Raw genomic sequence first — 56641 nt, forward strand, 5'->3', positions numbered from 1 at the left:
GCTACTGGAACGACTGGTTCAACGCGATGCTGTACACCGACAGCCCGAACGTGACACCGCTGCAGTACCTGCTGGTTAAGATTCAAAACAACATTCAGATGCTGACCCAGCAGGCCGCACAAGGCGGGTCGACCATGGCCGCCGGTACGGAGATTCCGTCCGAAGGCATGCGCTTCGCCGTCGTGGTGGTCGCCACCTTGCCAATCGCCTTGACGTACCCATTCTTCCAGAAGTACTTCGTCAAGGGCATGACCGTCGGCGGCGTCAAGGGTTAGCCCGAAGCGTCAACGCCTCAATCGCAACATGTTCTGTTCACACCGGACCTGGAGGCAGGGCCGGCCGGGGGCAGTCGGCACCACGCCCCCATGCCGTGTCCTGCCTTTAATGTTGCCTCGAGGCCTCGTGAAAGTTTTATCGAACCACTTTTAACCTGGTGTACCAACTGGCTTAAACGCCAAAAATAAGTTTTCTGTAGGAGGAACTTAGCTTATGAGTAAGTGGCAAAAAGGATTAGCAATCGCAGGTACCGCAGCTGCGGCGCTCGCGCTGGCAGCGTGTGGCAAGAGCAACAGCGACGGTGACAGTGGCAGCAAGGGCAAGGTAACGGTCACCATGTACCGGCCCGGCGACGTCTTGACCAACGACAAGGCCATGATGAAGATCGTCAACAAGGAAATCCAGAAGCAGTACCCGAACGTCGAGCTCTCGATCAAGCCGCTGTCTTGGGGTGATTACGGCCAAAAGTTCAACGTCATGCTGACTTCCGGTGATTCGTTCGACCTGGCGTTCTCATCGGGCAGCTACGTGGATAACGCTCACAAAGGCGCGTTCACGGACCTGACGCCACTTTTGAAGAAGTACGCCAAGAAGGCCTACGACGCGATCAACCCGGCCTACTGGAAAGGCGTCACCGTCAACGGCAAGATTTACGGCTTCCCAACCAACGCCAACGTCTTCTCCCAGGAAACCCTGACCTTCAACGACACCTTCCTGAAGAAGTACAACATCAGCGTTGATGACGTGAAGACCCTGCAGGACGCCACCCCAGCCCTGGCCGCCTTCCACAAGGCCAACCCTGGTGTTGCCGCATTTGCCATCGGCAAGGGCTACCACGCTCCGGCCTTTGACGCGACGCACAGCTACGAGTACCCACTGAGCAACGCCTACCCATTCGTGATCGACCAGACCGGCAAGACCACGAAGGTTGAAAACCCGTACAGCACCAAGACCATGCAAAAGAACCTGAAGACCCTGCACAGCTGGTACCAGGCCGGCTACATCCCAAAGGATGCGGCCACGTCCAGCACCCAGTACAACCTGCCTGAGGACACTTGGTTCACCCGCGTTGAGACGAACGGTCCCTTCGACTACGGCGCAACCGCTTTGAACAACGCCCGTGGTAACGGCAAGACCGTCACCGTCAAGCAGATTTCCAAGCCTTACAAGGCGACCTCTGATGCCCAAATGGCGATGTACGTGGTTTCCAAGTCCTCCAAGCACAAGAAGGAAGCCGTTGAGGTCCTCAACGCCATCAACACCAACAAGAAGATCCTGAACACCATGGTTTGGGGCATTCAGGGCAAGCAGTGGCAGTTCACCGACAAGGCCAACGAGAAGATCAAGACGCTTGCCGGCTACAAGGAAAAGACCTACTACGGCGCTTGGATGACCGGTAACAACAAGCTGCTTTACACCAAGGACGAAGTGACCGATGCGATGATCAAGGACCGCGACGACAAGATCGCCAACGCCAAGCAGTCGGCCGGCCTGGGCTTTGTTCCGGACACCACGTCTGTGAAGACCGAAATGACCAACATTGCTAACGTCATGAGCAAGTACTCCGACATCCTCAACACCGGGACCGCAGACCCGATCCCAACCATCGACAAGATGAACGGCGAGCTCAAGGCTGCCGGCTGGGAAAAGGTGCAAAAGCTGATCCAAAAGCAGTACAACGAATTCCTGAAGAAGTAGTGTCACAACGAAGCGCGGCGGTCAGCCGCGCTTTTTTGGTTCGGTCGGCGGCCGTCGCGAGCCTGGCACGGTGGGGCGAACCCGCCCGTTGTTGTCGCCGGCAAAGTCTGTTACACTCAGGGGTACGAGCGAATCGAGGAGGATGAACGTGGCAAAGACACCGGTAGCAAAAAACGAGGAACTGACGGTCACCGTTGAAGACCTGACTTACGAAGGCATGGGGGTGGCCAAGTTAGACGGGTACCCGTTGTTCATCGAGGGGGTGCTGGCCGGCGAGCAGGCCGTGATTCGGGTGACCAAGGCCGACAAGAAGTACGCCTTCGCGCGGCTGGTCAACTTGCTGACCACGTCGCCCGACCGGGTGGCGCCGCGCGGCAAGGCCTACACGCAGACTGGCATCGCGCCGCTTCAGCACCTGGCCTACCAGGCGCAGCTGACCTTCAAGGCGACGCAGATCCGCAACCTCTACCAAAAGGCCCACCTGGATGTGCCGGTGTTGGCCACGCTCGGCATGGCCCAGCCCTTCGGCTACCGCAACAAGGCGCAGATTCCGGTGCGTGACATCGCGGGGCAGGCGACCACCGGTTTTTACAAGCGCCGCACCCATGAGCTGGTGCCGCTTGAGGATTTTTACATCCAAGACCCCAAAATCGACGCTGCGGTACTGGTGGTGCGGGATTTGATGCGCCGCTACCAGGTGCCGGCCTACGACGAGGCCAGCAACCGCGGGGTAATTCGGCACATCATGGTGCGGCGGGGGTACTTCTCCCACCAGATGATGATTGTGCTGGTCGCCCGCACCTGGGCCGTGCCGTACCTCGACGAGCTGGTCGCCGGCATCACCGCCGCCTTGCCCGAGGTGGTGTCTGTGATTTTGAACCTCAACGAACGCGCGACCAACGTGATTCTGGGCAAAAAGACGCGGGTGCTGTACGGCACGCCGTACCTGGAAGACACGCTTTTGGGCAGCCGTTTTCGCATCAGTCCGCTCAGCTTCTACCAAGTCAACCCGCAGCAAACCGAGGTGCTTTACACCGAGGCGATTCGCCGTGCCGGCCTGACCGGCCACGAAGTCGTGATCGACGCCTACTCCGGCATCGGCACCATCAGCCTGACCATGGCGAAACACGCCAAGCAGGTCTACGGCGTCGAGGTGGTCCCAGAGGCCGTGGCCGATGCGCGGGAAAACGCGCAGCTCAACGGTATTCAAAACGCCGAGTTCGTGGTCGGCAAGGCCGAAGACGTGATGCAGGCGTGGCAGGACCAGGGCCTTCACGCCGACGTCTTGATGGTCGATCCACCGCGCAAGGGCCTGGCACCCGAGTTCGTCGCGGCCGTCGGGGTGATGCTACCACCCAAGATTGTGTACGTCTCCTGCAACCCGGCGACCTTGGCGCGAGACCTCGTGGCCCTGCAAGGCTTTGGCTACCGCGCCGCCGCGACGCAGCCGGTTGACATGTTCCCGCAGACGACGTCGATTGAATCGGTCACGGTGCTGTCGCGCTGATGGTTGGACCCGCCGAAGCGGGTCTTTTTTGTTTGCGAGCGTCGGCGAGCTTAAACATTGACGGTCAGGATGGCAGGGCTTACACTAATTGTGGATGATTATTCTAGGACAGGGAAGCGGCTCCCGGACAGGGCCGTTGCAATGCCACTGCCCCAGGGGGAATGGCCGGGAGATAAGCATTCCCAGTACCCCCGCCCATACCAAGCCGATTCTGGCTTTCAACACACGTGTTTTCGCGTTACGGCTCCCCTCGACGGGACCGAATACCAGGGTGAACGCCACCACCCACGCGCAGTGTCACTGTCTCTCCTACTCGCTTGCGAGGTAGCTGCGGAGGGGCTCGGCGCGTGGCTTGTTTCAAAGTGCCACCCGGCCGGCCACGGTCGGCCGGTGGCGACCAAATGATGACTGTCAACCAGCAAGAGAAGCGGAGCCGCCGAACACCAAGCGTTCGGTGGCTTCGTCCTGCCCGGCAACGTCGTGAGACGGCACCGGGCTTTTTTTTAGCCCGGATTTGTGAAATTTGCAACTTTTGTCGGGACCGGATGACCCGTGCTAACGGTGATTTTGGCGTGGCGCCGCTTGTGAAGCGAAGAAAACGTTTGACAAAAAGGCGCGAGGGACGGATAGTTAATCATTGTCAATGGCATATACATTCAATGCAGTTGAAGTTGTATGCAGTGACACGAAACCCGCCTCGGGCTGAGGCGATGAAGGAGTTGAAAGTGATTTGATGACCCGCGAATTTCGAAGCATTGCCAAGCACAAGGGGTTAATCGCGGCAATGCTTGTGATCTTGTTCATTCCCTTTGCCTATTCATTCTGTTTCCTGACCTCGGCGTGGGACCCTTACGGCAACACCGGTAAGATTCCGGTGGCCGTGGTCAACTTGGACCAACCGGCCACACTGGAGGGTAAGACCATCAGCGCCGGCCGCGACACCGTGGCCCAGCTGAAGGACGACAAGCAGCTCAAGTGGGTTTTTTGCACCCCGGAAGCGGCCAAGAAGGGCTTGGCCCAAAACAAGTATTACACCGTGGTGACGCTGCCGAAGAACTTCTCGGCCAACGCGGCCACGGTGCTGGACGCGCATCCCAAGCAGATGAAGCTGACCTATCAGACCAACGGTTCCTTGAACTACGTGTCTGAAATCATCAGCCAGGTCGGCGCCGACAAGCTCAACGCGCAGATTCGCGAGAAGGTGACCACCGCCTTCGCCCAGGCCCTGTTCGCCAAGGTCTCCGAAATCGGCAGCAAGCTCAAGGACGCCAAGGACGGCGCGGCCAAGTTGGTCGCCGGCCAGACCACGCTGAGCGACGGCCTGGGCCAGTACACCGGCGGCGTCAGCCAAGTCGATGACGGCCTGAGCCAGCTCAATGGTAAGGTGCCGGCGTTGGCCTCGGGCGTCGGCCAGCTGACAAACGGCGGCCAGCAGCTCCAAACCGGCCTGGGTCAGCTCAACAGTAAGGCCCCGGCCTTGGCCTCAGGCGTCGGCCAGCTCAACGGCGGCCTCGGTCAGCTGAACAGCAAGACGCCGGCGTTGGCCTCAGGTGTCGGCCAAATCGATGGCGGGTTAGGCAAAATCAACGCCGAGGTCAACGGTAAGACGCAAGACACCGACCTGGCCGCCGGCGTTCAGCAACTGACGACCGGCAGCGCCCAACTGGCCGCTGCCTTGGGTCAGCTGAACGCCAAGGCGCCGGCCTTGACCGCCGGCATCACCCAGCTGCAGCAGGCCATTGCCGGCTTTCAAAAGCAGCTGGTCGACCAAAACCTGGTCGGCCGCGTGGAGAAGCTGAACAAAACCGTTCAGTCCAGCGTCAACCTGTTCAACATCGCCTACACGAGCTTCGGTACCGGCAGCTTTGGCACCATCAACATGCTGCTGCCGACGCAGATGGCCAGCTTGACCGACGCCCAAAAGAAGGCGACGGCCGAGGCCAAGAAGCTGGAGGCGGCGCAGACCGAGGCCAACGACGAGATGGCCGCGGTGATTGCCACTTTACCTGAGGATCAGCAGGCCGCGGCCAAGGCGGCCTTCACCAAGGTCAAGGCCAGCCAGGCCACGACCCAAACGGCTTTGACCACGGCCGGTGGGTTGATCGATGTGGTTCACGCCCAGATGTCCGACACCGGCGTTGACGCGGCAGGCGACCCCAAGGGGCTTGCCGTCGCGGTCAAGACGCTGGCCGCCGGCTTGACCGCCAAGAACCCGGATCCAACCGGTCAAAACAAGGACGGCTACACCTTCAGCGAGGCGATCGCGGCCCTGAACGACGGGGCGACCGAGCTGGACAACCAGGTCAATAAGACCGACAAGACGCCGGCCGAGCAGAAAAAAGACCTGCCGCTCAAGGCGGCGGCCGCCCAGATGGCGGCAGGCGCCAAGACCTTGGCCAAGGGGCTGGGTGATCTGAACAAGAAGGCCCCGGGGCTTGCCACCGGGATTTCACAGCTTTACGCGGGGAGTCACCAGCTTAACGCAGCGGTGCCGGCACTGCGCGGCGGCGTCTCAAAGCTTTACGCCGGCAGCACCCAGCTCAACAACGCCGTACCGGCGCTGCAAAGCGGGGTCAAGCAGCTTTACGATGGCTCGGTTAAGGAAGCCAACGGCCTGAACCAGCTCAACGGCCAGGTCCCGGCCCTGACCGATGGCGTCGGTCAGCTGTACGACGGCACTCAGCAGCTCACCGCCAAGAACAAGCAGCTCACCGGTGGGGCCGGCCAGCTGTTGGCCGGCAACACCCAGCTGAGCACCGGGCTTGACGACGGGTACCAGCAGATTGTCGCCACTAAGCTGACCAACCTGACGGCCAAAATGTTTGCGGCACCGTCCACGGATGTGCAGGTGAAGTACACCGCGGTCAAGAACTACGGGGCGGCGCTTGCGCCGTACGTGCTGGCCCTTGCACTGTTCGTCGCCATCATCATTTTCAACTTCGCCTACCCACTGAAGCGCAGCGACGATGACGACCGCAGCCCGATGCAGTGGCTGCTGGGCAAACTGGCCGTCGGCACCCTGGTGGCCGCAGGGGCGGCCCTGATTGAGGCGACCCTGATGCTTTTGATGATGCACCTGCCGGTTGCCAACGTGGTCGGCTTCTACGGCATCACGCTGTTGTTCGCACTGGCGGCGCAGTACCTGACCATGGTGTTGACGCTTGCGTTCAACCGCGTCGGCATTTTCATCGCCTTGGGGCTTTTGACCCTGAGCGGCTCCGGCGGCTTGTTCCCGGCCGAAACCATCAGTCCGCTGTACGAGGCGACGCAGAAGTTCCTGCCGATGACCTACGCGATCAACGGCTACCGCGAGGTGATTACCGGCGGCATGGCGACTAGCACCACCGTCACCAGTGTGATTATTCTGCTGGCGGTCGGGCTGTTGTCCTTGGCCCTGATGATTCCGGCGGTGATGTGGCACCAAGGCGAAAAGGCCAGCGATTAGCCGCAGCTTCAAGCAGGCGAGAAAGGAGGCGGCCCCATGGGCGACCCGCAGTTGCTGGATGACTACATTCGGATGTATTTTGAAACCTTCAAGAACATCGACGACTTGATCAACGCGCCGATGAAGGCGGATGGCCTGTCCTTCGAGCAGTTCTTCATCATGCACGACCTGGCGGCGGGGCATCAGCTGGCGATGACCGAGATCGCCCAGCGCCGCGGGGTCACCCGGGCCGCCATTTCGCGCCAGATCAAGGCGCTGATGGCTCGCGGCATGATCACCCAGGAGCGGCACGTCGCCGACCGCCGGCGGCTGCCGCTGGCGCTGACGGCAAGCGGCGCCGCGGTGGTTGCACGCCTGGACGTCACCATCGCTTTGCGCTTCGACCGCTGGGTGACCATCTTGGGCGAGGCGGATGCCCGCGAGCTCTTGCGCCTGCTGCAAAAAGTCGGCGACAAGCTGATGCGCCCGACCAGTACCAGTTAGGACCTGCGCCAGCCGACTCCCCCCGGCTGGCGCTTTTTTTGACTGCCGGCCGAGCCGGGTCACAAGATTGTTCGGGCGGCCATTGCCAAGCTGGCCAGGCGTGGTAAGCTGAACTTATCAACGAAGGATGGTGCGTCAGATGACCCTTACCGTAATTGCAACGCTGCTGGTCGCCGGGCTTTTCGCCGGCCTCTTGAGCTCGATGGCCGGCCTGGCCAGCTTGGTGTCATACCCGGTGCTGTTGGCGCTGGGGGTGCCGCCGGTGTCGGCGAATGTGACCAACACCGCGGCCTTGGTGTTCAACGGCATCGGCTCTGCGGTGTCGTCGCGCCACGAGCTGCACCGCTACCCGAAACTCGCGCTTCAAGTCACCGCCTGGGCGTTGGCCGGGGGCCTGGTCGGCAGCCTGGTGCTGGCCTTTGCGCCGGCCTCCAGCTTTGAAAAAGTGGTGCCGTTTTTGATTCTGCTCGCCGGATTTTTGATGCTCGGGTCGATGCGGGTGCCGACGCATTCCAGCGCCTTTGCCGGCCGCAGCGGGTTGGTCATTCGCGACGTCGCCGTGTTCTTGGTCGGCGTTTACATCGGCTACTTCGGGGCGTCGGCCGGGGTGATCATGCTGGCGATTCTCAGCCTGACGCTGCCGGTGACCTTCGCTGAAACCACGGCGATCAAAAACTTCGCGGCGCTTTGCACCAACCTGATTTCGCTTGTGATCTACGCCTTCACCACCAAAATTTACTGGTTGATGGTGATTCCCCTGGGGATTGGGATGTTTGGCGGTGGCCTGCTTGGGCCAATCGTCGTGCGGCACGTGCCGGCGGCCTGGCTGCGCATCGGGGTCGCGATTGCGGCCTTTGGCTTGGCCGCCTACCTGTTTTACACCGCCTACCTCGCGTGAGGCGGCGCAACGAAAGGAAGTTATGACGGTGACGACAGACAAGGATTTGATGGTGGCCGGTAAGCTGTACTACTCCGGTGGGGCCGAACTGACGGCCGGTCGGGCCCGGGCCCGGGAGCTGGTCTATCAGTTCAACCAAACGGCGCCCGACGCGTTCGCTAAGCGCCAGGCGGTGCTGCGGGAGCTGTTTGACTGCCCGAGCGGCGACGCCTACGCGGAGGTGCCGATTCGCGTGGATTACGGCGAGAATGTTCACGTAGGCCGAAAGTTTTACGCCAATTATGAGTGCATCCTGCTGGACATCGCGCCGATCACCATCGGCGATCACGTGATGTTCGGACCGCGGGTGGGGCTGTACACCGCCGGCCACCCGCTGATTGCAGACATTCGCAACCAGGACCTGGAGTACGGCCACCCGATCACCATCGGCGACAACGTCTGGCTCGGCGGCAACGTCACGGTTTGCCCCGGGGTCACCATCGGCGCCAACACGGTGGTGGGGGCCGGGGCCGTGGTGACCCACGACCTGCCGGCCAACGTGGTAGCCGCCGGCGTTCCGGCCAAGGTCTTGCGGCCGATTACCGAGGCAGACAAGGCCGACTGGGCCAGCCAAAAGGCCGAATACGAGCGGCTGATGGGGCCGGTTGCAGGAGACTAGGCGCCGCTAACTTCTGGACGGGACGGGCGCTTGCGACCCGGGGGCAACCGCCGCGGCCAGCGGCTTACAAGAAAGATTAGGAAGCCCAAAAAATATACTTGTTTTATGGTTCGCGGCGGGTTACAGTATCTTGTGGGGTTTGAGCGAACGCTCGTTTTGTTGAGCGGATTTGACACCAAATTTCTAAACCAATAGAAAAGAGGCCACTCGAAATGAAGGCAAATGAACCGAAGAAGAAGCGCGAGGTCCTGCACTTTGCGGAGGAACCCGGGCAAAAGAGTTTGGATGAGGTGAACGGCAGCGTCGAGGTGCCCAAGAACGCGGGGTTCTTCCGCACCCTGATGGCCTACACCGGCCCCGGCGTCTTGATCGCCGTGGGGTACATGGACCCCGGCAACTGGATCACCTCGATTGCCGGTGGCGCCCAGTTCCAGTACCGGCTGCTGGCCGTCGTCCTGCTGTCCAGTTTGATCGCCATGCTGTTGCAAAGCATGGCCGCTAAACTGGGCATCGTGACGGGTAAGGACCTGGCGCAGCTGACGCGCGAGCACACCGGCAAGGTCTCGGGCTTTCTGCTGTGGATCGTCGCCGAGCTGGCGATCATGGCCACCGACATCGCCGAGATCATCGGCTCGGCGATCGCCATCAAGCTGCTGTTCAACATTCCGTTGATCGTCGGCATCATCATCACCGCCGCCGACGTCTTGATCTTGCTGCTTTTGATGAAGCTGGGTTTTCGCAAGATCGAGGCGATCGTGGCGACCTTGGTCACCGTCATCTTGCTGGTGTTCGCCTACGAGGTGTTCCTGGCCAGCCCAAGCGTCACCGGCATCCTGGAGGGCTACATCCCGGTCAAGGAGATCTTGACCAACCACGGCATGCTGTACCTGACGCTTGGGATCGTCGGCGCGACCGTGATGCCGCATGACCTGTACTTGGGGTCGTCGATTTCCCAGACCCGCAAGGTTGACCGCAGCAATCGCGACGAGCTCGCCCAGGCGGTGCGGTTCTCCACGATTGACTCCAACCTGCAGCTGTTCTTGGCGTTCATCGTCAACTCGTTGCTGCTGATCCTCGGGGCCGCGCTGTTTTACGGCACCAACTCCGATCTCGGCCGCTTCGTCGACCTGTTCCACGCGCTGAGCGACTCGCAGGTGGTCGGTGCGATTGCCAGCCCGGTGCTGTCGATGCTGTTCGCCGTCGCTTTGCTCTCGTCCGGGCAAAGCTCGACCATCACCGGCACACTGGCCGGCCAGATCATCATGGAAGGCTTCATTCACCTGAAGATGCCGATGTGGGCCCAGCGCCTGCTGACGCGGCTGCTCTCCGTGACGCCGGTTTTGGTTTTTGCCATCTACTACCACGGCAACGAGGCCAAAATCGAGGACTTGCTGACCTTCTCGCAGGTGTTCTTGAGCGTCGCCTTGCCGTTCGCGGTGATTCCGCTGGTGGCGTTCACCTCCAACAAGGACCTGATGGGCGAGTTCACCAACAAGACCTGGGTGCGAGTCTGCGCCTGGACCGCGACGTGGGTGCTGATCGCGCTGAACGTCTACTTGATTCTTCAGACACTGGGCGTCGTGGGTTAGCCGCGCTGCCAAAAAAGGCGATTGCGTCGGCCGCTGTGCGGCTGGGGCAATCGCCTTTTGCGTTTTGAAAATGCGGTGGTAGCCGGGCGACGCTTGGCCCCAGAAGCCGGGTCGGCCCAAACCCAGCCGCGCTGGTCGTCCGGGCCGCCGCCCGTTCGGACCGGGCCTAGCGGTGCGAGCCGCTTTGCGGGTTGTCCTGCCCGTAGTAGGCGGTGCTGCCGTGCTTGCGGTAGTAGTGCTTGTCCAGCAAGTACTGTGGCACGTGGCTGTCCTTGTGGCTGAGCATCAGCGCGTGGTAGTCGATTTCGGCCACCACCTCCAGCACCTTGGCGTTGTACACCGCCTGGGCCGGGGTGGGGCCCCAGGCGAAGGGGCCGTGCTGGGCGACCAGCACCGCCGGCACCGCCATCGGGTCGCGCTGATCAGCCCGAAAGGTGGCAACGATCGCCTCACCGGTTTCGGCCTCGTAGGCGCGTTGAATCTGCGCCTGGTTCAGCGGTGCGGTCACCGGCACGTCGCCGTAGAAGGTGTCGGCGGCCGTGGTGTTCAGGGCCGGTACCGGCAGGCCGGCGCTGGCGAAGGCCACGGCCCAAGGCGAGTGGGTGTGAACGATGCCGCCGATGTCTGGAAAGGCGTTGTACAAAACGACGTGCGTCGGCGTGTCGCTTGAGGGGTTCAGATTGCCTTCCACCACGCGGCCCTGCAGGTCGACCACCACCATGTCGGCCGGCGTGAGCTGATCGTAGGCGACGCCCGACGGCTTGATCACGAACAGGCCGGCGTCGCGGTCGATGCCCGAGACGTTGCCCCAGGTGAAGGTGACCAGGCCCAGTTGGGGCAGCTGCATGTTGGCGTCATAGACGTCTTGTTTCAATTGTTCGAGCATTCGAATTCCTCCGTATCACTTGTCGGCTGCCGCGCAATAAACTTGAGCTTCGGCGAACCATGGGTTAAAATTTATCCGCATCTATCAAAGGAGACACGAGCTTATGGAAAAAAAGTACCAGGCCGTGACGGCCGCCATCCGTGACTGGCTTGAACACGGGCAGTACGAAGACGACGCGAAGCTGCCGACCGAAAGCGCGTTGATGCAGCAGTTCGGCGTCAGCCGCCACACCATCCGCAAGGCGCTGGGTGAGCTTGAGGCCGCCAACTGGGTTTACCGGGTCCAAGGCGCCGGCACCTTCGTCACCGCTAAGGCGAAACGCACCGTTACGCCGCCGCGCGGTACCGTCGCGGTGGTCGCGACCTACCTGAACGACTACATTTTTCCGTCGATCATCGCCGGGGCCGAGCAGGTGTTGCGCCAGGCCGGGGTGTCTTTGATGCTGGCCAGCACCCACAACGACCCGGCGCTTGAGGCCCAGACGCTGGCCACGTTGGCCGCCAATTCCGTGTCGGGGGTGATTATCGAGCCCAGCCAGTCGGCCTTTGGACTCGCCAACCGCGCCGGGTACCAAAAGCTGATCGCCGCCGGGGTACCCGTTTTGACCATCAACGCCAAGGCGGCGGATCTGCCGGTACCTGCGCTTGTGTTGGATGATTATGAAGGCGGCCGCCTGGCGACGCAGTACCTGCTGGCGCGGCACCACGTCAACTTGCTTGGGGTGTTCAAAACCGATGACCGGCAAGGCGTCGACCGCATGAATGGCTTCGTCACCGCGCTGCAGCAGGCAGGGGGGCCGAGCACCGGCAGCTTTCTTCAGTACCGCACCGAAACCCCGGCCACCGCGCTTGAAGACCAGCTGCAACAGGTGTTGCGCCGCGCCGACCGACCGACTGCCGTCGTGTGTTACAACGACGCGGTGGCCCAGCGCGTCGCGATCGTGGCGCAGCGGCTGGGGCTGGCGGTGCCCGGCGACCTGTCCTTAATCGGGTTTGACAATGCCGGGCTGACCACCGCCGGCGGCGAGGCGCTGACCTCGGTCGCCCACCCCAAGGCCCAGATGGGCCAGGATGCGGCGGCGCTGATGCTTGAGATGCTTGCGGCCAAGCCCGGTGCCGCAACGCCGCAGTCGCGGGTCTACCCACCGGTGGTGGTCGCAGGCGCGTCAGTGTCGGACATCGGCGCCTAATTCATTGGTTTTGCACCAGGCGCGTCGCCACTGACGCGCCTGTTTGCGTTCGCGCTACCACGCAAGCTTGGACGACGCCGCGGCCGCTTGGCTACGGTGCGGTGCGGTCAGTTGCGCTGGTCGCTGCTCACGACCACGCCGCGCGAAGCGGCAGGTCGCGGCCGGCCAGGCGCTGGGCAGGTAGGCCGCGCTGGTACTGGGCGATGTAGCGGTCGAAGCCAGCGGTGCCGGCGGCCGTCGGCGCCAGTGTGGTGCCGGTCACGCCTTGGAAGACGTGGTGCGTCAGGTAGTCGCTCAGCTCCTGGCCGCGCGACTCGCGCGTGAACGCCGCTAGCACGGCGGCTCCCCAGGCGCCGCCTTCACCGGCGTTTTGCAGCACCGTGATCGGCGTGGCCAAGGCGTCGGCCAGCGCCTGCTGGGCGATCTGCGGGGTGCGAAACAGGCCGCCTTGTGCGACCAAGTGCGTGGCGCGGATGCCTTCCGCGGCCCACAGGCGATCGTTGCCGATTTTAAGCGGTGCGAAGGCGGAAAACAGCTGGCTTTGAATGAAGTTGGCCAGGGTGAAGTCGGCGTCCGGCGTTCGCACCGCCATCGGCCGCCCGGCGGTGACTGCCGTGATGTTTTCCCCCGACAGGTTGGCGTAGTTGAGCAGGCCACCGGCATCCGGCGCCGCACTTTGGGCCAGCGGCAGCAGCTTGGCGTATAGCGCGTCTAGGGGCAAAGACACGCCACAAGCGGTTGCGACCGCCCCGAACAGGCCCATCCACGCGTTGAGGTCGCTGGTGCAGTTGTTGGCGTGAACCATCGCCACCGGAATCCCGGTGGGGGTGGTCACGCAGTCGACGTCTGGCGACACCGTGCGAAGCGGCCGCGAAAGTACGGTCATGGCAAAGGCTGAGGTGCCGACCGAGACGTTGCCGCTGCCCGGTTCAACGCTGTTGGTCGCCACCATGCCGGTGCCGGCGTCACCTTCCGGCGGGGCCATCACCGCACCGGGTTGCAAAACGCCTGTGGGATCGAGCAGCCGGGCACCGGCCTGGGTCAGCTGGCCGGCCGGGGTACCCGCGGTCAAGGGCCTTGGCAGCAGGTCGGCAAGCGAAAGCGGGTAGCCGGCCGCCTGGGCCAGGCGGTCGAAGGTGGCCAGCCGCTCAGGATCGTAGTCGCCTGTCGCGGCCAGCGGGAACATGCCGGACGCGTCGCCGGCGCCCAGGACCTTTCGGCCGCTGAGTCGCCAGTGGATGTAGCCGGCCAGCGTGGTCAAAAAGGCAAGCTTCGGCACATGGGCCTCGCGGTTTTGCATCGCCTGGTACAGGTGGGCGACACTGAAGCGCTGCGGGATGTTGAAGGCGAGCGCGGCCGACAGCGCCGCGGCGGCCGGCGCCGTCGTGTTGTTGCGCCAGGTGCGAAACGGCACCAGCAGCCGGTCGGCGGCGTCAAAGGCCAAGTAGCCGTGCATCATGGCGCTGATGCCGATTGCGGCGACTTGCGTCAGCGGCTCGCCTGTCTGGGCCAGGCGCTTGGTGGCAACCTGCGCCACGCAGTCTTGAATGCCGCGCCATGCGTCGTCCAGGCTGTAGGTCCAATTGCCGTCAATCAGCTGGTTGGCCCAGGCGTGGCTGCCGGTGGCCAAGGGGGTGGCCTGCGCGTCGATCAGCACCGCCTTGATGCGGGTGGAGCCCAGCTCGATGCCCAGGCTGAGGCCTGCGGTGGTCTGATCACTCGGCATGGCGGCCCTCCAGCGTGTTGTCTAGGTCGACGAAGGTCAGCGCAAACAGCGCGGCCAGGTCTGCCAACTGGTCCATGGTGAGCGCGGTGCTGAAGACGGTGTGATGGCCGCCGCCGTTTTGAATCCAGGCGGTGGCACCCGCTTTCAGCCCGGCCTTGGGCGTCCAGAGTTGCCGGGCGACCGGCAGGTGTGGGGCCTTCGCCTCGGCCGCCTTGGCAACAACGCGGTAGCCGATCAGGCGGTATTCGTTGCCGAAGTCCGAGACGGTGACGTCGATCGCGTCGCCGACCTGGCCGTCAAAGACCAGCCGTGCCGGATCCTCACGGTTGCCGATGCCCAGCGGGTGAACCTCGACGCGCGGCTTGGTGGTCGCAAGCGTTGGGTCGACCTCCAGCATATGGGAGCCCAAGATGACCTCGTGGCCCTGGCGCAGGTCCAGCGTGTAGTCTTCCATGAAGCCGGTGGCCTGATTGTGGCTGGCAATTTTGAGCAGCCGATCCAACGCCGCGGTCTTCCAGTCGCCCTCGCCGGCGAAGCCGTAGCCCTCGCGGTTCAACAGCTGAACGGCCAGGCCCGGTAACTGCTGGATGCCCCAGAGGTCCTCGAAGTTCGTGGTGAAGGCCGAGTAGCCGCCGCGCTCAAAGAAGCGCTGCATCGCAATCTTTTCCTTGAGCTGGTAGCGGACCTGCTTTTCGTAAAATGCGGGGTCGTTGTCGCCGACAACCAGGTCGTAGCGGGACTTCAGGTCGGCGTACGCGTTGTCGATGTCGGCCTCACTGACGCGGGTCATCTCGGCCACCAGGTCGCCGATGCCGTAGTAATCGACGGTCCAGCCCAGTTGAATCTGGGCTTCAATCTTGTCGCCCTCGGTCACGGCGACGTTGCGCATGTTGTCGCCGAACCGCGCGACCTTGATGTTGAAGCTCTCGTTGTAGGCGACGGCAACAGCCATCCAGTCGGCGATTTCCTGTTGCACCGCCGCGTCACCCCAGAAGCCGTAGACGACCTTGTTGTGCTTGCGCAGCCGGGCGTTGATGAAGCCGTACTCGCGGTCGCCGTGGGCGCTTTGGTTGAGGTTCATGTAGTCCATGTCGATGGTGGCCCACGGAATGTCCTGGCGGAACTGGGTGGCCAGGTGCAGCAGCGGCTTTTGCAGCAGCTTGGTGCCGCGGATCCAGTTCTTGGCCGGCGAGAAGGTGTGCATCCAGGTGATGACGCCGGCGCAGGTGTCATCGAAGTTGGCTTCCTTCATGCCGCGGGTGATGGTGGCCGCATCGATGGCGACCTCCTTGAAAACGACCGGGTAGGGCAGCGTCTTGGCGGCGTTCAGGGCGTTGACGATGTGTTCGGCGTCGTCGCGAACCTGTCGCAGGTCGGCCTCGCCGTACAAGGCTTGGGAGCCGACGATGAACCAGAAGCGATAAGACTCAGTTTTGAGCATGATTTGTTCTCCTTGGTGGTCGCGAGGACCTGGTATTGATCGGGCTTTCGTCACGATACTAAAATATTTATCCGGATAAGTCAATCGAAAGGATATTTGACGTACAAATTGCCGAGGCACTCACCGGCGGTCACACGTGCTGAAAATCGCCGAAAGTACCGTGCCGCCGGCGATTTAGCGCGAATATTTCGCGCTTTATACTTGTATTTTTGGCTGCGAGAAGTTAGAATTTGTACGGATGTGAAGGACGGCGACTGCGGTCGCACGGTAAAATGTGACCGCTGCCATTGGGCGGCGGTGCGAGGAAAGGGAATAACTCATATGGCAGATTTTCGACAATGGGCGCCACACGCGCCGATGGGCTGGAACAGCTGGGATTGCTTCGGGGCCTCGGTCACCGAAGCCGAGGTGCGAGCCAACGCCGACTACATGGCCGCCCACCTGCGGCCCTTCGGCTACAACTACGTGGTCGTGGATATTCAGTGGTCCGAGCCGAACGCCGATGGCTGGGCCTACCACCCGTTCACCGCGCTGACGATGGACAACCAGTGCCGGCTGATTCCGGCACCGAACCGCTTTCCGTCGGCTACCACCGGTGGCTTCACCGCGCTTGCGGCCTACGTTCACGGCCTGGGGCTGAAGTTTGGGATCCACATGATGCGGGGAATTCCGCGCCAGGCGGTCCATCGCGACTTGACCTTTGGCAACGGTCGCTACCGGGCCCGGGACGTCGCCGCCAACAACATCTGCCGCTGGAACAGCGATATGTACGGCCTGGACATGACCCAGCCCGGGGCTCAGGCCTACTACGATTCGGTGATCGCGCTGTACGCGAGCTGGGGTGTTGACTTCATCAAGTGCGATGACATCGCCGACTCCACGCTGTACGGCATGATGAAGCCGGAAATCATGGCGCTGCGTGCCGCCATCGACAAGACGGGGCGGCCGATGGTGCTGAGCCTGTCGCCCGGTCCGGCCGACATCAACGAAGGGGCCTTTTTGCAGCAAAACGCCAACATGTGGCGGCTGACCGACGACTTTTGGGACACCTGGCCGCAGCTTGCGGGGATGTTCCCAATCGCCGCCAAGTGGGCGCCGTTCGTGCGGCCGGGCTGCTGGCCGGATCCGGATATGCTGCCGCTCGGCGCCATTTTGCAGCGGCAGGGCGGACCGGGTTCGCGCTTCACCACCGCCGAGGCGCAGACCATGCTGACGCTGTGGTCGCTGCTTCAGGCACCGCTATTTCTCGGCGGGGACCTGACGCACAGCGGTCCGGAGGAGGCGCTGTACACCAATCCCAAGCTCTTGGCGATGCGCCAGGACCTGCAGGCGGCTTGGCAGCAGTCGGCAGACGCCGCGCAGGTGACGTGGCAGGGCCAAGGGGCAACCAAGGCCTACACCGCGGTGTTCAACCTGTTGGACGTCCCCGTACCGCTGCCGGCCGCGGCCGGCGAGCCCCTGTGGGATGGCGACGCCATTGCGCCGCATGGCGTGGCCGCCTGGGCCACGCCGCGAAGTTAAGCCCAAAAAAACTGCCTTGTCGCCGCATTAGGTGACAAGGCAGTTTTTTTGGTGGTCAGCCGGTTGAGAATCCGGGGAACAAAAAAAACACCCACCGCGGTGGGTGGGTGATTAGTGTCAGACCAGGCGCTTGCGCAGGGCCCCGGACAGCCAGTCAACGGCTGTGACCATGATGATGATGCCGATCAAGATGATGCCGACGCGCGACCAAGAACGGGTTTGAATCGCGAAGATCAAAGGCGTCCCGACCCCGCCGGCGCCGACCATCCCCAGAATCGAGGCGGAGCGGATCGCCAGCTCGAAGCGGTACAAGGTGTTGGAGACGAATTCCGGCAGCAGCTGGGGCAAGGAGGCCAGGATCGTGACATCCAGCCGGGTCCCGCCGGCCGCGGTGACGGACTCGCCGGCGCCGTTGTCCATGTTTTCGATCGCCTCGGAGAACAGCTTGGCCAGCATACCGACGCTGTGGAAGCCGACGGCCAGCACCCCGGCGAAGGAGCCGGGGCCAACGGCCTTGATGAACATCAGGGCCATGACGATTTCTGGGAACGTCCGGATCGCGGTCAGCACGAACTTCCCGGAACGTGACGTGAGCCAGAACTTGTTTTTGGTGTGGGCCGCCCAAAAGGCGAAGGGCAGGCTGATGATGGCGCTGATGAAGGTCCCGAGAAAGGCGATGCCCAGGGTCTCAAGCAGGGCGTGGGTGAGGTCTTCGCCGTCGCCGGTCCAGACATACGACCAATCCGGGTGAATCAGGCCGTTGAGCATGGACTTGGCCACGACCACGGCGTTTTCCTTGAGCTCGAAGCTTGGCATCCCGGTGAAGGACCAGACGATCAGCACGACGACGGCCGTCCAGCCTAGCCAAAACGGCCAGCGGTGCTGCGCCGGCTGTGCCGGCAGTTTTTTCATGTCTGTCATAGCAAGGCCTCCCGCATTTTACCACTGGTGTAATCGATCAACAGCACGACGATGAAGATGACCAACACCATCAACCCGACGCGGTCGTAGCGAAACATCGATAAGGCTTGCTGCAGGTAGACCCCGATCCCGCCGGCCCCGAGGTACCCGAGGACGGTGGAGGCCCGGACGTTGATTTCAAAGGCATACAGCACGTAGGAGACGAAGTAGTTGGCAATCTGTGGCAAAACCGCGAAGCGAATGATCTCAAGCCGCCCGGCGCCGGCCGCTCGCACGGCCTCAAGCGGTCCGGGGTCGATGGTTTCGACGGCTTCGTAGAACAGCTTGCCGACCATGCCGAAGGTGAAAATCGCCAGGGTGATCACACCGGCCACCGGGCCGATGCCGACGACGGCCACGAAGAGGGCCGCGAGCATCAGATCCGGAATGGTCCGGACAATGTTCAGGATGAAGCGGAAGACGCCGACCACGATCTTGTTGGTCACGATGTTGCGGGCGACCAGCAGGGCGTATGGAAAGGCCAGCACCGAGCCGATCAGAGTCCCGATGACGGCCATCTTGATGGTTTCGATCATCGGCTGGAAGACATAGGTGGTGTAGGACCAGTCCGGCTGGCACATTTCAACGAAAATCTTGGTGAACTCCCCGAAGTTTTCGAAGAACTTGCCCATATGTGCGTCGGTGATGAACGCCGACCAGATCAGGCCGACCACCATGACGATGGTGAGCACCCATTTTTGCCAGGGGAAGGCACGTTTTGGTAAGGTCATCTTAACCCTCCTCTTCGCCGCTGTAGATCTGGGCCATCGTCGCGTCGTCGGCCGCTTCAACCGGGCCGTCGAAGACCTTCTCGCCGGCGCGGATGCCGACGATGCGGGTGCCGTACTCCTGGGCGAGCTCGACGTTGTGCAGGTTGATCAGAACGGTGATGCCCATCTCCTGGTTGATCCGGCGCAGGTCGTCCATCACGCGCTTAGTGGTCTGCGGGTCGAGGCTGGCGATCGGTTCATCGGCCAAGATGATGCGTGGGGCCTGAGTCAGCGCCCGGGCGATCGAGACGCGCTGCTGCTGACCACCGGACAGCTGATCGGCGCGGGTGTAGACCTTGTCCTCCAGCTCGACGGTCTGAAGCGCCTCGTAAGCGCGTTGCTTGTCCGCCTCACTGAACAGGCCGAACATCATCTTCCAGGTCGGGTAGTAGCCGACGCGGCCGGTCAGGACGTTCTTCAGCACGGTGGCGCGACGCACCAGGTTGAAGTTTTGGAAAATCATCCCGATCTTGCGCCGAATGTGCAGCAGCTGCTTACCACGTGCCTTGGTGATGGACTCGCCGTCGATGCGGATGTCCCCGTTGGAGATATCGTGCAGGCGGTTCACGGCACGCATGAGGGTACTCTTACCGGCACCACTCAGGCCCACGACGACAACGAATTCGCCAGGCATGATCGTCAAGTTGATGTCTTTGAGGCCAACGACCCCATTGTCATAAATCTTGTTGACATGGTCGAATTCAATGACGGGCTTTGGTTCTGACATGTGTTTTCCTCCTGAAAACGCGGCCACGCATTTGATCGTGGCCGCGTCTAAGTATTGCCGCAAAGCGGCGTCGTGATTGCTCACGAGAATTGTTTATGTAACGCCCCGAACCCCGGGGCGGGGGGATCTGGCGCGGTCAGTGCCAAGTCTTAGTGTACTACTTAGAACCGCGCTTGGCGATCACTTACTTACCGGTCTCGGCAATCTTGTCGTACTTGCGCACGATGTTGAAGTTGGAGTCCTTGCCGTTGACGTAACCTTCGTGGGTGTAAACCGAGGAGATGATTGCGTGGCCCTTCTTGGACTTGACGATCTTCTTGAAGGCCGCGGCCAACTTCTTGCGGAAGGCGGTGCTCATGTCGGAGCGAACGGAGATGGTGTCGTTAGGAATCGGCTTGGTGAAGTAGATCGGCACGACCTTGTCCATGATGTCTGGGACATCCTTCTTGACGATGGTCCGCGCGTCTTCGAAGACGAAGGCGGCATCGGTGTCGCCGTTCAGAACGGACATGACGCCTTGGTCGTGGCCCTTGACGGTGACCAGCGTGTCATCCTTGGCGATGTCGACGCCTTTTTGCTTGAGTTCGGCAACAGGCCAAATGTAGCCGGCGGAACTGGTGACGTCTTGAACCGCAATCTTCTTACCCTTGAGGTCCTTGTAAGACTTGATGCCGGACCCCTTCTTGACGATGATCATGGAGCGGTAGGAGTCGACCAGCTTGTCGGTGTTCACCCCGCCCGGTTGCTTGATGCCGAAGCGCTGGGCCTGCAGCAGCACGTCTGCGGCGCCTTGCTTGTGGGCCACCACGTAGCCGTCAGGTGGCAGGAACCCAACATCGACTTGTTTGGAGTCCATGGCTTCAACAATCGAGTTGTAGTCGGTCGAAACAGAAACCTTAACCGGAATGTTCAGTTCGGCTTTCAAAAGCTTTTCCAGCGGCTTGGCCTTGGCCTCGATCGTGTCGGCCTGAGAAGAAGGTACGAATTGAATGTTCAATGACTTTGGCGTGTAGTCCTTGCTGCCCTTATCGGATGAGCTCGACTTGCTGCTGCAAGCGGCAAGGGATGCAGCGGCGAGAAGGAGCGTGCCGGTGACGGCAAGTGTCTTCCAGATCTTCATTCTATATGGTCCCCCAGTAAGTTATTGTCTGTGCAATTGCGCAGCTTTGGCAAAATCCGAACGATATGTATCTGGTGCCGATGATCAGGCGGCGAAGTCCGAATTTCAACTGCCAAGAGCAGTATAAAACGGGATAAGGTTAAATTCAACCGCAAGTTCGCGCAATTTTCAAAAAATGTTCGGCAAGAACCGAACATTTCCACAATTTCTTCAATATTCATTTACTCAAATATTGTTTTTAAAACCGAAACCGATTTCATTTTCACGGTACTACGACCGGCCCGGCGCCACGCAAAAGGCCCGGCACATGGGCCGGGCCAGTTCTCACTGTTATTTATTCAATGGTAGAAAGCGGATTCACGCTGACACCAGCAGCGCCGGGCGGCCGGTGAAGTAGCCCTGAATCAAGTCGGGATGAAACCGCGCGGTGATGACGTCGTATTCGGCCTGCGTCTCGATGCCTTCGACCGCCAGCAGCTTGCCGTTGCGGGCGGCCTGGTCCGCCCAAAACTCCAGCGCCGGCAGTACCTGCGCCAGGCAGGCGAAGGGCCGCAGGTTCTGCAGGGCGAACTTGTACTCCTGCACATCGCGGTTGAGCAGAAGCATCAGTGCGGAGTCGTTGGCCGCCGTGCCGACGTCGTCCAGCACCACGGTGAAGCCGGCCGCCGCGAAGCGGTGGGCGGCGGCCGCAAGGGCCTGGGTGGAGACGCTGGAATCCGGACGTTCCGTCAGCTCGATGTAAAGGGCAATCGGGGTTGTCGCCTGGGCGCGGGCAATCGCGGCCAGGTAGGCGGGGTCGATGAACTGCCGCCGCTCGAGGTTGAACGAGACCAGCCGCACGCTGGCCGGGAGCCCGGCGACGGTCTCAATCAAAAGCCGCTCAAGCGTGGTGGCTGTGATGGCGTTAAAGTCCGGCGGCAGCCGCCATTCGGTGCCGACGCGCTGACGCATGAACAGCTCGTAGCCGACCGGCTGGCCGCTTGCGTCGCTGGGATTGAACTTGGGTTGGCCAAAGAATTGAAGCATCGCCGAGACTCCTTTCGCTGGATGGGCCGGTCCAGTTTTGCGGTCGGCAGCCGCAAAACAAAAGCGTGTACACCTGTAAGTTGTACCCATCCATTCGCTACGCCCATTCTAACGCGGGAAAGGCGAGGGGTCAATGCGCTTTGTGACTGGATTGGAACCGTTTTTTCGGGTAAAGTAAGGAGGCCGGAGCCGGTGCCGACGATCCCCCGCTTGACTACAGAATTAAGCGTTATATGATACAGCGAACGAACTGGCATTGCACAATTTTGCTCTTTTCATGCGAACAGGTTTATGTTATCCTTTGCAACAGCAAACAAGGGAGGCAACACATGACAGCGCAACAATACGGTGGCGACTTGATCGTCGACAGCCTGGCCAACCACCAGGTGGATTACGTTTTTGGGATTCCCGGGGCTAAGATCGACCGGGTGTTCGAACGGCTGGCTCACCCGGTGAACGCCAAGGCGCCTAAGCTGATTGTGGCACGCCACGAGCAAAACGCCGCGTTCATGGCCCAAGGGGTCGGGCGGCTGACCGGCAAGCCCGGGGTCGTGATCACCACCTCCGGCCCCGGGGCCTCGAACCTCGCCACCGGACTGGTGACCGCGACGGCGGAAGGCGATCCGGTGGTCGCCATCGCCGGCCAGGTTCGCCGCGCGGATCTGCAACGCGCCGCGCATCAGAGCATGAAAAACGCGGAGCTGTTCGCCCCGATCACTAAGTACGCCGTCGAGGTGCAAGACCCGGACAACGTCAGCGAAACCATCGCCAACGCCTTTCGCGCGGCCGAATCCGGCAAGCAAGGCGCGAGCTTCGTCTCCGTGCCGCAGGACGTGACTGACAGCCAAGTGACGACCCAGGCGATTCGGCCGCTGGCCGCGCCGCGCCTGGGGCCGGCCAGCCCGACGGACATGACCTACCTGGCCCGGGCCATCAAGGAGGCCCAGTTGCCGGTGCTGCTTTTGGGCATGCGGGCGTCCTCACAGGAAGTGACCGCGGCGATTCGCGACTTGTTGGCCGTGACCGAGCTGCCGGTGGTCGAAACCTTCCAAGGCGCCGGCATCATTCCCCAGGCGCTTGAGGGCAACTTCTTCGGCCGCGTCGGGCTGTTTCGCAACCAGCCGGGCGATCAGCTGCTGCAGCGCAGCGACCTGGTCGTGGCCATCGGCTACGACCCGATCGAGTACGAGCCGCGCAACTGGAACCCGGCCGGCGACTCGCGGGTGATCGTGATCGACTCGCTGGCCGCCGAAATCGACCACAACTTCCAGCCGGAAACCGAGCTGGTCGGCGACATCGCGCAGACGCTGGCGGTGTTGACGCCGCTTTTGCGCGGCTATCAGGTCGCCCCTGGTGCCAAGGATTACCTGGCGATGCTTCAGACCAAGCTCGCCGAGCGCGACGTCCCGCCGGTCGCCGGCAAGGACGGGCTGGTCCACCCGCTGGCGATTGTGGCCGCCCTCCAGCAGCGCGTCGACGACCACATGACCGTTGCCGTCGATGTCGGTAGCTTCTACATCTGGATGGCGCGGCACTTCCGCAGCTACGAGCCGCGGCGGCTGCTGTTTTCCAACGGGATGCAGACGCTTGGCGTCGCCTTGCCTTGGGCGATTGCCGCCACCTTGGTGCGGCCGGGGGAAAAGGCCGTGTCCGTCTCCGGCGACGGGGGCTTCCTGTTCTCCGGGCAGGAGCTTGAAACGGCCGTGCGGCTTCACGCCAACCTGGTTCACATCATCTGGAACGACGGTCACTACGACATGGTCAAGTTCCAAGAGGAGATGAAGTACGGCCACGCGGCTGGCACCAGCTTCGGCCCGGTCGATTTTGTCGCCTACGCCGAAAGCTTCGGCGCCAAGGGCCTGCGGGTCAACCGGCCGGAGGACCTGGCCGCGGTGCTGGATGAGGCCTTTGCCGCAGACGGGCCGGTGGTTGTAGACATTCCGGTGGATTACAGCGACAACCCGTCGCTTGGGGCCGCAATGCTCGAGGATCAATTCTACTAAACCACGAACCGCGCGGGGGGACTCGCGCGGTTTCGCGTAACCTATAACATGGAGGCAAACATGACAGTGATGTATCAGCACGGCACCTTGGCGAACCTGGTGCCCGGGGGATTTGAAGGCACGATGACGCTTGAGGCGTTGTTGACCCACGGCGATACCGGGATCGGCACACTCGAGGGACTGGACGGCGAGCTCGTGATACTTGACGGCACGGTGTATCAGGTGACGGCAGACGGCGCGGTGCTGATGCCGCCGGCGACCGCCACGGTGCCCTTTGCCAACGTTCACCCGGCGGCCTTTGCGCCGGAGCAGCCCTTCGCCGCCGGCGGCATGGCCGATGCAGTGCGGCAGTTTGCAGCGGCGATTGGGTCGGGCAACCGCTTCGCCGCCGTCAAGCTGACCGGCCGCTTCGAGACGGTGTCTGCCCGGGCGGTCAAGGCCCAAGTCGCGCCGTACCCGAGCTTGGTCAAGACCGCGGCCGACCAGGCGGTGTTTGACCGCTCGGCAGTCGATGGCACCCTGATCGGCTACTTTGCACCGGCGCTTTACGGCGGCATGGCCGTGCCCGGCTTCCACCTGCATTTTCTGGCGGCGGATCACACGTTTGGCGGCCACGTCCTGGATTTCGGGGCCGTCAGCGGGCGCTTGGCCGTTCAGCGCTTCGCAGACGTGCAGCTGCACCTGCCCGACACGCCGGCGTTTTTGGCCCGGGACCTGGGTGGCGACGACGTGTTGGGGCAGATTGCCCAGGCCGAGGGTTCGCGAAAGTAGTTGACAGCGTTTTCAGCCAACGCTAGAATTGAGCCGTTGGGGGAAAGGGGAATCTCTATGCGACTCGCACCAGCGACCAAAGTGTTCATGTACATGCTGACCATGTCCGGCACGGACGCGGTTTCGACCGACCCGGTGTGGCAGGAGCGTTACCACATGGATCCGCACCGCACCATCGGCCGCCTGATTCACCGGGGGCTGATTCACCAGGTGCCGGACGGGTTCACGCTGACGCCCAAGGGCCAAGCCGCGCTGCAAGACATCGCCGACTGGCTGTGGATTCACGAGTACTACCTGCCGGACGTGATTGATTTCTCCCGCCTGCGCCGCCACGCCTGGCAGCCCAGGCTGACCGGCTACCCCTTGTTGCATGCGGGGCTTGAGGCCGCCGCGGCCAGACACCTTGACGACAGTGCCTACCTGGCGGTGATCTTGCGCCACCAGCTGCGCCTGGAGTACGACACGCAGCACGATCGCGCCGCCATCTGCACCCTGATGGCGCTGATCGATCAGGACCTCGACCTGCGCGGCCCAGTCACCATTGCGACCTTCAGTTACCAGACCACTTGGGCCAAAATGACCCAGTTTGAAAAGCAGATGCTCAAGTCGCTTTTGAGCCGGCTGGAGTGGACCTTGGCGGATTTTGAGATGCACTTTTCCGCCTGGCTGGACCAGCAGCCGCGCCAGCCGCGGCTGTTCACGCGCTTTGAGCTGATGACCATTGTGATGTACGAGCTGAGCAACAACGTCGGCGCCTTGACCAGGCTTTACGCCAGTGCCGCGCAACGAAGCTGCCCGGCAAGCCTGCCCTTGGGTGAGCAGATGTTATCGTGATACGCAAAATGCCTTCCGGATTGCGGAAGGCATTTTTGCGTGGCTACGGCATCAGCAGCAGCCGCCGTTTCTCGGTCGGGTCCTCGACCAGTCGGTGGGCCAACGGTGCCTGGGCCAACGGCAGGGTCCGGAAGGCCGGCGGCTGCAAGGCCGCGGCGTGGGCGGTCAAAAAGGCGTTGGCCGCCGTCAGCTCGGCCAGGCTGGCGTGGCTGATCACAAAGCCGGTCAGGCGCTGGCGCTGCATGTAAAACCGCGGCAGGTCAAAGCTCGCCAAAGGCTTTGGGGGCGTGGCCATCACAATCGCCTGACCGCCCGGGGCCAGCGCGTCCAGGGCGGCCTGAAGCGGGACTTGACCCGAGGTGTCGACCACGGCGGCCACGGGTGCATTGAGGTGGTCGGCCCAGCCTTCGTGGTAGTCGATGGGGGTGGCCCCAAGCGCCGCCACGGTGGCAAAATCCCGCGGGTGGCAGGTCGCCACCACAGCTAAGCCGGCCAGCCTGGCGATTTGAATCAGCAGTCGCCCGACGTGACCGGCCCCGCCGGCCACCAGCAGGGTCGCGCCGGTCGGCAGGTTGAGCAGCTGGTTGACGATGATGGCCGCCGTGGCCCCAGGGTGTACCAGCGCCAGCCAGGCGTTGGCTGCCACCGCCGGCAGCGGCCATAGCCGGTTGGCGGCCACCACCGCGTATTCGGCGGCGACGCCTTGGCGCCCGGCGTAACCGGCGCTGTTGGTCCAAACCCGTTGGCCGAGGGTGAAGCCGGTGACGCCGGGCCCAAGCGCCGCCACGGTGCCCCAGGCGTCGCGGCTCAGAATCAGGGGAAAATGGGTCAGGGTGCGGAAGGTGCCGGCCCGAACGTAGGCGTCGACCCGGTCGACCGCCGCGGCCCCGACGCGAATCAAGACGGTGCCTGGGGTCACCGGCGGCAGCGGCAGGGCCCCGACGCGAATCCGGTCAGGGCCTCCGAACGCGGTGATGTAGGCGGCTTGCATGTTGGTAGGTAAGGTTGTCGTAGACATTGGCTCGCTCCTTGGTGCAGGTTGTGCCTGCACGGCCAAGTCTACCACGTCAGGCGCTCAGGTGCTTGGGCTGCGTCAGCAACCAGGCCAGGGCGGTTTCAAGCCCGGCCAAGACAACCAGTACCACTAGCGTTTGGCGGGTGCCGACGGCCGTACCGACGGCGACTGCGGCCTTGGCCTGGGCCCCGGCCACCAGGCTTGCCGCCAGGCTGGTGCCGACGGCGGCGAAGAACTGCTGGGCGGTGTTGAAAATGGCGTTGCCATCGGGATGATCGGGTGCATTCAGCGTGTTCAGTCCGCTGGTCATCAGGTTGCCGTAGCTCAGGCCCATGCCCAGCATGAACACGGCGTACCACACCAGAATCGCGGCGTCGCCAAGCGTCGGCGTCACCAGCAGACCGATTACGCCGGCCAAGACGATGATCGCGCCGAGGCGCAGCGGCAGCCGGGCCCCGAGCCGGTCGAGCAGCCGCCCGGACAGCGGCCCGGCGATCGCCCCAAGCGCCGCACCGGGCAGCACCACCAGCCCGGCAATCAGCGCCGAGTGGTGGTTGACCAGCTGGATGGCGTTGGGCAGCAGGAAGGACAGGCTCAAAGCCGCGGTTTGCAGGCAGGCAAAGGCGATCAGCCACGCGGTGAAGCGGCGGTTGGCAAACAGGTGCAGGTTCAGAATCGGCGCCTGAACCCGGCCGCTGCGCCAGACGAAGGCCAAAAGCGCAAGGACGCCGACCAGCAAGGCGCCGGCGACTTGAAGGCTCCAGAATTCGGCGGCGCCCATGTTGGCCAGGCCGTAGATTAACCCGGCGAAGGTCAGGCTGATCAAGGCGACGCTCAGCGGGTCAAGCGGGGTCGCCACCGGCTTTTGGACCTGGTGAATGCAGGTGACACCAAGCACCAGCGCAAGCACCAGCACCGGTAGCAGGAAGACGAAGACGTAGCGCCACCCCAGCGTGGCGACCACCACGCCGCCGAAGGTCGGGCCGATCGCCGGCGCCACCCCGGTGATCATGGTGCCGACCCCCATCATGGTGCCGATCAAGGGCCTTGGCACCTGCTCCAAGATGATGTTGAACATCAAGGGCACCGCGATGCCGGTGCCGAGGCCCTGAATGGCCCGGCCCAGCAAAAGCACCCAAAAGGTCGGGGCGGTGCCGTCCAGCACGACGCCGAGGATGAAGAAGCTGATGGCGACCAGAAACAGGTGCTTGGCCAAAAAGCGCCGCTTGAGGGTGGCCGACAGCGGCACCAAGGCGGCGACCACCAGTAGGTACACGGTGGTCAGCCACTGCACGGTGCTGGTGGTGACGTGAAATTCGGTCATCAGGGTGGGAAAGGTGATGTTCATCGCCGTTTCGACAATCACGCCGCAAAAGGACATCAGCCCGGTGGCGACGATGGCAAGAACTGTAGAACGGGTGAGCTTGGTTGGTTCAGTCATGAGTCAGATCGCTTCCTGTAATTTGAGTGAATTGGGTCAGCATTTGCACGAACAACGCGCGTTGTTGTGGGGTGAAGGCGGTAGTCATCGCGGCCTGTTGCGCCGCGATGTAGGCCGACACCCCGTCTTGGACGCCCTTGGCCTTGGCGGTCAAAACCACCGCCTTTTGCCGCGCGTCATGCGCCGCGGGGGTGCGGGTGATCAGCCCGGCCCGTTCCATGCGCTGAAGCAACAGCGTCGCGGATGAGCGCTGGATGTTGAACTCGGCCTCGATGTCGCGCTGCAAGGCGGCGGGGTGATTGGCCAAGAAATGGATGATGGACATCTGCATCCCCGTGAGGTCGAAGCGCTTGGCGTAGGCGTCCATGCCCCGCGCCATTTGGTTGGCGGCGTGTTTGATCAGCTTGCCGTAATCGGTCATATGGCACCTCCTGAATTTTGCTAGTTAGCTAACAATGACGAGTGTAGCGCAATGTTGGTTAGCACGCAAACGTTTTTCACCGCAAAAAAGCCGCCGCAACTAGGCGACGGCCAAGGCTACTTGCGACGGACCAGGACCAGCGCGGCCACGGCAATCAGGCCGCCGCTGCAGGCGAAGGTCGCGCTGAAGCCAAAGCGGCTGACCGCCCAGCCCAAAAGCGGGAACAAGACGATCATGCACACCGAGTACAGCAGCGAGGCGACCGACAGCAACGTCGCGCGTTGGGCGCTTGGAATCAAGGCGTTGTAGTAGACGTCAAACACCGGTGGCAGCAGGGATGACAAGGCGTAAACCGCCAAGTAAACCGCGGCCAGCACCCAAGAGGCGGTCGACCAGGCCGCGAGCAAGGCGACGGCCAGCCCCGCGGTTAGCCCGAAGAGCACCCGCTGGCGCGACCGGTGCAGCAGCCTGGGGCTGAACTGAATGGCGGCGATGGCCACCAACGACGCCGCGCCGAGCAGCGCCGTGATCACCCAGCTGGCGAAGCCGCGGGTGGTCATGACGTTTTGGAAGTAGTAGTAATAGCCGGTGGCCACGGCGCTGAAGCTGGCGTCAAACAGCATCAGCGACCGCAGCTGGCGGTCGTGGCGCAGCACCCGCCAGGCCGTCGTCACGATGCTTGCGATGGTCTGGCGCGGCGCCGAGGTTTGGTGGTCGGCCGGCTCTTTTAGCCGCCACACCGCCGCCATCGCGGCGATGGCCAAGGCGATGGCAACCACGTAGGTGGCCTCAAAGTGCCAGTGGGTCATCGCCCCGGCGATCATCAGGCCGCCGCTTGACGACAGCTCGATGACCGTGTTGAGGCGGCTGGTCACCTGTGGCCAACGCGCGGTGGCATCAGCAGCCTTCAGCGATTCGTACAGCAGGGCCTCAAGCGTTCCGGACTGCAGGTTGAAGGACCAGGCCGAAAACACGAAGCTCAAGGCGAACCACCAAAACCCGCCGTTGAAAAGCATCATGGCGGCAGACACCAGGGCGGCGACGCGGCTTAAGGTCAGCATTCGGCGGTAGGTGAAGCGGTCGGCCAAGACGCCGGATGGCACCTCAAACAGGAACGAGGCGACGTGAAACAGGCTTTCGCACAGGCCGATGGCCACCAAGCTCAGGCCCATCTGGCCCAGGTAGATGACCCACAGTTGGGTGATGCCGCAAAACGCGAAGAAGCTGTAGGCGTAAGCGGCGCGTAATTGAGTTTTCAGTTGCATCATTTTTCTCCATCAAAAAGGCGCAAACGACACCGCTTGCGCCAGCGGCGACCAAAAAAGGGTAGACTTCGCCCCTAGGCCGCCAAAATGTACGTAATTGTATAAATAATCACTTGATAGGCATGGGTCATGATGGATCCTCCGCAATCGATAGGCGTAGCATACCGCAAACATTTCACCGATGCAATGCCACTGACGTTCGAAATCTGGTACTATGGACGCAGACATTAAAATTTGCGACAAAGGAAGAGAACCTTGACGAACAAAACCCTGATCTTCGGCTCGGCGCTGGTCGATGCCTTGATGAATGTCCCAAACGTCCCGCTCACTGGCGGCAACGCCCTCGGCGATTTTTTGGAGTACCAAGTCGGCGGTTGCGCGATCAACGCTTACTGCGCGATGCGAGCGGCCGGTGAAACCGCCGACTTGTTCGTGCCGGTGGGTCACGGCGCCAACGCCGACCGCATCGCCGCTCACATTCAGCGCATCGGCGAGGTGCCGCATGTGATTGCCGGGGCCCCCGACAACGGCTGGACCGTCGCGATGATCGAGCCCAACGGCGAACGCACCTTCATCGTGCTGCCGGGCATGGAGAAGCTGATTCGCCAGGACTGGCTGTCAAGCCTCGACATGCCGAGCTACGACCTGCTGTACCTGAGCGGGTTTCAGCTGACCCAGCCGCACGTCGCAGAAGACGTGGTGGCAACGTATCTCAAGCGCCGCGAAGACGCCACCGTGCTGTTCGACGTCGCCGCCCGGATTCAAAGCGTCGACCCCGAACTGCTGATGACGCTGCTCAAGTCCGGGGTGATGGTTCACTGCAACGAAGTCGAGCTGCCTCAGGTGGCCAAGGGCGACACCTTTGAAGCGCAGGTCGCCTACCTGCACAACCTGACGCACCAGCCGGTGGTGGTGACGCTTGGGGCCCGTGGCACTTACTACTACGTCTCCGACAGCACCCAGGGCATCGTCCCGGGTGAAAAGGTGCGGGTGGTCAACACGGTCGGCGCCGGCGACTCCCACTGCGGCGGGATGCTGGCCGGGCTGGCCAAGGGCCTGTCGGTGCCGGATTCCATCGCGATCGCCAACCGCCTGGCCGCCAAGGTCTGCGGCATGCAGGCCAACATGCTGCCGGTGTTCGGCTAGCCTCAATCCCGCGGCGGTGGTCACCGGTGGCGCCGCCGAACCGCCGGTGATCGGGCCACAAGACCAGCGGCCTGAATCACAAAACCACAGGCGGCGCCGTCCGACCACCGGCCCGGCCCTCACAATCACGAGGCCGGACCCGCGACGACCGGACCTGACCGGGTGCCACCAACACAGGGTCGGACCACAAGACAATCGGCCCCCACAATTGCAGGGCTGGATCACAAGACCACAGGCCGGGCCCCAGCAATCGCAAGGCCGGGCCGCCGACAGCACAAAGCCCCTGCTCACAATCGCGTGAGCAGGGGCTTTGCCGTCTTATTTGAAGTCCAGCCAGGCCTGGAAGCTGTGCCAGTTCTTGCTGGTGATCAGGATGCGATCCAGGGTCCCCTTGTGGGGGTTGGCCGTGGTGATCACGCGCTGGGCGAGGTTGAACACGCCGTCCATTTCAATCTGCTGGTTGAGGAATCGCACGTTGTTCTTGGTGATCGTGCCGTAAGGGGAGGCGAAGTAACGCGCGTCCTCGCCGAAGTGGCGCCGGTAGGTCTCCTGGGAGCGGTCGTAGTCTTCCTGGAAGTCGAGCTCGTAGGCCGGCAACGCGCCGACCGGCTTGTTGTTTCGCAGGTAGTGCATGTCGTCGGTGTGCAAGGCGATGGTCGCCAGCCCCGAGTCGCGCATCTCCTTGAGCTGCGCCCAGGTGGCGAGCTTTTGGTCGGCGTCGTACTGGCCGACCTTGCTGGTGATGATGAACGCGGTGAAGGGGATGTTGTTGTCGCGCAGGTACGGGTAGGCGTTTTTGAAGGCACTTTCGGCGATGTCGTCGAAGGTCAACACGACGTACTTGCCGATCGGCTGAATCTGAGACGCCATCATGTCCTGGGCCTGGTCTAGCGAGATGATCTCGGCGCCGGATTCCTCGATCGCCTGAATCTGCTTGATGAAGTCGTGCTTGGTGATGTTGTACTCGCTCAGTTGGTTGTTGTTGCTCATGCCTCGCGCCACGCGGAGGCTGACTTGGTCGCTCAAAATGCGGTGGTAGGACAAAATGGCGATGCCGTCCTCCTTCAGGGTTTCCTCGCTTGGAATCTCAAAGCCCGATTCCACCTCGGAGTGAACCCGCAGCTCTTGGGTCCCGATGGTGAAGCCGACCGCAATCAGGGCAATCGTGAAAACAATCATCACGGCCCAGCGTTTGATCCGCTTGGTCATGTTAATTCTCCTTTCCGTGGGTCCAAAGCACCCGCATCAGCGCCAGACCGGAGATGATGGTGATGATCCAGCCCAGGCTCTTGACGATTGTGGCGCCAAGCTGCCACTCGATGTTGAAGAGGTTGTAAAGCGGGGCGACAAAGTCGTTGAAGTAGCCGATGTCGAACAGCACGTTGAGCGCCAGCAGGCCGGCGATGGCGGTCCACATCAGGGTGAGCCACAGCACGTTGACGCTTGTGGCCCAGCGGTTGGTGGCGTAGATCACTTTAACGCGCATCGGTTGTCTTTCCTTTCATTTGGCCCAGCGACCGGCTGCGGTCGGCGGATTCCCAGCGACCGTGTTCGATCGGGGTGTACACCATTTTCAGCACCGCGGTCACCAGCGAGTAGAGGTTCAAAAACCAGTAGAAGAACAGGTACATCGGGGTGTAAAGGAACATCCGCAGGCGCAGCTTCGACTTTTTGACCGACATCAGCATGCCAGCGAAGAACTGCAGCAGGCCGATGAAGAAGATCATCAAGATCACGTTGCCGTCCAGCTGCACGGCCTGGTTCATGAAGGTCGAAACCACGAAGAAGGTCATGGAAAACAGGGTGCCGAACGACCAGAGAATCGAGGTCAGCATTTCGTACAGCAGCCAGGTGTTCGGCTGCCACGGGCGAAACAGCAGGCGCCAGTTGGCCACCAGCACCTGCAGGCCGCCGTAAGCCCAGCGCTGGCGCTGCTTGAGCAGGGCCTTGATGGTGGACGGCACCAGAATCCAGGTTGTCGCCTGGGGCTGGTAGGCCACGCGCCACTGCTTCAGCTTCATGCGCCAGGTGATGTCGATGTCTTCGGTTTGCACGTTTTCGTTCCAGCCGGACACGCTTTGAAGCGCGGCCTTGCGGTAGAGCACCAGCACCCCGGACAAAGTCAAGATGTTGGCGGTGAAAAACATCTGGGCGCGTTTGATCAAGTCGATGATCGCTACGTACTCCATGGTCTGCATCTTCTCGACGATCACGCCGCGGTTCAAGACCACCGGCTTGCCGGTCACCGCGCCAACACGTGCGTCGGCCTTCAGCGAGCTCAGCAGGTGATCGATCGCCTGGGGGTCGATCAAAGAATCCGAGTCGACGCACAGGATGTACTCACCGGTGGCCGCCTTGGCGCCGGCATTCAAGGCCGCTGCCTTGCCGCCGTTTTGCGACTGCGCCACGATGGTCATCGGCACCCGGCGGAATTTCTGCTTCAGGGCCCGCATCACCAGCAGCGTGTTGTCGGTGGAGCAATCGTCCACCAAGATCAGCTCGAGGTTGCGGTGCCCCTGCTGGCAAAGCGCCTGGACGGTTTCGTGAAGCGTGGCCTCTTCGTTGTAGCAGGGCACGATCACGCTCACCAGGTCCGTGTGCGTTGCCTGGGACGGGCGCGGAGACGTTAAGCGGTAAAACAGGGTCCCAATCAGCCAGACTAAGGTCATGGTGAGCGGGTACAGCAGAATAAAACTGGTTAGCATCAGCGTAGCCTCCCTTTGAGTTAGTTGCATCGCCTACCACTAAAGCTTAGCATGGCCCCCGCTCGAAAATAAAATTAATCGACTATTATTTATCCCCGTCAACGATTATCTCTATAATCGATTATTAATATTCTCATGATAGCGGCCGGAAGCGGCCAGCAATCGCATTCGATGATGGCACGGCCTCTCATTGATGATGGCGGACAAAAATCCCGATCACCGCGTGGCGGCAATCGGGATTGGGTGGTTTTTAGTTCAAGACGAGCCCGGCGGTGGCCCGCAGTGCAAACGCGCGACGCACCGCTTCGCTCGTTGAGTTCGCGCCGGCCCCTGGGTGAGGGGCCAGCCGCGGGTGACCGACGGCGCATTCAAAGCGCCGCTGCGGCGCGTCCGGCCAAAACCCGCCGGCGGTCAAAAAGGCCAGCGTGGCCGCGCCGGGGTTGCTTAGGTCGCACCACAGCCGCGTCGCGCCTTGGGCGGTTGCGGCCGCTGCGGCATGGGCCAACAGGGCGAGGCCTAGGCCGCAGCGGCGAAAGGCGGGGCGGATGTAGAGGCTTGCGACCTCGAGGTGATCGGGGCCCAGCTGCTCGGATTGGGCGTCGCCGAGGTTCAGCCGTGTGAAGCCGGCCAGCCGGCCGCCGGCAAACACGAACGCGAATTCCGTGTTCGGCATGGCCAAGGCCGCCCTAAGCGCTTGGCCAACCGGCGTCGCATCGCCGGTCATTTCGACTTGTAGCCCCTGCAGCTGATCGATGTCGGCCAGGGTGCAGGGCCGGATGGTGATCCCCATGTTTTTCCCTCCAAAGTGCGGCCGCGGCCGCAAAAAACTGACAAGTGAAGAGTCTACCACCAATGCCTGTACCCTGCACGACTGGAGGGGCTTACATGGCGAAATTCTCATTCCCGCGGCGGCCGGCCACCCCGTGGCGGAACTTTGTGAACGATGGTACAATGTGAAAAAAGTGAGCCGACGACGAAGGGAGCGACGCGGATGGAGGAACAGTCCTTGTTTGAACGCACCGGGGATGAGCATCACGGGTGGCACTGGGCCCAAACGCCGCCGCGCCGGGCCTGCCAGGTCAAGGTGCGGCTGCGGGTGCTGGATCATCCGGTGGTGATTGCAGGCGACGTGCAGCTGACCCGCGTCGAGTCGCTGGCCGGGGGGGTTCGGGTGGCGAACTTCCTGCGCTACGGCACCGAAATCGACCGCAAGAGCTGCGTGGTCGCGGGGCGGCCGCTGCCTTTGGCCGGTCACCGGACGCTTCTGGTGGTGATGAAGCACCCCAGTGGCACCGCCGATACCGTGCTGGACGACACGGCGGTGCGGGTTTGCCTGGATGCGCCGGCCTGCTACAGCCGGGTCGTGCTGGTCAACGTGGTGCCTGTGGTCTGTGGCAACGCCCGTTACCTGCGGCCCAAGGCGCTTTTGGAAGGCGCGGCCACCTATGGGGCCAACCACTGGCAGCAGGTCAGCGCGGCCGGCGACCGCTCGCCGCTGACCGCGGCCAAGCTGCGGGCCTGCGATGCCCACAACCCGAAAATGGTCGCGCAGACCACGGGGAATCGCGCGGTCCCCGGGCTGCGCAACGCCGCGGTGATTCGCCAGATCCTGCTCATGCGGCCGGATGCCGACGTGCTGTTAGCCACCGGCGCCTTGCGCTGCTCGATTGAAACCGGGGGGCAGGCGCTGGGGCTGGCCTACCGCCACCTGCTGGCGACGCTTGCGCCGCTGGCCGACCTCAGGCGCCTCTACGTGCTGGGGGTTTGCGCCGACCGCCAGTACGGCAAGAGCCCGTGCCCGCAAAACCCGCGTGACGCGGTGCCTTTGGTCGATGGGGCCTGGGTCATGCACCCCGTGGCGCTTGGCCGCTGCGGTCGCCGGCAGGTGCTGGTGCCAAAGGATTAGGCCGGGCCGGAAGACTCACGCTGCGGCTCGGGCGGCCCAGCACTGCCGGCGCCCAACCTTGTGGCGGAGCGGCGTCGGCCGATTAAGCGCAAGCCGAACCGGCGGGGTGTCTGGCAGGGCGTGAGCAGGCGGTGCGAGCCGCCCCGGCGCCGTCGCCCAACCGGCCCGCAAGCAGGCGGCCCAGCCAGGCCGCAAGCAGGCGGCCCAGCCAGGCCGCCTTTTTGGTGGGGTGACGGCGGTGGAAGCGGTCGCACGACACCACATGTGGGGTGCTCACGATTGAACAAATACCACATTTTGCGGTGACGGCCTTTACAAATGCCCAAGACGGGTCGATAATGGTCCCCATGCTGCTTTTGCAGACGAGATGAAAAAGGGGACTTATTTATTATGACGCACGAGAATTACGGAACTTGGTTGCTGAATCAACTCAAGGGCTGGCCGCAGCAGAACTACTACCTCTTCTGGTTCGCCCTGGGCTGTCAGATTATGACGCTGGTGAACGCGCCGATCACGGCGGTGTCTTTGGTCACCTTCGTCGGCACGACCATCGGGGTGCTGTGCGTCTTGGCCATCAACGCCACCAAGGCCGTCAACGGCTGGTTGGGGCTGATTTCGGCCGCCTGCTTTATTTTTGTTGGCTTCACCGCCAAGAACTACCTGTCGATTTTTGAGCAGATCGCCTACGTGGTGACCCTGGACCTGCCGGTTTTGATCAGCGTTCGCAGCTGGAACGACGACACCAAGAACCACCTGCGCAAGTTCGGCGCCAAGGAGTGGGCGATTTCGTTGGGCTTCACCCTGGTGGTCTGGGCGCTTTCGGCCTACCTGATCGGCAACTTCACCAACGACCCGCGGCCGGTTTACGACGGCATGGCCTTCGCGATTTCCCTGACCGGCGGGATTGTCTGCTTCCTGCGCTACTCCAACCAGTACTTCTGGTGGCTGTTTTCCGGCATCGCCCAGCTGATTTTGTGGGGCATCACCTACGCGCAAGGCGACGCCAGCCTGGGCATGGCGATCAACTCCAGCATCTACGTGATCAACGACATCTTGGCCTTCACGATCAGCCCGTGGTTCAACGCCGGTCGCCGCAAAATGGGCCTGAACGAAATCAAGTGAGAATGCCCGGCGTAATTCTGGTATAGTAGAAGTCGCCGGCTTACGGAGGAATCAGATGACAGACAAAAGCAAGGCGCGGCTGCCGCTGGCAAAGCTCTACCTGGGCAGCCCGTTGTTCAACGCTACGCAAAAGGCGCGGGTGCTTGACGCCAAGGCGGCGCTTGATCGCAACGACACGGTGGCCTTGGTGCATTTTCCCTTCGATTGGGAGTACCAGGACCAAGAAGCCGCGGCCACGCAGATGTCGCGGCTGTGGGTTGATGCGACCTACAACAACGACCTGTCGGCCATGACGACCGCCGACGCCGGGGTGTTTCTCTACGACCTGGATGAGGAAGACCCGGGTTGCGCCTTTGAAATCGGCTACCTCAGGGCCTTGCACAAGCCCGTGATCCTGGTCCCGCTGGCCGCTAACTTGGCGGACAAAAAGCTCAACTTGATGCTGGCGGCCGGGGTGACGACCTTCGTCCAAGACATTGCGACGCTTGCGACCTTTGACTTCAACCACCTGCCCAGCGAGCCGGCCCATCCGTTTCCGGTATTTTGATTCAACATTATAGGAGGAGTAACACATGATCTATATTCTCGGCAGTATCGGCGCCGGCAAGACGTCTTTGACCCGGCTGTTGTCGGCGGATCTCGCCGCCCCGGCCTACTACGAAGACGTCGAGGGCAATGGCATGATCGCCAACATGCTCCAGAAGTTCTACGACGCCGGTGCCGACAGCCGCAAGACCACCGGCACGATTTTGCAGATTGCCTTTTTGACCTTCCGCTACCAGCAGCTCAAAAAGGCCGTGATGCAGGAGAACGCCGTGATGGACTCCTCGCTTGAATCCGACTTCGTGATGGCCTCGCAGCTGCACAAGAACGGCGAAATCGACGATGCCGACTTCAACATCTACGTCACGCTGTCCCAGGAGATGCAGGCCAACGTCAACGGCAGCCCGTGGAACGGCCTGCCGGACCTGGCCATTTACCTCCAAATCGACCCGGAGCACGAAATCGAAGAGATTCAAGGCCGCGGCCGCGAGATGGAAGACATTCGCGAGAAGCCGGAGCTTGTGGCCTACTACAACCGCGTCAACGCCGCCTACCGCGACTGGGCCAAGGGTTACACCCGCTCGACTTTGATCACGGTCGACCGTGACCACTACGACTTCGTCAACAACCCCAAAGACCGCAACGCGGTGCTGGATCAGATCGAGGGCAAGCTGGTCGAGCTGGGCAAGCTCGCCCCGAGCCGCTTTGCAGAAATTCGCGCCGCTCGCGCCATCTAAGCTTGCGCGTGAGCATTCAAAATGGGACTACCGACTTGAGTTAAGCCGGTGGTCCCATTTTGCGTTGGCCAAGCCGTGGGGGCGACCAAAAACAGGGCCGCGCCACGCGCGGTCCTGTCAGGGGTGTTACTTCTTGGTAGCGGCGGTCAGAACCTGACCGACCGCTGGAATCTGGCCCAGCGAGTCGACGGCGGTGCTTGGCATCACCACGGTGTTGGCCGTGCCCTTGGCCAGAGCTTCCAAGGCCTCGACGTTCTTGTACTTCAGGTACATGTCGCCGTCCTTGGCCAGCCCGGCGTTGATCGAATTGATCTGGTCCTTGACCGCCTCGGCGATCAGGCGTTGGGATTCCGCGCGGCCCTGGGCCTCGAGAATCTGGGTCTGCTTGTTGGCTTCGGCCTGCAGGATGTCGGCCTGCTTTTCACCTTCGGCCTTGGCAATCGCGCTTTGCTTGAGCCCCTCGGCCTCCATGATGTTGGCTTCCTTCTCACGCGACGCCCGCAGCAGCTTGTTCATCGACTCTTGGATGGTCTTGTCGACCTGGATGGAATCGATGTTGACGCGGTCCACGTTCAGCCCGTAGCCGGCGGTGGTGGCGGCGATCTGCTGGAACAGGGTCTGGTTGATGGTTTCGGTGCCGTTCAAGACGTCGTTCAGGTCCATGTTGCCGATGATGCCGCGCAGGTTGGCGCGGGTGTCTTGGACCATGGACAAAACGGAGTCCTTGTTTTGGTAAACGTACGCGTTGACGTCGGTGATGTGGTACTTCAAGGTCTCGGAAATCCGCACCACGACGTTATCCTTGGTGATCACTTCCTGCTCGTCGACCTTCAGCGGAATCTGCTTCATGTTGACGATTTCGGTGATGCGGTAGATGATCGGTGGCACGACGTGAAAGCCCGGCTGCAGCGTTTGAACATACTTCCCCAAGCGTTCAACGATGCCGACTTCACCGGTGTGAATGATGGCCACACTGCTCAGTAACATGACGACGGCGATGACCACAACGATGCCAACAACCGTCCACAAAATAATCTGTCCCATAGTAACTCCTCCTTATTTGCGGGTCGCCCCGCACCTCAGTACTGCAAGTCCCGCTCGGCGTTGCGAACCCGCAACGCCAGCGGGGTCACCCCCACGATGACCACCAAGTCACCGGGGCGCGACCCATCGAGGACTAGGTAGTGGTAGTGAATGCCGTACAGACACACGACGTCGCCCGTCTCGGGCAGGGTGAACGTGTCACCGATCAAACGCTCATCTAGCATGTCCCCACCTCCCGGCACTTGAATTCTACCACGCGCTAACTCCATGATAAGGCTTACTCGAGGATGAGACAATGATAACCCCTGGCCGCGCAGGATAATCGGTCCCGAGGCTGATTTTGATTCCGCCTTTCGGCCGCCGAGATATTCGGTATAATAATGACGGAGGTGAGCGCAATCGCAGGCAAGCGACCGATCTACGCAGACACATACGATAAAAAACACCGCCGCATCCGCGGCAGTCTGATCCTAGTCGCCTTGCTGCTTGTGGGCCTTGGCGCCTGGTGGGGGGTGCGGCATTGGCCAACCCACCAGGCGCAAGGCGGCTCGGTGCAAGGGGTGATGCTTGACGCCGACGATGGCTACCAGGACTTTGCGGCGCTGCAAGACGCCGGGGTCGGCTTCGCCTACCTCAAGGCCACGCAAGGCGCCAGCTACTTCGACGACGCCTTTACCGTCAATTACGACAGAAGCGTCGGCGCCCAGTTGCGCATCGGCGTCTACCACTACTTCAGCTTCGACTCGTCGCCTGAGGCCCAGGCCCAGCAGTTTCTCAAGCAAACCAAGCGCGACTGGGGGAGCTTGCCGATCGGCGTCTACCTGACCTACTACGGGGATTACGCCGCCCAGCCGCCGGCCAAGGCGAAGCTGGTCGCCGACCTGACGCGCTTCATCGCGCTGATCAAGGCCGCCACCGGCAAAACCTGCCTGGTGATGGCAAGCCCCCGGGTGCTGAGGGCCGTGGCGGCGGTGCCGGGGCCCCGGTTGGCCATCGGTGGCAGCCGCCCCAAGCAGGCCCAATACTGGCAGCAAGGCAGCTTGAGCGTCGGCGACCAGGCGCTTTCCGCGGTGTCGTTTTTGGGCACGAAGCAGGAATTTGCCGCTCAGCGCTGATTGTGAGCTTCAAAATTGACGCCCAGATTGGCAGCTGTTACGCTAGTCTCAGATGGACATCTCGGTCTGCGGTTCGGCAAACGCGTTGTCGATGCAATCCGCGGACTTCGGCAGACGATCCGGTGGCAAGCGCCACGTCGCCTCACCCAGACCAGGCTTCACCAGCCCTTCCATTGATGGAATTAGCGGAACCCGCCGAGTCGCCGACGGGAATCATTAAGGGTAGCGGATTCTCCACCCGGTCGCCGCACGCCTTGCGTCCTACTCCTCGGAGTTAGCTGCGGACGCAAGAGACGGCCGGCACGCGCACCGGCCAGCACGCTCACACCGCAAGTCGCCCGGCGGTTCCGGGTGGTGTGTGCCGGCAACAGGCCGCGTCCTTGTACCACCGGCAGTATTCGGTCAGTTGTGGTTGGCCGACCGTCACGCGCCACTGGCCTGGCATCCCGCCCACCGTGGGCCCGTCGCCAAGCTTGCGAGGGACGTCGCGGTCCGGCCACCAGCGACTGGCTGGCGGCACCACCCAACGCACCAGGTCCGGTTCGGGGCTTCCCCGCGCCGGATTTGGTGCGTTTTTTTTGCGCGTTGGAGCTGATGGTGGTCGCATACTTTGCTTTACAAAGTACTAAGCCGCGGGTATACTGCCTTGTGGAATCGAACACAAGCCTCGCGCTTGCGCTTGACCCCAATTAGGGTATAGTTGGCGTATCCGCGGGATGACCGCAAAGGGAGGCACACCATGGCAGTTGCGATTGCATTGACCAATGTTCAAAAATCATTCGGCGCCAAGCAGGTACTCAAGGACGTTTCGTTTTCGATCGAACCCGGCACCATTGTCGGCTACATCGGTCCCAACGGCGCGGGCAAAAGCACGACGGTCAAAATTATCCTGGGCCTGTTGACCCAAGACGCCGGCACCATCGAGCTGATGGGTCAGCCGGTGCGGCCGGACGACCCCAGCTACAAGCAGCACATCGGCTACGTGCCGGAAAGCGCCGACGTGTTCGACGCCTTGACCGCGCGGGAGTACCTGACCTTGATCGGCCAGCTGTACGGGCTGAGCGAGCAGGCCGCAGAGGACAAGGCGGTGGCCTTGGCCGGCATCGTCGGCTTGGCCCCGGCGCTTGATCGGCGCATCACCGCGTATTCCAAGGGGATGCGCCAGCTGGTGTTGATCATCGCCAGTCTGCTGCACGACCCGGACGTCTTGTTTTGGGACGAGCCGCTCAACGGGCTGGACGCCAACACGGTGCTGGTGATCGAGGAGATCTTGGTCGAGCTGCGCAACCGCGGCAAGACGATTTTTTACTCCAGTCACATCATGGACGTGGTGCAAAAGCTCTCCGATCGCATCATCCTGCTCAACGACGGGCAGGTGCAGGCGGATGGGACCTTCAGTTCGATCACCAACGGCGCCGACACCAACCTGCAGGAGCTGTTCAACGAGCTGACCGGCTTTGCCGAGCACGGCGAAAAGGCCAAGGCCTTCGTCGACATCGTGACGGGAGGGGTCGGCCATGAGTGAGCTGCCACGCGGATTGGGCTTTTTGACCGCCCTGCGCAAGCCGCTTAAGGCAAGCGGCGTCGACTTTGAACAGTTTTCGCTGATTGTCTCGGCCAAGTTCAAGCTGGCCGCCCGCAGCAAAAGCGGCATCGGCGTGTCCTACCGCAAGAAGAAGGCGGACGCGCCGGATCACGGGCTGCGCAACACTTTCTTGTTGAACCTGCTGATCGGGTTGGTGATCGGCGTCACGCTGTTTTTGCCGTTGCCCCTGATGACCCAGCTGACCGCGTTTTACACCACGCTGTTTGTGATGTTTTTCCTTCAAATGCTGTCGGGCTACTCCAGCCTGATCTTAGATCCGCGGGACCGGCGCATCTTTGCGGTGCGGGGGGTGGCCGACCGGACGCTCAACGCCGCGCGGCTGGCGGTGGTCGTGTTCTTCTTGGCGGTGACGCTGGTGGCGCTGGCGGTGCCAAGCCTGGTGGTGCTGACGCTGCAGCACGGGCCGCTGGTGTTGGTCGGATCCGCGCTTGGCGCGGTGATGCTGGCCGTGTTCGCCTTTGTCTTGTCGCTGTTTTTGTACCTGCTGGTGCTGCGCTTTTTTGACGGCGAGCGGCTGCGCAACATTTTGAACGTCGTGCAGATCGGGCTAATCGTCTTGATGTACGCGGCCAGCCAGCTGCCCAACCTGGTCGGCGTCGACACCATGGCCAAAATCGACCTGGCGATGCCGACGCGCCTCTTGTGGTGGTACGTGCCGGCCGCCCCGGTGTGGTTCGCCGGGCCAGCGCTGCTGTTTGACGGCGTGTTCAAGCCCGTCAGCTTCGTGCTGACCGGCCTGGCGGTGGGGGTCACCGCCGCCTTGGTCGCGGCCTACTTCAGCCACGCGGCGCAGTTCGAGCAGTCGCTTGAAAAACTTGAACAAAGCTCGAATCAAAACCGCAAGCACTCCTGGTGGTTCACCACCACCAGGCGGCTGTTGACCACCCGCGGTGCCGAGGCCACGTACTTCACCCTGGGGTGGCGCATGATGCAATACGAGCGCGACTTCAAGCTGCGCGTCTACCCGCAGCTGGCTTACGGCTTCATGATTCCGGTGATCCTGGGGGCGGGGTTGTTGCGCGGGTCCGGCCACCTGGCCATCCTGCACTTTCTGCCGTACCTGGGCATCGGGCTGGTGATCGCGCTGCCAACGGCGATCGTCAACCTGTCGTTTTCACACCAACCCGAGGCGATGGGCATCTTTCGCACCGTGCCGTTCGCCACGCACGGGCTACTGCTGCGCGGCGTGATCACCGCGCTGTTTGCCAAGCTGATCTTGCCCTTTGAGCTGTTGTGGCTGGTGGTCTTCGTGCCGTTCACCGGCGTTCACGCGCTGACGGCCGGGGTATTGACGGTGGCGATGACCTGGATGTTTGCGCTCTTGTTCGGCCGCATGATTGTCGGCCGCACCCTGCCGTTTTCAGGCGAGTTCACCGCGCAAAAAGGGGCGACCAACGGCATCGTTGGCGTCGGCGCGGTGCTAGTCGGGATGATCATCATGATGGCGATTGTCGTGGCCGGGGGGCTGCTTTTCACCGTCTGGTTCGACCTGGGGTTGGCCGTGGTGTTCGCCTTGGTCGGCTGGCTGCTGTGGCGGGCCTATCCGCAAGGCATTCACTACGACTTGTTGCTGCGCGGCTGACCTGCGCCAGGCCACAACGCGGCGGGACCCATTGGGCCTCGCCGCGTTTTTGGTGTGGTCAAAAAGGCAGCCCGGCGTTGGTCTCGATGTCGCGGGGGCGCCGCTCGATCAAGTCGCCGGTGGCCGGCCAACGCTCCTTGGTGAAGCCATAGTAGTCGATGGTCAGCTTGGTGTGGGCCTTGATGCCTGCGATCACCGCCGCGAACACATCGATGTCCTCGGTTTCTAGGCTGTGCAGCGGCAGCGATTTTTGCCGCTCGCCGCGGCGCTGCTGCCAAAAAAAGAAGCTGAACTCGTGGTCGTAGGGGTTATGCACCGCCGTCAGCCAGTAGCGGGTCTTCGGGGCCCGGGTGAACAGCGCGTCGATGCGTTCGTTAATCAGCTTGATGTCTTGTTGGGTACTCATGTCCTCACCTCATTCCCATTATACGAACAAACGTTCCCTTACGCAAGGTGACAAAAGCGTTCGTTCAATCTGCCGCCAAGCTCTGGCGCCGCGGCCTTCGTGATGGCACAATGAAGAAGAGGTGAGGCAGATGAGAAAACTCCTGATTGGCCTGGTGGTCCTGGTGGCCCTGGCCTTTGGCGGCTACAAGTTCATCGAGGTGACCAGCTACGGCGGCACCACGTACTACACGAAGGTGGTGACCACCGGCCAAAAAATCGTGCAACGCGCCGACGACGGGGCGACTTGGACCGACTACCGCTACCGGCAGCTCGCCTACACCAAGGATGGGGCGGCCAAAACCATCACCTTCAACGGCAACAAGTCCCGGCCGCTGCGCCAGGGGGCCTACCTGCGCCTGACGGTGAATGACAAAAAAGGGGTGACCCGCTGGACGGCGGTGGCGGCCGACCAGGTTCCCCAGGCCGCCTTGGCCAAGCTGCCGTGAGGAGGGCCGGCGGTCGGTGACGCGGCAGCCAACAGCGCAGACAACAGCGCAGACAACAGCGCAAACAACAGCGCAAACAACAGCACAGACAACAGCACAGACAACAGCACAGACAACAGCAGCCCCGCGGCGATCACATGGTGGTCGTCGCGGGGCTGCGCGAGTTCAATTAGGACTGGGGGTCGGCATTGGGGTCGATCACCTGGTAGGTCGCGTCTTCGGCCTCGTCGTACACGGTGGCCGGTCCGGTCGGCCCCGAGGTGATGACCAACGAGTAGCCGTAGTGATCGAGGAAGGTCAGCTTCTCGGTGGTGATACCGGTGACCTGGCCGGGTAGGGCGCGACCGTCGATTTTGATCGTCAGGTCGGGGTCGACGGCCAGCTGGTGGGTCTTGTTGGTCTGCTCGTCAAGAAAGGCGAACTTGCCCGTGTACTGGTGGGCGAGTTGCAAAACCGGGTTTGCCGGCTGCGTTTTGGGGCCACCCTTGCCCACCAGGCGCAGCAAGCCGATCAATAGATGTGGTTGGTGAAATGCCATCCCGAACGCCTCCTCCAAGTTATAGGTCCATCATAACACGCGCATGCCAGAACCGGTCATCAGTTGCACTGCAATTTCATTGCAGGCCTGTTACAATGAAGTAAAACCACGCAGGAGGCAATTATGAAGCTAGGAGTTATCGGCACCAATTGGATTTCGGCCCAGTTCGTCGCCGCGGCGCAGGCCACCGGGGCCTACACGCTGGCGGCCGTGTACTCGCGACACCTCGCCACCGCCACGGCGTTCATCGACAAGACGGCGCCGGCCACGGCCTTCACCGACCTCGCCGCGTTTTTGGCCAGCGACCTGGACGTCGTGTACATCGCCAGCCCCAACAGCCTGCACCCGACGCAGACGCTTCAGGCGGTGGCGGCCGGCAAGCACGTGATCGTCGAAAAGCCGATGGTCACAAGCGTCGGCGAGTTGGCGGCGATTCAAGCGGCCCAGGCGGCGCATCCCGGCGTCTTCGTGTTCGAGGCGGCACGGCACGTCTACGACCCCAACTTCGCGGTGATTCAAGACTTCGTGGCCAGCCACCCGATCAGCGGCGCCAGCCTGAGCTACGCCAAGTACAGCTCGCGCTACGACGCTTACCTGGCCGGGGAGAACCCCAACATTTTTGCCCCGGCCTTTGCCGGTGGGGCGCTGATGGACCTGGGCGTCTACTTGGTCTACGCCGCCGTCGCGTGGTTCGGTGAGCCCAAGGCGGCCCAGTACCTGCCGCGCAAGCTGGCCAACGGCATCGACGGCGCCGGCATCGCGCGGCTGGCCTACCCGGACTTTGACGTGACGCTGGTCACCGGCAAAACCTACAACAGCACCGCGCCTAGCGAGATTTATTCCGGCAAGCAGACGCTGGTCTTCGACTCGCCGGGCGAGCTGAACCGCGTCGCGCTGCAAACCGGCAGCACCAGCCAGGACCTGACGGTGGCCAAGGCCCAAAACCCGATGCAAGACGAGGCCCGCGCCTTCGCTGAGATCATCGAACAAGGCGACACGAATCGGGCCCGCTCGGCGATGGCGCTTGCGACCAAGGTTCACCGCGTGATGGCGCAGCTGCGCCAAAGCGGCGACATTCACTTCACGAACGACCCAGAATAGAGGCAAATTATGACGATTGCAACCCCGTTTCAGACCCTGTGGCAGCAGGCCGGCTTCAAAGAAGAAACGCCGATTCAGCAGGCGGTGGCCCAACCCCTGCGTGAGGACGAATCCATTGTCGGCCTGGCGCCGACCGGCTCGGGCAAGACCCTGGCGTTCGGCCTGCCGCTGCTTGAAAAAGCGATGCCGCAAGCCGGCGTTCAGATTGTGATTCTGGCCCCGTCCCAGGAGCTGGCCGTGCAGACGCGCGACGTGCTGCGGCCCTACGCCGCGGCGGTCGACCTGTCGATTGTGGCGGTCACCGGCTCCGCCAACGTCAAGCGTCAGCTGGAGCAGCTGAAAAAAAAGCCCGAGGTGATCGTGGCGACGGCCGGGCGGCTGCTTGAGCTGGTGGCGGCCGGCAAGGTGCGGCTGCACACGCTGTCGACGCTGGTGGTCGACGAGGCCGACGAGCTGCTGCGCGACCCCGGGCTGGGGCAGGTACGAGACCTCGCGATGGAGGCCCCAAGTGACGTGCAGCTGGCCTTTTTCTCCGCCACGCCGAGCCCGATGTTTGAAGACCTCGCCAAGTGGTTCGGTCAAGACGTGCGGGTGATCGACGTTCGCGCCATCGACCACACCCAAGGCGTGGTGCGGCACCTGTTCGTGCAGACGGACAACGCGCATCGCGAGACCTGGCTGCGCCACCTCGCGCATCTGGACAAGTTCCAGGCGCTGGTGTTTTTCAACCAAAACGCGGTGATGGAAAAAGTCGCCCGGACCTTGTCGCACCAGCAGATTAAGTTTGCCGTGCTGTCCAAAACGGACCGGGCGGCCAACCGCGCCAAGGCGCTGACCGATTTTCGCAAGGGCCGCCTGACGCTGCTGTTGGTCACCGACATGGCCGGGCGCGGCCTGGACATCCCGAAGCTCCCGGCGGTGATCAACTACCAGACGCCGACGCGCAAGGAGGCCTACATCCACCGCGCCGGCCGCACCGGTCGCATGGGCGAGCCCGGCACCGTGGTCACCATCGGCGATGACCACGACAAGCGCAACCTGCGCCACCTGGTGCCGCAGTACGACATTCGCCGCGCCTTTTTGGTCGACGGCAAGCTCAGCTTAACGCCTCCACCGCGCGACAGTGCGGCAGGGGCGTCCGGTGCCGCCACCAGTGCCGCGGCCGGTCCCGCCGCCGCGCCGGCTCGGCCCGTTCGGCCCGTGGCCAAGGCGCAGTCGGCTGCCAGCAAGCGGGAGGAGGCGGCCCCGGTTCGCAAGCCGCACAAGAAGGCGCGAGCCCGTGACCAAAAGAACAAGGGCAAGCGCAAGCCGCGCTGACTTGTTCCCACCAATTCAAACGGGTACACTAGAATAAAGCGGTCTCATCAGAGGCCGGTGGTGGCAGCACCACAGAGGGAGGTTACGCATGGAATTGCAACGCACGGTCAACGCACCGGCCAGCTACATTTACCAAACCATCATCGATTCGGTGCTTTACGACATCAAGCAGTCAACCGGTAACAGCCTGGCGCCTGGCGCCTTGAACGGCTACGAGTATCAGAAAAAAATGGGCAAGAACGGCCGCGGTCGCGTCAAGATCACCAAGGCCGACAAGAATCGCGCCTACGCCTTCGAGACCAGAATCGGCCGCGGCACCTACTACGTCGAGTACGACCTGCAGGAAACGCAGGACAACGAGACCAAGGTGACCTACCACGAAAACACGCTTTACGCGGATAAAATGCGCGAGTGGAACCAGATGCTGGTGATGATCTTCTTGGGCCACCGCCGCAAGCGTCGCATCCAGTACATGCTGGACACGATGGCCCAGCAGTACCAGGCCGGCGCGTAACTTTCTGAAAAAAAACTTTCGCGCCACGCCAATCGGTGGTATATTTAAGTTGCACGGCAACCGGCATATTGCGGTGCATCGGATATGGTGTCTTTGCATGTCTAGCGTTTGACGCCATAGGAGCGGTCCGGACTTACGGTAACGTTGAGTCCGGGCTGTTTTTTTGTCGCGCATTGCGGGTGGTGATTGACCCGCCGACCGCGGCCGGGCCACGAAGCGGTGGGGCAGCGCCGGCCGTTTTGGCGATTGCGTTGACCCGCCAAAACATTTATAATGGTTGGGTTCGCGATAGTAGCTCACCTGGATAGAGCAATGGTTTCCTAAACCATAGGTAGAGGGTTCGAGTCCCCCCTGTCGCATCTGAAACGGATCACACCAATGCCCGGTGTGATCCGCTTTTTGAGTTAAGGTTATGTTTCACCTCAGATGCGCCGAATAAGGTGACAATCGTCAAACCCTGGCCTTACACTGGCGGTGTAGGCCGAGCGGGTGACTTGCAGGGCTGGGGCGGTGACGCTTGGCGGCCGCGGTGGCTCCATTCTGGCGGTCACCCATGGCCCAGCGAAAGGAGCAGACGCATGTTAATGAATCTGATGACGACGGCCGGCGCCACGCTGGTGCTGTGGTGCGGCTTGGCTGCCGTGCTCACCGGCCTCAACCACGCGACGCTGCAGCGGCTGGTGAACCTGGCGCAGCGCGACAGCGCCCATGTCTGGTGGGCCAAGCCGGGGCTGTGGTGGCACGAAACCACCCATGCGCTGGTCGGGGCGTTGTTTGGGCTTCACATCGCGGAATTCTCGCTGCGAGCCCGGGGCGAGACGGCCGGGCACGTGACCTTCCGGCTGCGGCCGCGGTCGTGGTGGCAGCACCTCGGGCTGTTTCTGGCGGCGGGGGCCCCGGTGTGGACCAGCTCATGTGCAATTTTGCTGGTCGGCAAGGCGGTGTGGTGGCCGCACGTCGCCTGGAACGCAGTCAGCCAATCGACGCTCGCCCCGAACTGGCTCGGTGTCGGCGCCTGGGTCCTGATGAGCCTGGTGCTGAGCCTGGGGGCGGTGCTGTCCGTGGCGGATCTGCGCCAGCTGCTGCGCGGAACGCCGGCCGCAGTGGCGCTGCTGCTGGTGGTGTTTGCGGCGCTGGCCTGGTGCTGGCCGGCGGGGCTCGTGGTCTGGAAGCGGCTCAACGGGCTGCTGGTGGTGGCCGGCGGCGTGGTGGTCGCGCTCAGCACCGGGTTGAGCCTGCTGACCGCGGGGTTTTCGCGACGCTGACTGGGGTCTGCGCGTGAGGTGTCTCGCGGCGCGTTTCTGGTGGTGGCGCCGCCGGTTGCCCGAGGCGTCTGCCTTGCCTTGCAGCGCGTCAATCGGTTAGGCTTAAGTTAAGGCGGCGAACCGACCTCACTCAGGCAAGTGTCAGGCAGTTCGCCGGTGGCTAGCCGCGCGTCTTGCGAAGCGGCCGCTCACCGCGCCTGCCGCACCCCGGTCGACCAAAGGACCGCTGCGTGGCGGCACAGCCCAAATGACCCCCTGCATCGCGCAAAGGATGCAGGGGGTCGCTGTGTGTGACGGACTGTCACAATCGGCCTTTGGTCTGATTGCAGGGGGGCCGGGTTGTGCGACAATGCGTTAGTTGTCTGTCGCGTCGTCCGGTGGCGGTAGCTGCACCAGGCCGACCTTGGCCAAAAGCGCGATGGTCGCCTCCAGGTGATCGGCTAAGGCCGTGTGCTCGGCTGGTGACAGCCCGGCCAGCCGCTCGGCCAGCTTGGCCTGAACCAGGGTCATTTGGCTTTCGGCCAGCGCCTTGCCGGCCGCGGTTCGCATCACATTAACCTTGCGCCGGTTGGTCTGGTTGTGCTCGCGCCGCACCAGGTCGTGGGCTTCGAGCTGGCCGACGGTGCGAGACAGCTGCGGGGCCGAGATCCCCAGCTCGTGGGCCAGCTCCGACATGGTGATGCCGGGCCGGCTGTACACGGTGATGACGGTGATCAGCTCGAGCTCGCTGAGGCCCAGCGGGGTCTGCGAGAGGCTTTGAATCACGGCCTGGGCCAGGGTGGTGAACAGGTTGGCGAACAGCGCGGTGTCCGAGAATCGGTGATCGGGTTTCAATGCGTCAGCTCCTTTAACTCCCAACAGTGTAGCATGGCCGCTAATAATTATCAATCATCAACAGTTGACTTTTGTTAACTGTACAAGTAACATGAACGCATACCCACCCAGATTCGCGAAGAAAGAAGTGTAGACCGTGCTCGAACTCAAACACATCAAGAAGTACTACCACGTCGGCGACACCCTGACCAAGGCGCAAGACGACGTGTCCGTGGCCTTTCGTCAGCAGGAGTTCGTGGCCATCCTGGGTCCCAGTGGCTCCGGCAAAACCACGATGCTCAACATTATCGGCGGCCTGGACCGCTACGACTCAGGCGACCTGCTGATCAAGGGCAAGTCGACCAAGGACTTCAAGGACGCCGATTGGGACGCTTACCGCAACAACTCGGTCGGCTTCATTTTCCAGTCCTACAACCTGATTTCCCACCTGTCGATCATGGAAAACGTCGAGATGGGGATGACCCTGTCCGGCGTTCCCGCGGCGGAGAAGAAGCGCCGGGCCGAGGATGCGCTGATTCGCGTCGGACTCAAGGCTCACATGCACAAAAACCCCCAGCAGCTGTCCGGCGGCCAGATGCAGCGGGTGGCGATCGCCCGGGCGATTGCCAACGACCCCGAGATTTTGCTGGCCGACGAGCCGACCGGGGCGCTTGACTCCGAGACCTCCGAGGAGATCATGAAGCTGATCAAGGACCTGTCGCGCGAGCGGTTGGTCATCATGGTCACCCACAACCCGGAGCTGGCCCACAAGTACGCCGACCGGGTGATCGAGTTCGCGGATGGCAAAATCGAGCACGACTCCAACCCGCACGTCGAGCACGAAAAAACCGACCAGTTCAAGCTCAACCACACCAAGATGAGCTACTTCACGGCGCTGCGCCTGTCCTTCAACAACATTCGCACCAAGAAGGGCCGCACGTTTTTGACCGTGTTCGCCTCAAGCATCGGTATCATCGGCATCGCGGTGGTCTTGGCCCTGTCCAACGGCTTCCAAAAGCAGATCAACAAGACCCAAAGCGAGGCGATGGCCTCGATGCCGGTGACGATTTCGCAAACCGGCACCGACACCTCCGCGATGATGACCGGCACCAAGACCAAGACCTTCGCCAAGACCAAAACCGTCACGGCGGCCAAGTCGGATGCCGAAAAGGCGCAGCACGTCAACAAGCTGACCGCCAGCTATCTGAACTACATCAACAAGCTGCCCAAGGCCGACGCCAAAAACATCGCGGTCACTTACGGCACCGGCATGAACCTGCTGCGCCAGGTCAACGGCAAGTACCAAAGCGTGACCTTCTCCACCACCAACCCGGACAGCAAAACCATCAACGCCCAGGCGATGATGGCGGCCTCGACCGGCATCGGCGGCACCGTCTACCCGATCGACCGCAACGGCGGCCAAAGCTTCCTGAAGACCTACTACAAGGTGATCGCCGGCAAGTACCCGACCAAGGCGACGGACATCGTGCTGGTGATCAACAAGGACAACACGGTGGACATCAACGCACTGAAGAACCTGGGCTTTGACGTCAGCGAGAACCAAAAACTGAATTTCAACGCCCTTGTCGGCACCAAAATCAAGCTGGTGGCCAACGACGACTACTACCAAAAGCTCCCGACCGGCACCTACATGCCGACGCAAGACCTTTCCAAGGCGGCCGGGGCCAGCGGCACCAAGACGTTGACCGTCAGCGGCATCATCCGGGTGAAGTCGAAGAACTCCGACGGTCTCTTGGCCAGCGGCATCGCCTACAGCGCGGCCTTGACCAAGCAGGTTTTGGCCACCAACGCCGACTCGGCCATCGTGACGGCGCAAAAGGCCGCTTCGACCAACGTGATCACGGGCCAAAGCATGGACGCCGCGACCAAAACGGCGCTGGTGACCACGCTCGGCGGCAGTGACACGCCGACCTCGATTCAGATTTACCCGACGACCTTCAAGCTCAAGGACAAGGTTTTGACCTACCTGGACAAGTACAACAAGGGTAAGGCCAAGGCCGACCGCGTGATCTACACCGACCTCGCCGGCACAGTGTCCGACATGACCGGTGGCCTGATGGATGCGATCACCTACGTGCTGGTGGCCTTTGCCGGCATCAGCCTGGTGACCTCGATGATCATGATCGCCATCATCACCTACACCAGTGTCTTGGAGCGAACCAAGGAAATCGGGGTGCTCAAGGCGCTGGGGGCCCGCAAGAAGGACATCACCCGGGTGTTCGACGCCGAGACCCTGATTCTGGGCTTTGGGGCCGGGGTGTTCGGGATCTTCGTCGCCTGGGCGTTGACCTTCCCGATTAACGCGGTGCTGTTGAGCGTCACCAGCCTTTCGGGCGTGGCGGTGCTCAATCCGGTTCACGCGATTGTGCTGGTCTTGATCAGCACGGTGTTGACCATTCTCGGCGGCCATGTGCCGGCCCGGATGGCGGCCAAAAAGGACGCGGCAATCGCGCTGCGAGCCGAATAACGCGCCAACTGGCGCCGCAACCTTCTGTCTGACAGGAGGCGGCGGCGCTTTTGCGTGGTCGGGCTGGGCAAAGGCGGTCGCTTGTCTGGTTGTTCGAAGATTGTGATTGAAAAACCCGCCGCTGACTGATACCGTACAGGTAGACCTGTCACCGTTTTGCTCACGCGCGTTTGGGGGAACTCGCATGCCAACCATGACGTTTTTTAAGCAACCGATTTTTGCCTGGGCAGGAGACCGGCCCCGGCTCGCCGGCTACGAGCTTTTGGCCCGCACGCGCTACGGCGGGGCGTGGGAGCTGCCGCTCAACGTCGAGGCGATGTCACCGGACCAGCTGGTGGCCTTGACGCAGGCGGCGATCCGAACGCTTGGGGCGACCACGCCCAGCCTGAGTCTCAACCTGCACCCGCGCCAGTTCGTTCGCCCAGCGTTCACCGCGGCGGTGGCGGCGCTGAACGCCGGCTGCAGGCCGCAGCTTCAAGTCGAGCTGACGTCCAAGCGCGACGCGTTAGTGCCCAATCGCGAGCTGATCGGCGCGGCGCAGCGCTTCGCCGCAAGCGGCGTGGCCGTGGTGGTCGACGATGTCGGGGCCGGGCAGAATCTGCCCGGGCTGGTGGAGGGGTTGACGCCTTTCGCCAGCGCCTACAAGGTTGCGCTGCAGGACCTGCAACCGGTGCTTGCACCGGCCGACGTGCTGGATCGCCTGACGTTTTGGGCCCAACGCGCGGCGACGGCGGGGGTGACGCTTGTGATCGAGGGCGTCGAGTCTGCCGGCGACCTCGCGGCAATGCGTGCGGCGTGGCCAAAGGCACAGCTTCAGGGCCACTACCTGGGCGAGCCGACGCCGGCGGTGCCGCGGGTGGTGCGAACGCGGCGGTGAGTGTCCTCACGCCCTCGATGCTGGTCCCGCGCGTCGGCGTTGACCGCCAGCAGCTGGCGTGGTAGATTATAGGTAATCGATAGACTTGCTCAACTGCCATCGGCAGCACGACCCGTTCGCATACCAGATGCGTGCGGGTCATTTTGGTTTCGGGAGGGAACACGATGCTCAGGTATTTCGGTCAACCCAAGTACAAGAATTCGGCGCCGTTGGTCAAAATCGGCTACGAGCTGCTGTTGCGGGAGTTCACGCGCGGCCGCTGGCAGCTGCCGGCGGATTTCAACAGCTACCCGCCCGACGACATCGCCCGGTTGCTCGCGCAGACGCTGGCGGCGATGCCGGTCACGCTGGACCTGGTGTCGTTCAACCTCAGCCAGACCCAGTTCGTTGATGACGCCTTCATTCAGGCGCTGCGGCGGGTTCAGGCCTTCCGGCACATGAACCTGTTCGTCGAGCTGACCGAGGCGCAGGAGGGCATCACGCTGGCGGCGCTGCAGACGGCGGCGGATGCCTACGTCGCCGCCGGCATTCGGGTGGTGCTCGACGATGTCGGCACCGGCGCCAATCAAGACGTGCTGGTCTCCGCCTTGATGCCTTACACCAGCGAGTACAAGTTCGCCTTGCAGAACTTCCCGGGCCAAAAAACGGCGCCGGCCACCCAGGCCCTGCTTGCGACCTGGCGGCAACGCGCGACCAAGGATGGCAAGCTGTTTGCCATCGAGGGACTGGAGGACGACAGCGATCTGACGCTAATCGAGGCCTACCACCCCGATGTGCTGCAGGGCTACCATTACGGGCGGCCAGAGCTGATGGTGATCGGTTGACCAATCGGTTTTTTGAAAAAAAGTTGGCAAAGGGTTGCATAAGGACGGCCTGGATGGTATTCTAGTTCCTGTATTCAAGACGAAAAACTGCTCACCTTTCCGCAAGCCCTGTTGGCAGGAAAGGACGACCCGTACGCAAGGGAACTTCCCCGTTGCGGCGGGTTTTTTTGCTCTTGAAACGGTTGCGCCGGCTCTCCCCCAAATTGCCGGTGCCACTCACTGACATTAATCTCGGCTCCCCAAGCCGACAAGGTCAACTGTGCAGCCCGCAAGGGAGTTGACCGTTATCCTGACATCTGGCCATCTTTTTGATGGCCTTTTTGCGTGTTGTGCTTGTATCGCCTGCGCAAGTCGCGTACGCTAATGGTAACTTCCGCGGCACTGCCGCGGTGAGCTTGGGGGAGCGTTCATGCAGACGATTTGGGGAGAAGTTTGGTCGCTTGGTGCCGCGGCCGGGGTCACGCTGTTTTTTGCCACCGGCTTTGTCGCCAGCTACACGGCCTACTGGCAGCACCTGCTGGCCGAAAGCCAGCCGCTTCGGCGGTGGGGGGTGGCGCTTGCCGCCATCGCCTTGGCCGCGGCCTTGTACCTGGTCAGCACGGTCAGCGTTGACCGCGCCTTGATGTTTCACAACATGGCCTTGTTCATCTTGGTCTTCATCACGCTGGACGAAGGGACCTCTAGCGCCGAATTTGGGCTTCGCGCCGCCGCCTTGCTGGCGATGCTGGCCTACCACCACGCCAGTAACCTTCAGGGGCCGGCTTTTTGGCTTGCCGCCGGGCTGATCGTCTTGTGGCTGGCCGTGGTGCGGCGGTTGGGCCACGCGATTCGCTACCACGTGGCGCGGCACATCCTGGCGTTTTCCGTGGTGGGGCTTGTGTACTGGCCGTTTTTGCTGCTGCCGGCGCGGCGGGTCACCGAGCTTGGGGTCGGGCTTGGGCTGTATTCCCTGACGGTGGTGGCGACCGGCGTGGCACTGCGTCGCAACCGCCTGTTTCGTCGCATCAGCGCGGAAAACGCCAGGCAGGCGACCTACGATGCGCTGACCAACGCCAAGAACTACGCGACCTTTCAGCGCGACTTGGTAGCGGCGTTCGACCACGCCCAGGCCACGGGGCAGCCGCTGGCGATGATGGCCATTGATCTTGACCACTTCAAGCAGCTCAACGATCACTACGGCCACCTGGCCGGCAATGCGCTTTTGGCCGGGGTGGCCGAAGCGCTGCGCGGCGTCTTGGGCGACTTCACGCTGTACCGCACCGGCGGCGAGGAGTTCAACGTGCTGCTGCCTGGCGCCGCCGCACCGGTCGCCGCGACGCTTGCGACCACCTGCTGGGCCACCGTGCGAGGCCGCGCGTTTCGGGTCGAGGCCGCCGATGTGCGGCTGAGTCTGTCCATCGGCGTCGCCAGCCTGCAGGCGGCGGACCAAAGCGTCGATGCGCTGTTCGCCAGGGCCGACGACTCGCTGTACCAAAGCAAGCACGCCGGCCGCGACACGGTGACCGTGGATGGGCAAACCGAGCGGCGGGCGAAGCGGCCACCGATTGAGACCTACACGTTCTACACGCAAGGGGTGGTGGACGTCACCGCCGAAGCGCGTCGGGTGGCCAGTGTGATTGAGGTGGGGCGTTACGCCTATGACGTCGAGCGCTGGCTGCCGCTGCCCGAGCCCGTGCCGCTGGCCAACCAGCTCGCCTTTGCGGCCACCTGCGCGAGTGCGACCCCGGTGGTGGTGACCGTCAGCGCCGCCAGCAATCTGGCGGCACCGGCCGTGTTGGCCGCCCTGGAGGCCCATGTCGCGGCGCATCCAACGCTGCCGCGGCCCGAGCTGCGCCTAACTGCGTTGCCCGAGGCCAGGGCTTGGGCCGCGCTTCAGGCCGCCGGTTTTCGGGTGGGGGCGGTGTGCGAGCCGGCCGCGGTGCCGGCGGCGCTTCACCTAGGGCTGGCCGCGCTGTGGGTCGATGACGCGGGGTTTGCCGCCGCCTTTGGGCCCAGCGAGCGCCACCGCCTGATTGCAAGCGCTCGGGCCAAGGGGTGCGAGCTGGTGGCCACCGGTATTGAGACTGCGGCGGCCGCCGCGGCCTTTGGCACGGCGCGTGGCGGCCGCCTCGCCAGCGGGTACTACTTCGATCGCCCGGCGTTGCCGCGCTTCAGCTGAGCGGCGGAATAGGATCACACATGACCACATCATGGTTGTTACTAACGTTTGTTTTGACGCTGATCACCAACATCACCGTGTTTTACGGCGTTTTGGCGCTCTTGTACTGGCTGGGCGACGTGCTGCATGGTTTCGGCCGTGGCCCGCGGGCGACGAGTCAGCTGCTGCTGGCGGTGGCCTACCTGGCCTACCTATTTGCGATGTCGGTGGTCAACACGCACTACGACTCTGCGCCGTTTGGGCTGCACTGGACCTACCTGAACCTGCTGGTGGTGGCGGCGTTCATCTTTAACCTCTTGATGAACCGGCGCGTTGTCGCCGGCTTCACCTCCCTCATGCTGATCGGCTACTTCGGCGGCATCGCCACGCGCTTCACGCCGGTGACGGTCGGCGGCATCGCCTTGGCCGTTGCCATCATGTGGGGGCTGACCCGCTTTGGCCGCAGCTGGTGGCACCGCCGCGGCCTGGTGTACCCGCTGATGGTGGGGTTTGGCGCCACGGCGATGGTCGTGGCTTGGCAGATGGTACCCACGGCCACGGATGTGTGGTTTTGGGTGCGGCAGCTGCTGGCGCTTGCGCTTGAGTTCACCTTCGTCTACGAGTACGCACGCATGGTGGTCGCAAGGCGGCAGGCGATGGACCACTACCAGCGCGAGGCCACCCGCGACCAGCTGACC

General features: G+C 62.5%; 51 protein-coding genes, 1 tRNA gene and 1 pseudogene (1 of these 53 cut by a window edge). 32 read left to right on the forward strand and 21 right to left on the reverse strand.

Translation table 11 applies throughout. The annotated features are described in order from the left end of the window. From ACYVRZ_RS10620 to ACYVRZ_RS10655, 8 genes and pseudogenes are all read left to right on the forward strand, one after another. Nucleotides 1-275: pseudogene (locus ACYVRZ_RS10620) on the forward strand (carbohydrate ABC transporter permease); the annotation flags it as partial. A 214-nt stretch (nucleotides 276-489) separates the two neighbouring features. Further along, on the forward strand, nucleotides 490-1974 hold the full coding sequence (locus ACYVRZ_RS10625; protein WP_461226737.1) for an ABC transporter substrate-binding protein: 1485 nt from the start codon (nucleotides 490-492) through the stop codon (nucleotides 1972-1974). Between the two features lie 142 nt (nucleotides 1975-2116). Continuing rightward, the gene (rlmD, locus tag ACYVRZ_RS10630) at nucleotides 2117-3481 is read left to right on the forward strand and encodes a 23S rRNA (uracil(1939)-C(5))-methyltransferase RlmD (protein WP_461226739.1); all 1365 of its coding nucleotides are present in this window, start codon (nucleotides 2117-2119) and stop codon (nucleotides 3479-3481) included. A gap of 733 nt (nucleotides 3482-4214) precedes the next feature. Then, entirely contained in the window at nucleotides 4215-6926 is a 2712-nt protein-coding gene (locus ACYVRZ_RS10635; RefSeq protein WP_461226740.1) for a YhgE/Pip family protein, read from the forward strand. Between the two features lie 36 nt (nucleotides 6927-6962). Then, nucleotides 6963-7409, forward strand: coding sequence for a MarR family winged helix-turn-helix transcriptional regulator (locus ACYVRZ_RS10640; RefSeq protein ID WP_461226742.1), 447 nt, complete (start codon nucleotides 6963-6965; stop codon nucleotides 7407-7409). A 139-nt stretch (nucleotides 7410-7548) separates the two neighbouring features. Then, entirely contained in the window at nucleotides 7549-8307 is a 759-nt protein-coding gene (locus tag ACYVRZ_RS10645; protein WP_461226743.1) for a sulfite exporter TauE/SafE family protein, read from the forward strand. A 28-nt stretch (nucleotides 8308-8335) separates the two neighbouring features. Then, entirely contained in the window at nucleotides 8336-8965 is a 630-nt protein-coding gene (locus tag ACYVRZ_RS10650; protein ID WP_461226744.1) for a sugar O-acetyltransferase, read from the forward strand. A gap of 212 nt (nucleotides 8966-9177) precedes the next feature. Then, nucleotides 9178-10554, forward strand: a complete 1377-nt coding sequence (locus ACYVRZ_RS10655) for an Nramp family divalent metal transporter (protein WP_461226745.1) — start codon at nucleotides 9178-9180, stop codon at nucleotides 10552-10554. A 166-nt stretch (nucleotides 10555-10720) separates the two neighbouring features. Here the strand turns inward: ACYVRZ_RS10655 and ACYVRZ_RS10660 are convergent, their stop codons facing one another. Beyond that, entirely contained in the window at nucleotides 10721-11440 is a 720-nt protein-coding gene (locus tag ACYVRZ_RS10660) for an L-ribulose-5-phosphate 4-epimerase (RefSeq protein WP_461226747.1), read from the reverse strand. Between the two features lie 103 nt (nucleotides 11441-11543). On the opposite strand from ACYVRZ_RS10660, the gene ACYVRZ_RS10665 reads away from it, so the two are divergent. Then, nucleotides 11544-12629: a substrate-binding domain-containing protein gene (locus ACYVRZ_RS10665; RefSeq protein WP_461226749.1), complete on the forward strand. Its 1086-nt coding sequence runs from the start codon at nucleotides 11544-11546 to the stop codon at nucleotides 12627-12629. A 127-nt stretch (nucleotides 12630-12756) separates the two neighbouring features. Here ACYVRZ_RS10665 and ACYVRZ_RS10670 read toward each other — a convergent pair whose 3' ends face one another. Both ACYVRZ_RS10670 and araA read right to left on the reverse strand, forming a co-directional pair. Continuing rightward, nucleotides 12757-14355, reverse strand: a complete 1599-nt coding sequence (locus ACYVRZ_RS10670; protein WP_461226751.1) for an FGGY-family carbohydrate kinase — start codon at nucleotides 14353-14355, stop codon at nucleotides 12757-12759. Then, nucleotides 14345-15796 carry an L-arabinose isomerase gene (gene araA, locus ACYVRZ_RS10675; RefSeq protein ID WP_461226753.1) on the reverse strand — a complete coding sequence of 484 codons (1452 nt, stop codon included), beginning with the start codon at nucleotides 15794-15796 and terminating at the stop codon, nucleotides 14345-14347. Before araA ends, ACYVRZ_RS10670 begins: the two co-directional genes overlap by 11 nt. A 321-nt stretch (nucleotides 15797-16117) precedes the next feature. On the opposite strand from araA, the gene ACYVRZ_RS10680 reads away from it, so the two are divergent. Continuing rightward, nucleotides 16118-17317, forward strand: coding sequence for a glycoside hydrolase family 27 protein (locus ACYVRZ_RS10680; protein ID WP_461226754.1), 1200 nt, complete (start codon nucleotides 16118-16120; stop codon nucleotides 17315-17317). Between the two features lie 117 nt (nucleotides 17318-17434). Here ACYVRZ_RS10680 and phnE (ACYVRZ_RS10685) read toward each other — a convergent pair whose 3' ends face one another. The 5 genes from phnE (ACYVRZ_RS10685) to ACYVRZ_RS10705 form a co-directional block, all read right to left on the reverse strand. Beyond that, entirely contained in the window at nucleotides 17435-18238 is an 804-nt protein-coding gene (gene phnE, locus ACYVRZ_RS10685) for a phosphonate ABC transporter, permease protein PhnE (RefSeq protein ID WP_461226756.1), read from the reverse strand. Then, entirely contained in the window at nucleotides 18235-19008 is a 774-nt protein-coding gene (gene phnE, locus ACYVRZ_RS10690; RefSeq protein WP_262316175.1) for a phosphonate ABC transporter, permease protein PhnE, read from the reverse strand. Before phnE (ACYVRZ_RS10690) ends, phnE (ACYVRZ_RS10685) begins: the two co-directional genes overlap by 4 nt. 1 nt (nucleotide 19009) lies before the next feature. Continuing rightward, nucleotides 19010-19774, reverse strand: a complete 765-nt coding sequence (phnC, locus tag ACYVRZ_RS10695; protein WP_461226759.1) for a phosphonate ABC transporter ATP-binding protein — start codon at nucleotides 19772-19774, stop codon at nucleotides 19010-19012. Nucleotides 19775-19958: 184 nt separating this feature from the next. After that, a complete protein-coding gene (locus ACYVRZ_RS10700) occupies nucleotides 19959-20894 on the reverse strand; it encodes a phosphate/phosphite/phosphonate ABC transporter substrate-binding protein (RefSeq protein ID WP_262316173.1) in 936 nt (311 codons plus the stop codon). Nucleotides 20895-21251: 357 nt separating this feature from the next. Then, on the reverse strand, nucleotides 21252-21920 hold the full coding sequence (locus ACYVRZ_RS10705; RefSeq protein ID WP_461226761.1) for an EAL domain-containing protein: 669 nt from the start codon (nucleotides 21918-21920) through the stop codon (nucleotides 21252-21254). Nucleotides 21921-22249: 329 nt separating this feature from the next. On the opposite strand from ACYVRZ_RS10705, the gene alsS reads away from it, so the two are divergent. The 3 genes from alsS to ACYVRZ_RS10720 are packed head-to-tail and all read left to right on the forward strand — an operon-like array spanning nucleotide 22250 to nucleotide 25528. Further along, on the forward strand, nucleotides 22250-23923 hold the full coding sequence (alsS, locus tag ACYVRZ_RS10710) for an acetolactate synthase AlsS (RefSeq protein ID WP_461226763.1): 1674 nt from the start codon (nucleotides 22250-22252) through the stop codon (nucleotides 23921-23923). A gap of 60 nt (nucleotides 23924-23983) precedes the next feature. Further along, nucleotides 23984-24694: an acetolactate decarboxylase gene (budA, locus tag ACYVRZ_RS10715; protein WP_461226764.1), complete on the forward strand. Its 711-nt coding sequence runs from the start codon at nucleotides 23984-23986 to the stop codon at nucleotides 24692-24694. 57 nt (nucleotides 24695-24751) lie between these two features. Then, the gene (locus tag ACYVRZ_RS10720) at nucleotides 24752-25528 is read left to right on the forward strand and encodes a hypothetical protein (RefSeq protein WP_461226766.1); all 777 of its coding nucleotides are present in this window, start codon (nucleotides 24752-24754) and stop codon (nucleotides 25526-25528) included. A 43-nt stretch (nucleotides 25529-25571) separates the two neighbouring features. On the opposite strand, the gene ACYVRZ_RS10725 is transcribed toward ACYVRZ_RS10720, so the two are convergent. The 4 genes from ACYVRZ_RS10725 to ACYVRZ_RS10740 form a co-directional block, all read right to left on the reverse strand. Beyond that, nucleotides 25572-26546 (reverse strand): alcohol dehydrogenase catalytic domain-containing protein, encoded by a 975-nt coding sequence (locus tag ACYVRZ_RS10725; protein ID WP_461226768.1) that lies wholly within the window; start codon nucleotides 26544-26546, stop codon nucleotides 25572-25574. A 49-nt stretch (nucleotides 26547-26595) separates the two neighbouring features. Continuing rightward, a complete protein-coding gene (locus tag ACYVRZ_RS10730; RefSeq protein WP_461226770.1) occupies nucleotides 26596-27984 on the reverse strand; it encodes an MFS transporter in 1389 nt (462 codons plus the stop codon). Continuing rightward, nucleotides 27977-28405, reverse strand: coding sequence for a MarR family winged helix-turn-helix transcriptional regulator (locus tag ACYVRZ_RS10735; protein WP_461226772.1), 429 nt, complete (start codon nucleotides 28403-28405; stop codon nucleotides 27977-27979). The genes ACYVRZ_RS10730 and ACYVRZ_RS10735 overlap by 8 nt, the downstream gene beginning before the upstream one ends. Before the next feature lie 116 nt (nucleotides 28406-28521). Next, nucleotides 28522-29670 carry an MFS transporter gene (locus ACYVRZ_RS10740; RefSeq protein WP_461226774.1) on the reverse strand — a complete coding sequence of 383 codons (1149 nt, stop codon included), beginning with the start codon at nucleotides 29668-29670 and terminating at the stop codon, nucleotides 28522-28524. A 255-nt stretch (nucleotides 29671-29925) separates the two neighbouring features. On the opposite strand from ACYVRZ_RS10740, the gene ACYVRZ_RS10745 reads away from it, so the two are divergent. Next, nucleotides 29926-30816: a PfkB family carbohydrate kinase gene (locus ACYVRZ_RS10745; protein ID WP_461226776.1), complete on the forward strand. Its 891-nt coding sequence runs from the start codon at nucleotides 29926-29928 to the stop codon at nucleotides 30814-30816. 318 nt (nucleotides 30817-31134) lie between these two features. Here ACYVRZ_RS10745 and ACYVRZ_RS10750 read toward each other — a convergent pair whose 3' ends face one another. The 4 genes from ACYVRZ_RS10750 to ACYVRZ_RS10765 all read right to left on the reverse strand — a co-directional run bounded on the left by ACYVRZ_RS10750 (nucleotide 31135) and on the right by ACYVRZ_RS10765 (nucleotide 34311). After that, nucleotides 31135-32025: a polysaccharide deacetylase family protein gene (locus ACYVRZ_RS10750; protein ID WP_461226778.1), complete on the reverse strand. Its 891-nt coding sequence runs from the start codon at nucleotides 32023-32025 to the stop codon at nucleotides 31135-31137. Between the two features lies 1 nt (nucleotide 32026). Beyond that, entirely contained in the window at nucleotides 32027-32302 is a 276-nt protein-coding gene (locus ACYVRZ_RS10755) for a hypothetical protein (RefSeq protein WP_262316162.1), read from the reverse strand. Further along, nucleotides 32292-33521 carry a glycosyltransferase family 2 protein gene (locus ACYVRZ_RS10760; protein WP_461226780.1) on the reverse strand — a complete coding sequence of 410 codons (1230 nt, stop codon included), beginning with the start codon at nucleotides 33519-33521 and terminating at the stop codon, nucleotides 32292-32294. Before ACYVRZ_RS10760 ends, ACYVRZ_RS10755 begins: the two co-directional genes overlap by 11 nt. Before the next feature lie 250 nt (nucleotides 33522-33771). Further along, on the reverse strand, nucleotides 33772-34311 hold the full coding sequence (locus tag ACYVRZ_RS10765) for a GNAT family N-acetyltransferase (RefSeq protein ID WP_461226782.1): 540 nt from the start codon (nucleotides 34309-34311) through the stop codon (nucleotides 33772-33774). A 216-nt stretch (nucleotides 34312-34527) separates the two neighbouring features. Between ACYVRZ_RS10765 and ACYVRZ_RS10770 the strand changes: the two genes are divergently transcribed. The 4 genes from ACYVRZ_RS10770 to ACYVRZ_RS10785 all read left to right on the forward strand — a co-directional run bounded on the left by ACYVRZ_RS10770 (nucleotide 34528) and on the right by ACYVRZ_RS10785 (nucleotide 37829). Then, nucleotides 34528-35427: a hypothetical protein gene (locus ACYVRZ_RS10770; RefSeq protein WP_461226784.1), complete on the forward strand. Its 900-nt coding sequence runs from the start codon at nucleotides 34528-34530 to the stop codon at nucleotides 35425-35427. 387 nt (nucleotides 35428-35814) lie between these two features. Further along, a complete protein-coding gene (gene pnuC / locus ACYVRZ_RS10775) occupies nucleotides 35815-36549 on the forward strand; it encodes a nicotinamide riboside transporter PnuC (protein ID WP_461226847.1) in 735 nt (244 codons plus the stop codon). Nucleotides 36550-36604: 55 nt separating this feature from the next. Beyond that, the gene (locus tag ACYVRZ_RS10780; protein WP_461226786.1) at nucleotides 36605-37096 is read left to right on the forward strand and encodes a nucleoside 2-deoxyribosyltransferase; all 492 of its coding nucleotides are present in this window, start codon (nucleotides 36605-36607) and stop codon (nucleotides 37094-37096) included. A 25-nt stretch (nucleotides 37097-37121) separates the two neighbouring features. Beyond that, nucleotides 37122-37829, forward strand: coding sequence for a deoxynucleoside kinase (locus ACYVRZ_RS10785; RefSeq protein ID WP_262316157.1), 708 nt, complete (start codon nucleotides 37122-37124; stop codon nucleotides 37827-37829). A 126-nt stretch (nucleotides 37830-37955) separates the two neighbouring features. Here ACYVRZ_RS10785 and ACYVRZ_RS10790 read toward each other — a convergent pair whose 3' ends face one another. Together ACYVRZ_RS10790 and ACYVRZ_RS10795 are read right to left on the reverse strand one after the other, a co-directional pair. After that, entirely contained in the window at nucleotides 37956-38873 is a 918-nt protein-coding gene (locus ACYVRZ_RS10790) for an SPFH domain-containing protein (RefSeq protein ID WP_461226788.1), read from the reverse strand. A gap of 35 nt (nucleotides 38874-38908) precedes the next feature. Beyond that, nucleotides 38909-39097, reverse strand: a complete 189-nt coding sequence (locus ACYVRZ_RS10795; RefSeq protein ID WP_262316155.1) for a hypothetical protein — start codon at nucleotides 39095-39097, stop codon at nucleotides 38909-38911. A 165-nt stretch (nucleotides 39098-39262) separates the two neighbouring features. Here ACYVRZ_RS10795 and ACYVRZ_RS10800 point away from each other — a divergent pair, with 165 nt between their 5' ends. The 3 genes from ACYVRZ_RS10800 to ACYVRZ_RS10810 all read left to right on the forward strand — a co-directional run bounded on the left by ACYVRZ_RS10800 (nucleotide 39263) and on the right by ACYVRZ_RS10810 (nucleotide 43176). Then, the gene (locus ACYVRZ_RS10800; RefSeq protein ID WP_461226791.1) at nucleotides 39263-39988 is read left to right on the forward strand and encodes a GH25 family lysozyme; all 726 of its coding nucleotides are present in this window, start codon (nucleotides 39263-39265) and stop codon (nucleotides 39986-39988) included. Nucleotides 39989-40727: 739 nt separating this feature from the next. Further along, nucleotides 40728-41513 carry an ABC transporter ATP-binding protein gene (locus ACYVRZ_RS10805; RefSeq protein ID WP_461226793.1) on the forward strand — a complete coding sequence of 262 codons (786 nt, stop codon included), beginning with the start codon at nucleotides 40728-40730 and terminating at the stop codon, nucleotides 41511-41513. Further along, nucleotides 41506-43176 carry an ABC transporter permease gene (locus ACYVRZ_RS10810; protein WP_461226795.1) on the forward strand — a complete coding sequence of 557 codons (1671 nt, stop codon included), beginning with the start codon at nucleotides 41506-41508 and terminating at the stop codon, nucleotides 43174-43176. Before ACYVRZ_RS10805 ends, ACYVRZ_RS10810 begins: the two co-directional genes overlap by 8 nt. Before the next feature lie 58 nt (nucleotides 43177-43234). Here the strand turns inward: ACYVRZ_RS10810 and ACYVRZ_RS10815 are convergent, their stop codons facing one another. Further along, nucleotides 43235-43582, reverse strand: coding sequence for an acetyl-CoA carboxylase (locus ACYVRZ_RS10815; RefSeq protein WP_461226797.1), 348 nt, complete (start codon nucleotides 43580-43582; stop codon nucleotides 43235-43237). 130 nt (nucleotides 43583-43712) lie between these two features. On the opposite strand from ACYVRZ_RS10815, the gene ACYVRZ_RS10820 reads away from it, so the two are divergent. Beyond that, nucleotides 43713-44069, forward strand: a complete 357-nt coding sequence (locus tag ACYVRZ_RS10820; protein WP_461226799.1) for a YxeA family protein — start codon at nucleotides 43713-43715, stop codon at nucleotides 44067-44069. Between the two features lie 169 nt (nucleotides 44070-44238). Here the strand turns inward: ACYVRZ_RS10820 and ACYVRZ_RS10825 are convergent, their stop codons facing one another. Beyond that, a complete protein-coding gene (locus ACYVRZ_RS10825) occupies nucleotides 44239-44607 on the reverse strand; it encodes a DUF4828 domain-containing protein (protein WP_461226801.1) in 369 nt (122 codons plus the stop codon). A gap of 120 nt (nucleotides 44608-44727) precedes the next feature. Here ACYVRZ_RS10825 and ACYVRZ_RS10830 point away from each other — a divergent pair, with 120 nt between their 5' ends. The 5 genes from ACYVRZ_RS10830 to ACYVRZ_RS10850 all read left to right on the forward strand — a co-directional run bounded on the left by ACYVRZ_RS10830 (nucleotide 44728) and on the right by ACYVRZ_RS10850 (nucleotide 48804). Continuing rightward, on the forward strand, nucleotides 44728-45708 hold the full coding sequence (locus tag ACYVRZ_RS10830; RefSeq protein ID WP_461226849.1) for a Gfo/Idh/MocA family protein: 981 nt from the start codon (nucleotides 44728-44730) through the stop codon (nucleotides 45706-45708). Nucleotides 45709-45717: 9 nt separating this feature from the next. Continuing rightward, the gene (locus ACYVRZ_RS10835; protein WP_461226802.1) at nucleotides 45718-47025 is read left to right on the forward strand and encodes a DEAD/DEAH box helicase; all 1308 of its coding nucleotides are present in this window, start codon (nucleotides 45718-45720) and stop codon (nucleotides 47023-47025) included. 88 nt (nucleotides 47026-47113) lie between these two features. Then, on the forward strand, nucleotides 47114-47539 hold the full coding sequence (locus ACYVRZ_RS10840) for a DUF3284 domain-containing protein (RefSeq protein WP_262316148.1): 426 nt from the start codon (nucleotides 47114-47116) through the stop codon (nucleotides 47537-47539). A 285-nt stretch (nucleotides 47540-47824) separates the two neighbouring features. Then, nucleotides 47825-47898: transfer RNA gene (locus ACYVRZ_RS10845), tRNA-Arg, on the forward strand. Nucleotides 47899-48117: 219 nt separating this feature from the next. Then, a complete protein-coding gene (locus ACYVRZ_RS10850) occupies nucleotides 48118-48804 on the forward strand; it encodes a hypothetical protein (protein ID WP_461226804.1) in 687 nt (228 codons plus the stop codon). Between the two features lie 354 nt (nucleotides 48805-49158). Here ACYVRZ_RS10850 and ACYVRZ_RS10855 read toward each other — a convergent pair whose 3' ends face one another. Next, nucleotides 49159-49638 carry a MarR family winged helix-turn-helix transcriptional regulator gene (locus ACYVRZ_RS10855; protein ID WP_461226806.1) on the reverse strand — a complete coding sequence of 160 codons (480 nt, stop codon included), beginning with the start codon at nucleotides 49636-49638 and terminating at the stop codon, nucleotides 49159-49161. A gap of 136 nt (nucleotides 49639-49774) precedes the next feature. Here ACYVRZ_RS10855 and ACYVRZ_RS10860 point away from each other — a divergent pair, with 136 nt between their 5' ends. The 5 genes from ACYVRZ_RS10860 to ACYVRZ_RS10880 all read left to right on the forward strand — a co-directional run. After that, nucleotides 49775-52105, forward strand: coding sequence for an ABC transporter ATP-binding protein/permease (locus ACYVRZ_RS10860; RefSeq protein WP_461226808.1), 2331 nt, complete (start codon nucleotides 49775-49777; stop codon nucleotides 52103-52105). Nucleotides 52106-52289: 184 nt separating this feature from the next. Next, the gene (locus ACYVRZ_RS10865) at nucleotides 52290-52982 is read left to right on the forward strand and encodes an EAL domain-containing protein (protein ID WP_461226810.1); all 693 of its coding nucleotides are present in this window, start codon (nucleotides 52290-52292) and stop codon (nucleotides 52980-52982) included. A gap of 164 nt (nucleotides 52983-53146) precedes the next feature. Beyond that, the gene (locus ACYVRZ_RS10870) at nucleotides 53147-53806 is read left to right on the forward strand and encodes an EAL domain-containing protein (protein ID WP_461226812.1); all 660 of its coding nucleotides are present in this window, start codon (nucleotides 53147-53149) and stop codon (nucleotides 53804-53806) included. A 409-nt stretch (nucleotides 53807-54215) separates the two neighbouring features. Next, nucleotides 54216-55964: a GGDEF domain-containing protein gene (locus tag ACYVRZ_RS10875; protein ID WP_461226814.1), complete on the forward strand. Its 1749-nt coding sequence runs from the start codon at nucleotides 54216-54218 to the stop codon at nucleotides 55962-55964. 20 nt (nucleotides 55965-55984) lie between these two features. Continuing rightward, a protein-coding gene (locus tag ACYVRZ_RS10880) for a GGDEF domain-containing protein (RefSeq protein WP_461226816.1) crosses the window boundary here: on the forward strand, nucleotides 55985-56641 show its 5' portion. The gene runs 516 nt beyond the window's last position; only the first 657 of its 1173 coding nucleotides appear in the window; its start codon is at nucleotides 55985-55987; the stop codon falls past the right edge of the window.

This window comes from Lacticaseibacillus suihuaensis (assembly GCF_054785075.1).

Coding starts and splice junctions, on each gene's coding strand:
- ACYVRZ_RS10625 (WP_461226737.1), top strand. CDS start 490: ATGAGTAAGTGGCAAAAAGGATTAGCAATCGCAGGTACCGCAGCTGCG.
- rlmD (WP_461226739.1), top strand. CDS start 2,117: ATGAACGTGGCAAAGACACCGGTAGCAAAAAACGAGGAACTGACGGTC.
- ACYVRZ_RS10635 (WP_461226740.1), top strand. CDS start 4,215: ATGACCCGCGAATTTCGAAGCATTGCCAAGCACAAGGGGTTAATCGCG.
- ACYVRZ_RS10640 (WP_461226742.1), top strand. CDS start 6,963: ATGGGCGACCCGCAGTTGCTGGATGACTACATTCGGATGTATTTTGAA.
- ACYVRZ_RS10645 (WP_461226743.1), top strand. CDS start 7,549: ATGACCCTTACCGTAATTGCAACGCTGCTGGTCGCCGGGCTTTTCGCC.
- ACYVRZ_RS10655 (WP_461226745.1), top strand. CDS start 9,178: ATGAAGGCAAATGAACCGAAGAAGAAGCGCGAGGTCCTGCACTTTGCG.
- ACYVRZ_RS10660 (WP_461226747.1), bottom strand. CDS start 11,440: ATGCTCGAACAATTGAAACAAGACGTCTATGACGCCAACATGCAGCTG.
- ACYVRZ_RS10665 (WP_461226749.1), top strand. CDS start 11,544: ATGGAAAAAAAGTACCAGGCCGTGACGGCCGCCATCCGTGACTGGCTT.
- ACYVRZ_RS10670 (WP_461226751.1), bottom strand. CDS start 14,355: ATGCCGAGTGATCAGACCACCGCAGGCCTCAGCCTGGGCATCGAGCTG.
- araA (WP_461226753.1), bottom strand. CDS start 15,796: ATGCTCAAAACTGAGTCTTATCGCTTCTGGTTCATCGTCGGCTCCCAA.
- ACYVRZ_RS10680 (WP_461226754.1), top strand. CDS start 16,118: ATGGCAGATTTTCGACAATGGGCGCCACACGCGCCGATGGGCTGGAAC.
- phnE (WP_461226756.1), bottom strand. CDS start 18,238: ATGACAGACATGAAAAAACTGCCGGCACAGCCGGCGCAGCACCGCTGG.
- phnE (WP_262316175.1), bottom strand. CDS start 19,008: ATGACCTTACCAAAACGTGCCTTCCCCTGGCAAAAATGGGTGCTCACC.
- phnC (WP_461226759.1), bottom strand. CDS start 19,774: ATGTCAGAACCAAAGCCCGTCATTGAATTCGACCATGTCAACAAGATT.
- ACYVRZ_RS10700 (WP_262316173.1), bottom strand. CDS start 20,894: ATGAAGATCTGGAAGACACTTGCCGTCACCGGCACGCTCCTTCTCGCC.
- ACYVRZ_RS10705 (WP_461226761.1), bottom strand. CDS start 21,920: ATGCTTCAATTCTTTGGCCAACCCAAGTTCAATCCCAGCGACGCAAGC.
- alsS (WP_461226763.1), top strand. CDS start 22,250: ATGACAGCGCAACAATACGGTGGCGACTTGATCGTCGACAGCCTGGCC.
- budA (WP_461226764.1), top strand. CDS start 23,984: ATGACAGTGATGTATCAGCACGGCACCTTGGCGAACCTGGTGCCCGGG.
- ACYVRZ_RS10720 (WP_461226766.1), top strand. CDS start 24,752: ATGCGACTCGCACCAGCGACCAAAGTGTTCATGTACATGCTGACCATG.
- ACYVRZ_RS10725 (WP_461226768.1), bottom strand. CDS start 26,546: ATGTCTACGACAACCTTACCTACCAACATGCAAGCCGCCTACATCACC.
- ACYVRZ_RS10730 (WP_461226770.1), bottom strand. CDS start 27,984: ATGACTGAACCAACCAAGCTCACCCGTTCTACAGTTCTTGCCATCGTC.
- ACYVRZ_RS10735 (WP_461226772.1), bottom strand. CDS start 28,405: ATGACCGATTACGGCAAGCTGATCAAACACGCCGCCAACCAAATGGCG.
- ACYVRZ_RS10740 (WP_461226774.1), bottom strand. CDS start 29,670: ATGCAACTGAAAACTCAATTACGCGCCGCTTACGCCTACAGCTTCTTC.
- ACYVRZ_RS10750 (WP_461226778.1), bottom strand. CDS start 32,025: ATGACCAAGCGGATCAAACGCTGGGCCGTGATGATTGTTTTCACGATT.
- ACYVRZ_RS10755 (WP_262316162.1), bottom strand. CDS start 32,302: ATGCGCGTTAAAGTGATCTACGCCACCAACCGCTGGGCCACAAGCGTC.
- ACYVRZ_RS10760 (WP_461226780.1), bottom strand. CDS start 33,521: ATGCTAACCAGTTTTATTCTGCTGTACCCGCTCACCATGACCTTAGTC.
- ACYVRZ_RS10765 (WP_461226782.1), bottom strand. CDS start 34,311: ATGGGGATCACCATCCGGCCCTGCACCCTGGCCGACATCGATCAGCTG.
- ACYVRZ_RS10780 (WP_461226786.1), top strand. CDS start 36,605: ATGACAGACAAAAGCAAGGCGCGGCTGCCGCTGGCAAAGCTCTACCTG.
- ACYVRZ_RS10785 (WP_262316157.1), top strand. CDS start 37,122: ATGATCTATATTCTCGGCAGTATCGGCGCCGGCAAGACGTCTTTGACC.
- ACYVRZ_RS10790 (WP_461226788.1), bottom strand. CDS start 38,873: ATGGGACAGATTATTTTGTGGACGGTTGTTGGCATCGTTGTGGTCATC.
- ACYVRZ_RS10795 (WP_262316155.1), bottom strand. CDS start 39,097: ATGCTAGATGAGCGTTTGATCGGTGACACGTTCACCCTGCCCGAGACG.
- ACYVRZ_RS10805 (WP_461226793.1), top strand. CDS start 40,728: ATGGCAGTTGCGATTGCATTGACCAATGTTCAAAAATCATTCGGCGCC.
- ACYVRZ_RS10810 (WP_461226795.1), top strand. CDS start 41,506: ATGAGTGAGCTGCCACGCGGATTGGGCTTTTTGACCGCCCTGCGCAAG.
- ACYVRZ_RS10815 (WP_461226797.1), bottom strand. CDS start 43,582: ATGAGTACCCAACAAGACATCAAGCTGATTAACGAACGCATCGACGCG.
- ACYVRZ_RS10820 (WP_461226799.1), top strand. CDS start 43,713: ATGAGAAAACTCCTGATTGGCCTGGTGGTCCTGGTGGCCCTGGCCTTT.
- ACYVRZ_RS10825 (WP_461226801.1), bottom strand. CDS start 44,607: ATGGCATTTCACCAACCACATCTATTGATCGGCTTGCTGCGCCTGGTG.
- ACYVRZ_RS10835 (WP_461226802.1), top strand. CDS start 45,718: ATGACGATTGCAACCCCGTTTCAGACCCTGTGGCAGCAGGCCGGCTTC.
- ACYVRZ_RS10840 (WP_262316148.1), top strand. CDS start 47,114: ATGGAATTGCAACGCACGGTCAACGCACCGGCCAGCTACATTTACCAA.
- ACYVRZ_RS10850 (WP_461226804.1), top strand. CDS start 48,118: ATGTTAATGAATCTGATGACGACGGCCGGCGCCACGCTGGTGCTGTGG.
- ACYVRZ_RS10865 (WP_461226810.1), top strand. CDS start 52,290: ATGCCAACCATGACGTTTTTTAAGCAACCGATTTTTGCCTGGGCAGGA.
- ACYVRZ_RS10870 (WP_461226812.1), top strand. CDS start 53,147: ATGCTCAGGTATTTCGGTCAACCCAAGTACAAGAATTCGGCGCCGTTG.
- ACYVRZ_RS10875 (WP_461226814.1), top strand. CDS start 54,216: ATGCAGACGATTTGGGGAGAAGTTTGGTCGCTTGGTGCCGCGGCCGGG.